Annotated in this window: 52 protein-coding genes and 2 pseudogenes; 31 read left to right on the plus strand and 23 right to left on the minus strand. The window is 71.9% G+C overall.

Features of this window, described 5'->3' with window-relative positions; genetic code table 11:
• Window positions 1-167 precede the first annotated feature (167 nt).
• The 3 genes and pseudogenes from ACZ4YL_RS19830 to ACZ4YL_RS19840 all read left to right on the plus strand — a co-directional run bounded on the left by ACZ4YL_RS19830 (window position 168) and on the right by ACZ4YL_RS19840 (window position 1416).
• The gene (locus ACZ4YL_RS19830; protein ID WP_468117936.1) at window positions 168-389 is read left to right on the plus strand and encodes a transposase; all 222 of its coding nucleotides are present in this window, start codon (window positions 168-170) and stop codon (window positions 387-389) included.
• A pseudogene (locus tag ACZ4YL_RS19835) lies at window positions 329-900 on the plus strand (IS5 family transposase); the annotation flags it as partial. The gene ACZ4YL_RS19830 and the pseudogene ACZ4YL_RS19835, both read left to right, overlap by 61 nt.
• On the plus strand, window positions 901-1416 hold the full coding sequence (locus ACZ4YL_RS19840) for a GNAT family N-acetyltransferase (protein ID WP_468117938.1): 516 nt from the start codon (window positions 901-903) through the stop codon (window positions 1414-1416).
• A gap of 179 nt (window positions 1417-1595) precedes the next feature.
• On the opposite strand, the gene ACZ4YL_RS19845 is transcribed toward ACZ4YL_RS19840, so the two are convergent.
• Window positions 1596-2723: a glycoside hydrolase family 64 protein gene (locus ACZ4YL_RS19845; protein WP_468118196.1), complete on the minus strand. Its 1128-nt coding sequence runs from the start codon at window positions 2721-2723 to the stop codon at window positions 1596-1598.
• Between the two features lie 362 nt (window positions 2724-3085).
• A complete protein-coding gene (locus tag ACZ4YL_RS19850; RefSeq protein ID WP_468117939.1) occupies window positions 3086-3694 on the minus strand; it encodes a hypothetical protein in 609 nt (202 codons plus the stop codon).
• A gap of 235 nt (window positions 3695-3929) precedes the next feature.
• On the opposite strand from ACZ4YL_RS19850, the gene ACZ4YL_RS19855 reads away from it, so the two are divergent.
• Window positions 3930-5042 carry an ABC transporter substrate-binding protein gene (locus ACZ4YL_RS19855; RefSeq protein ID WP_468117941.1) on the plus strand — a complete coding sequence of 371 codons (1113 nt, stop codon included), beginning with the start codon at window positions 3930-3932 and terminating at the stop codon, window positions 5040-5042.
• Window positions 5043-5126: 84 nt separating this feature from the next.
• Here ACZ4YL_RS19855 and ACZ4YL_RS19860 read toward each other — a convergent pair whose 3' ends face one another.
• The 7 genes from ACZ4YL_RS19860 to ACZ4YL_RS19890 form a co-directional block, all read right to left on the minus strand.
• Window positions 5127-5285 (minus strand): hypothetical protein, encoded by a 159-nt coding sequence (locus ACZ4YL_RS19860; RefSeq protein ID WP_468117942.1) that lies wholly within the window; start codon window positions 5283-5285, stop codon window positions 5127-5129.
• A 33-nt stretch (window positions 5286-5318) separates the two neighbouring features.
• Entirely contained in the window at window positions 5319-6284 is a 966-nt protein-coding gene (locus tag ACZ4YL_RS19865; RefSeq protein WP_468117943.1) for an FAD binding domain-containing protein, read from the minus strand.
• Window positions 6281-8845: a molybdopterin-dependent oxidoreductase gene (locus ACZ4YL_RS19870; protein ID WP_468117945.1), complete on the minus strand. Its 2565-nt coding sequence runs from the start codon at window positions 8843-8845 to the stop codon at window positions 6281-6283. Before ACZ4YL_RS19870 ends, ACZ4YL_RS19865 begins: the two co-directional genes overlap by 4 nt.
• A 322-nt stretch (window positions 8846-9167) precedes the next feature.
• Window positions 9168-9506: a MerR family transcriptional regulator gene (locus ACZ4YL_RS19875; RefSeq protein ID WP_301374226.1), complete on the minus strand. Its 339-nt coding sequence runs from the start codon at window positions 9504-9506 to the stop codon at window positions 9168-9170.
• Window positions 9507-9930: 424 nt separating this feature from the next.
• Window positions 9931-10263: an SCO5918 family protein gene (locus tag ACZ4YL_RS19880; RefSeq protein WP_468117947.1), complete on the minus strand. Its 333-nt coding sequence runs from the start codon at window positions 10261-10263 to the stop codon at window positions 9931-9933.
• Between the two features lie 28 nt (window positions 10264-10291).
• Window positions 10292-11809, minus strand: a complete 1518-nt coding sequence (locus ACZ4YL_RS19885) for a DEAD/DEAH box helicase (RefSeq protein ID WP_468117949.1) — start codon at window positions 11807-11809, stop codon at window positions 10292-10294.
• 333 nt (window positions 11810-12142) lie between these two features.
• Window positions 12143-12346: a cold-shock protein gene (locus tag ACZ4YL_RS19890; protein ID WP_004986771.1), complete on the minus strand. Its 204-nt coding sequence runs from the start codon at window positions 12344-12346 to the stop codon at window positions 12143-12145.
• 465 nt (window positions 12347-12811) lie between these two features.
• Here ACZ4YL_RS19890 and ACZ4YL_RS19895 point away from each other — a divergent pair, with 465 nt between their 5' ends.
• The 9 genes from ACZ4YL_RS19895 to ACZ4YL_RS19935 all read left to right on the plus strand — a co-directional run bounded on the left by ACZ4YL_RS19895 (window position 12812) and on the right by ACZ4YL_RS19935 (window position 22180).
• Window positions 12812-15574: a glycoside hydrolase family 2 protein gene (locus tag ACZ4YL_RS19895; protein ID WP_468117951.1), complete on the plus strand. Its 2763-nt coding sequence runs from the start codon at window positions 12812-12814 to the stop codon at window positions 15572-15574.
• Between the two features lie 111 nt (window positions 15575-15685).
• Window positions 15686-16102 (plus strand): cytidine deaminase family protein, encoded by a 417-nt coding sequence (locus ACZ4YL_RS19900; RefSeq protein ID WP_468117953.1) that lies wholly within the window; start codon window positions 15686-15688, stop codon window positions 16100-16102.
• 67 nt (window positions 16103-16169) lie between these two features.
• Window positions 16170-16787 carry an HAD family hydrolase gene (locus ACZ4YL_RS19905; protein WP_468117955.1) on the plus strand — a complete coding sequence of 206 codons (618 nt, stop codon included), beginning with the start codon at window positions 16170-16172 and terminating at the stop codon, window positions 16785-16787.
• Between the two features lie 511 nt (window positions 16788-17298).
• Window positions 17299-17799: a GNAT family N-acetyltransferase gene (locus ACZ4YL_RS19910; RefSeq protein WP_468117957.1), complete on the plus strand. Its 501-nt coding sequence runs from the start codon at window positions 17299-17301 to the stop codon at window positions 17797-17799.
• Between the two features lie 318 nt (window positions 17800-18117).
• On the plus strand, window positions 18118-18516 hold the full coding sequence (locus ACZ4YL_RS19915; protein ID WP_468117959.1) for a hypothetical protein: 399 nt from the start codon (window positions 18118-18120) through the stop codon (window positions 18514-18516).
• Window positions 18517-18645: 129 nt separating this feature from the next.
• Window positions 18646-19104, plus strand: coding sequence for a hypothetical protein (locus ACZ4YL_RS19920; RefSeq protein WP_468117961.1), 459 nt, complete (start codon window positions 18646-18648; stop codon window positions 19102-19104).
• Window positions 19105-19180: 76 nt separating this feature from the next.
• On the plus strand, window positions 19181-19669 hold the full coding sequence (locus tag ACZ4YL_RS19925) for a DUF4265 domain-containing protein (protein ID WP_468117963.1): 489 nt from the start codon (window positions 19181-19183) through the stop codon (window positions 19667-19669).
• Window positions 19670-19809: 140 nt separating this feature from the next.
• The gene (locus ACZ4YL_RS19930; RefSeq protein ID WP_468117965.1) at window positions 19810-20706 is read left to right on the plus strand and encodes an NUDIX hydrolase; all 897 of its coding nucleotides are present in this window, start codon (window positions 19810-19812) and stop codon (window positions 20704-20706) included.
• Window positions 20707-20794: 88 nt separating this feature from the next.
• Window positions 20795-22180 (plus strand): NUDIX domain-containing protein, encoded by a 1386-nt coding sequence (locus tag ACZ4YL_RS19935; protein ID WP_468117966.1) that lies wholly within the window; start codon window positions 20795-20797, stop codon window positions 22178-22180.
• A 24-nt stretch (window positions 22181-22204) separates the two neighbouring features.
• On the opposite strand, the gene ACZ4YL_RS19940 is transcribed toward ACZ4YL_RS19935, so the two are convergent.
• From ACZ4YL_RS19940 to ACZ4YL_RS19950, 3 genes are read right to left on the minus strand one after another with little or no spacing between them, the layout of a single operon-like run.
• Window positions 22205-24544 (minus strand): ABC transporter permease, encoded by a 2340-nt coding sequence (locus tag ACZ4YL_RS19940; RefSeq protein WP_468117968.1) that lies wholly within the window; start codon window positions 24542-24544, stop codon window positions 22205-22207.
• Between the two features lie 2 nt (window positions 24545-24546).
• Entirely contained in the window at window positions 24547-25338 is a 792-nt protein-coding gene (locus ACZ4YL_RS19945; RefSeq protein ID WP_468117970.1) for an ABC transporter ATP-binding protein, read from the minus strand.
• The gene (locus ACZ4YL_RS19950; protein ID WP_189743464.1) at window positions 25335-25841 is read right to left on the minus strand and encodes a PadR family transcriptional regulator; all 507 of its coding nucleotides are present in this window, start codon (window positions 25839-25841) and stop codon (window positions 25335-25337) included. The genes ACZ4YL_RS19945 and ACZ4YL_RS19950 overlap by 4 nt, the downstream gene beginning before the upstream one ends.
• Window positions 25842-26009: 168 nt before the next feature.
• On the opposite strand from ACZ4YL_RS19950, the gene ACZ4YL_RS19955 reads away from it, so the two are divergent.
• The 5 genes from ACZ4YL_RS19955 to ACZ4YL_RS19975 all read left to right on the plus strand — a co-directional run bounded on the left by ACZ4YL_RS19955 (window position 26010) and on the right by ACZ4YL_RS19975 (window position 32899).
• Window positions 26010-27290, plus strand: coding sequence for an ABC transporter substrate-binding protein (locus ACZ4YL_RS19955; protein WP_468117972.1), 1281 nt, complete (start codon window positions 26010-26012; stop codon window positions 27288-27290).
• Between the two features lie 211 nt (window positions 27291-27501).
• Window positions 27502-29184: a glycoside hydrolase family 13 protein gene (locus tag ACZ4YL_RS19960; RefSeq protein ID WP_468117974.1), complete on the plus strand. Its 1683-nt coding sequence runs from the start codon at window positions 27502-27504 to the stop codon at window positions 29182-29184.
• A 91-nt stretch (window positions 29185-29275) separates the two neighbouring features.
• Window positions 29276-30607 carry an ABC transporter substrate-binding protein gene (locus ACZ4YL_RS19965; protein WP_468117975.1) on the plus strand — a complete coding sequence of 444 codons (1332 nt, stop codon included), beginning with the start codon at window positions 29276-29278 and terminating at the stop codon, window positions 30605-30607.
• 10 nt (window positions 30608-30617) lie between these two features.
• A complete protein-coding gene (locus ACZ4YL_RS19970) occupies window positions 30618-31952 on the plus strand; it encodes an ABC transporter permease (RefSeq protein WP_468117977.1) in 1335 nt (444 codons plus the stop codon).
• Window positions 31949-32899: a carbohydrate ABC transporter permease gene (locus tag ACZ4YL_RS19975; protein WP_468117979.1), complete on the plus strand. Its 951-nt coding sequence runs from the start codon at window positions 31949-31951 to the stop codon at window positions 32897-32899. The genes ACZ4YL_RS19970 and ACZ4YL_RS19975 overlap by 4 nt, the downstream gene beginning before the upstream one ends.
• A gap of 73 nt (window positions 32900-32972) precedes the next feature.
• On the opposite strand, the gene fabV is transcribed toward ACZ4YL_RS19975, so the two are convergent.
• The 3 genes from fabV to ACZ4YL_RS19990 form a co-directional block, all read right to left on the minus strand.
• Complete coding sequence (gene fabV, locus ACZ4YL_RS19980; RefSeq protein ID WP_468117981.1) at window positions 32973-34187, minus strand: enoyl-[acyl-carrier-protein] reductase FabV; 1215 nt, start codon at window positions 34185-34187, stop codon at window positions 32973-32975.
• 167 nt (window positions 34188-34354) lie between these two features.
• On the minus strand, window positions 34355-34606 hold the full coding sequence (locus ACZ4YL_RS19985; protein ID WP_468117982.1) for a helix-turn-helix domain-containing protein: 252 nt from the start codon (window positions 34604-34606) through the stop codon (window positions 34355-34357).
• An 87-nt stretch (window positions 34607-34693) separates the two neighbouring features.
• Window positions 34694-35935, minus strand: a complete 1242-nt coding sequence (locus ACZ4YL_RS19990) for a saccharopine dehydrogenase family protein (protein ID WP_468117984.1) — start codon at window positions 35933-35935, stop codon at window positions 34694-34696.
• Window positions 35936-36040: 105 nt separating this feature from the next.
• Between ACZ4YL_RS19990 and ACZ4YL_RS19995 the strand changes: the two genes are divergently transcribed.
• From ACZ4YL_RS19995 to ligA, 3 genes and pseudogenes are all read left to right on the plus strand, one after another.
• Entirely contained in the window at window positions 36041-36784 is a 744-nt protein-coding gene (locus ACZ4YL_RS19995) for a TetR/AcrR family transcriptional regulator (RefSeq protein WP_468117985.1), read from the plus strand.
• Window positions 36785-36832: 48 nt separating this feature from the next.
• Window positions 36833-37499 (plus strand): annotated as a pseudogene (locus tag ACZ4YL_RS20000) (APC family permease); the annotation flags it as partial.
• A gap of 103 nt (window positions 37500-37602) precedes the next feature.
• On the plus strand, window positions 37603-39666 hold the full coding sequence (gene ligA / locus ACZ4YL_RS20005; RefSeq protein ID WP_468117986.1) for an NAD-dependent DNA ligase LigA: 2064 nt from the start codon (window positions 37603-37605) through the stop codon (window positions 39664-39666).
• Window positions 39667-39868: 202 nt separating this feature from the next.
• Here ligA and ACZ4YL_RS20010 read toward each other — a convergent pair whose 3' ends face one another.
• A complete protein-coding gene (locus ACZ4YL_RS20010; protein WP_468117987.1) occupies window positions 39869-42040 on the minus strand; it encodes a TerD family protein in 2172 nt (723 codons plus the stop codon).
• Between the two features lie 120 nt (window positions 42041-42160).
• Between ACZ4YL_RS20010 and cpt the strand changes: the two genes are divergently transcribed.
• Window positions 42161-42682, plus strand: coding sequence for a chloramphenicol phosphotransferase CPT (gene cpt, locus ACZ4YL_RS20015; protein ID WP_468118198.1), 522 nt, complete (start codon window positions 42161-42163; stop codon window positions 42680-42682).
• Window positions 42683-42737: 55 nt separating this feature from the next.
• On the opposite strand, the gene ACZ4YL_RS20020 is transcribed toward cpt, so the two are convergent.
• Entirely contained in the window at window positions 42738-43307 is a 570-nt protein-coding gene (locus ACZ4YL_RS20020) for an anthrone oxygenase family protein (RefSeq protein ID WP_468117988.1), read from the minus strand.
• Window positions 43308-43501: 194 nt separating this feature from the next.
• On the opposite strand from ACZ4YL_RS20020, the gene ACZ4YL_RS20025 reads away from it, so the two are divergent.
• A complete protein-coding gene (locus ACZ4YL_RS20025) occupies window positions 43502-44005 on the plus strand; it encodes a GNAT family N-acetyltransferase (protein ID WP_468117989.1) in 504 nt (167 codons plus the stop codon).
• A 53-nt stretch (window positions 44006-44058) separates the two neighbouring features.
• Here the strand turns inward: ACZ4YL_RS20025 and ACZ4YL_RS20030 are convergent, their stop codons facing one another.
• Complete coding sequence (locus tag ACZ4YL_RS20030; protein ID WP_468117991.1) at window positions 44059-45069, minus strand: AraC family transcriptional regulator; 1011 nt, start codon at window positions 45067-45069, stop codon at window positions 44059-44061.
• A 68-nt stretch (window positions 45070-45137) separates the two neighbouring features.
• Window positions 45138-46034, minus strand: a complete 897-nt coding sequence (locus ACZ4YL_RS20035) for an NmrA family NAD(P)-binding protein (protein ID WP_468117992.1) — start codon at window positions 46032-46034, stop codon at window positions 45138-45140.
• 140 nt (window positions 46035-46174) lie between these two features.
• Here ACZ4YL_RS20035 and ACZ4YL_RS20040 point away from each other — a divergent pair, with 140 nt between their 5' ends.
• The gene (locus tag ACZ4YL_RS20040) at window positions 46175-46807 is read left to right on the plus strand and encodes a GNAT family N-acetyltransferase (RefSeq protein WP_468117994.1); all 633 of its coding nucleotides are present in this window, start codon (window positions 46175-46177) and stop codon (window positions 46805-46807) included.
• Here ACZ4YL_RS20040 and ACZ4YL_RS20045 read toward each other — a convergent pair.
• Complete coding sequence (locus tag ACZ4YL_RS20045) at window positions 46760-47089, minus strand: hypothetical protein (protein ID WP_468117996.1); 330 nt, start codon at window positions 47087-47089, stop codon at window positions 46760-46762. The two genes, ACZ4YL_RS20040 and ACZ4YL_RS20045, sit on opposite strands and share 48 nt — an antisense overlap.
• A gap of 79 nt (window positions 47090-47168) precedes the next feature.
• Window positions 47169-47663, minus strand: coding sequence for a hypothetical protein (locus tag ACZ4YL_RS20050; protein WP_468117997.1), 495 nt, complete (start codon window positions 47661-47663; stop codon window positions 47169-47171).
• A 295-nt stretch (window positions 47664-47958) separates the two neighbouring features.
• On the opposite strand from ACZ4YL_RS20050, the gene ACZ4YL_RS20055 reads away from it, so the two are divergent.
• Window positions 47959-48513 (plus strand): flavoprotein, encoded by a 555-nt coding sequence (locus ACZ4YL_RS20055; RefSeq protein ID WP_468117998.1) that lies wholly within the window; start codon window positions 47959-47961, stop codon window positions 48511-48513.
• 359 nt (window positions 48514-48872) lie between these two features.
• Window positions 48873-50756: an ATP-binding cassette domain-containing protein gene (locus ACZ4YL_RS20060; protein WP_468118000.1), complete on the plus strand. Its 1884-nt coding sequence runs from the start codon at window positions 48873-48875 to the stop codon at window positions 50754-50756.
• Window positions 50757-50850: 94 nt separating this feature from the next.
• On the opposite strand, the gene ACZ4YL_RS20065 is transcribed toward ACZ4YL_RS20060, so the two are convergent.
• On the minus strand, window positions 50851-51168 hold the full coding sequence (locus tag ACZ4YL_RS20065; protein ID WP_468118002.1) for an ASCH domain-containing protein: 318 nt from the start codon (window positions 51166-51168) through the stop codon (window positions 50851-50853).
• A 203-nt stretch (window positions 51169-51371) separates the two neighbouring features.
• On the opposite strand from ACZ4YL_RS20065, the gene ACZ4YL_RS20070 reads away from it, so the two are divergent.
• The 3 genes from ACZ4YL_RS20070 to ACZ4YL_RS20080 all read left to right on the plus strand — a co-directional run bounded on the left by ACZ4YL_RS20070 (window position 51372) and on the right by ACZ4YL_RS20080 (window position 54255).
• Window positions 51372-52817, plus strand: a complete 1446-nt coding sequence (locus ACZ4YL_RS20070) for a tyrosinase family protein (protein WP_468118003.1) — start codon at window positions 51372-51374, stop codon at window positions 52815-52817.
• Window positions 52817-53647, plus strand: a complete 831-nt coding sequence (locus ACZ4YL_RS20075; RefSeq protein WP_468118005.1) for a copper chaperone — start codon at window positions 52817-52819, stop codon at window positions 53645-53647. Before ACZ4YL_RS20070 ends, ACZ4YL_RS20075 begins: the two co-directional genes overlap by 1 nt.
• A 314-nt stretch (window positions 53648-53961) precedes the next feature.
• Window positions 53962-54255 carry a hypothetical protein gene (locus ACZ4YL_RS20080; RefSeq protein WP_468118007.1) on the plus strand — a complete coding sequence of 98 codons (294 nt, stop codon included), beginning with the start codon at window positions 53962-53964 and terminating at the stop codon, window positions 54253-54255.
• A gap of 6 nt (window positions 54256-54261) precedes the next feature.
• Here ACZ4YL_RS20080 and ACZ4YL_RS20085 read toward each other — a convergent pair whose 3' ends face one another.
• Entirely contained in the window at window positions 54262-54810 is a 549-nt protein-coding gene (locus ACZ4YL_RS20085; protein WP_468118009.1) for a GNAT family N-acetyltransferase, read from the minus strand.
• 103 nt (window positions 54811-54913) lie between these two features.
• Here ACZ4YL_RS20085 and ACZ4YL_RS20090 point away from each other — a divergent pair, with 103 nt between their 5' ends.
• On the plus strand, window positions 54914-55525 hold the full coding sequence (locus ACZ4YL_RS20090; protein ID WP_468118011.1) for a TetR/AcrR family transcriptional regulator: 612 nt from the start codon (window positions 54914-54916) through the stop codon (window positions 55523-55525).
• Between the two features lie 28 nt (window positions 55526-55553).
• Window positions 55554-56465 carry an SDR family oxidoreductase gene (locus ACZ4YL_RS20095; RefSeq protein ID WP_468118013.1) on the plus strand — a complete coding sequence of 304 codons (912 nt, stop codon included), beginning with the start codon at window positions 55554-55556 and terminating at the stop codon, window positions 56463-56465.

Here is a 56465-nt window from a genome sequence, read left to right on the forward strand (position 1 = left end):
GCCGGAGGGCGGCGAACACGTGTATCGACTCTGGACAGTCGGCTCGTGGTCCGATCCGCTTGACCCCATCGCCGTCTACAACGACGTCGGGCCGGTACCTGATCCACCGTTGTCGGAGTTGGAGAAGTCCTGGCTCAGGCATCGCACCGGCCAGTAGTTGCGAGCCGATGAACTACTTGCCCGAACGGTTCGGGCCATGGAAAACGGTCTATGAACGCCATCGGCTGTGGTCAGCGGACGGGACCTGGGAGCGTCTGCTCACCCGTTGCGTCCACCGCGGCCTGGACCTGCTGGAGCGGTCCCGCCACTGCACGCCAGTCCGCACCCGGTGCAGAATCCCGTCGGTGAGCCGGCCGACCACGCCATCGGTCGGTCCCGTGGCGGACTGACGACGAAGATCCATCTCGCGTCCGATGCCCATTGCCGACCCCTGGCCCTTATTCTCACCGCCGGACAGGCCGTTGACGCGCCCGCGTTCACGGAGGCGATGGCCCGCCTGCGGGTTCCCCGCCGGCGCGGACATCCCCGCACCAGGCCCGACGTGGTCCTGGCTGACAAGGCGTACTCATCGCGCGCCATCCGGGAGCACCTGCGCAAGCGTGGCATCCGGGCCGTCATTCCTGTCCCCGCAGACCAGGGGGACACCGGCTGCGCCGAGGCAGTCGTGGCGGCAGGCCGCCGGCCTTCGATCGCGAGGCGCACAAACAGCGCAACACCGTCGAACGGTGCATCAACCGATTGAAGCAGTGGCGCGGTATCGCCACCCGCTACGAAAAGACCCCGACCATCTACCTGGCCGGACTCCACATCGCGGGGATCTTCCTCTCGTCCGCGAGATGGGGCCGTCTCTCTGACGAGCCCCCGCACACACGCCAGGTCGCCGGGGGGCAGACTGCGTAGGTGCTGATCAGACGCGAGACCCCCGCCGATCTGGCCGCTGTCCGTGCGGTGACCATCGCCTCCTCCTACAAGCCGCACGAGGAGGAACCTGTGGAGGCGATTCTGCGGCACGCATTGCAAAAGGGAGAAGCCTGGATTCCGGCTCTCGCGCTGGTGGCCGAGAGCGAGAACGGCGCGATCATCGGCCATGCTCTGTGCACCCGGGGCCGAATCGGTACTGCCCGAGTCCCGAACCTCAGCCTCCTCGGTGTTCACTGCGACCACCGCCGTCGCGGCTTCGGAACAGCCCTGGTCCACGCCTCGCTCGCGGCAGCGGACGCCCTCGACGCTCCGATGGTCGTTGTCCTCGGCGACCCCGACTTCTTCGGCCGGTTCGACTTCCGGCCGAGCACTGACTTCGGCATCGTCGGCGAGGAACCAGCCTGGGAGCACCTGTTCCAGATCCGTACCCTGGCCGCCTACGACCCGTCCGTACAAGGCGAATTCATCTACCCCGAGCCCTTCGGCAGCATCTGACTCCGACACGGCAGCGAGGAGGAGTCCGGCCTTGGCCGGTGATCCAAACGAAACGGCCTGGTGCTGACCGGCAGGAACGGCCGCATCCGTTCCCGCTCGGCATCACTCAGATCACCCGCGCCGTGCCCACGTCAACGACATGCGCGTGAAGTAGTCGCGTGATCGGCCGGACACAGCTTCTAGTTGAACGGTTCCAGCGTCATGAACGCCTCCTGCGGGTTGCCGTCGTGCACCAGCGACTCGTGGGCGCCCACGTCGTCGAAGGCGAAGCCGTACGCCTTACCGTCGGCCATCTGTCCGTGGATGATGCGGGAGTAGTGGTTCGTGACGGCGTCACGGTAGAAGTTGGCGTCGTTCGGGTCGGGCTGGGCCGGGTTGGTCAGAAGCGTCGACCGGTTGAAGCCCGCGCACAGAGTGCGGGAGATCGGCCCGCGGACCTGATCGTTCGGTGCGTCCAGCAGCTTGTAGCAGCCGAAGACGCTGTCGGAATCCGGCTTCTGGAAGCTGGTGACCACCGCTCCCGAGCCGTTGGTGAAGTTCATGACGTTGCCCGAGACCCGGCCGTAGTACTTGGTGTTCGGTTGGTTCACGAAGGGCGTCACGGTGAGCGTGGAGGAGCTGTATTTGCTCCAGACCCGGTTGATGTAGTCGTTCATCACGCCGGCGGGGATCCCGCCCGCCTCGATGCCGTGACCGGGCGAGAGCACCCGCAGCGGCGTGCCGTCGGGCCGATTCTGGATCAATCCGCCCCAGCCGGCCGAACGCAGTTGGCTGAAGACGGCGTTGTAGCCGCCCGGCTTGAGCCGTCCCGTGTTCGTGACCGTGCCGTTGGCCGCCTTCACGCCCACGGCGTACGGAGCCGAGAACATGTCGACCTGGGTGCTGTTGATCCACAGCCCGGCATCGTTGAGCGTGTACTCGGACCAGTTGAACAGGATGGTCCGGTTGGGGTCGGACGGGTTCTGCACGGCAGGCTGTACGAGGCCGCCGGTGCTGAGCTTGAAGACGATCTTCTGGCCTATGGAGAAGTAGACGCGTCCGGAGAACTTGGGTATCCGGATCGTCTTGGTCTGCCCGTTGGCCGGACCCGTGATCGATGCGTCGGGCGCGGGGGTGGGCGGATTGCCTCCCACGGGCCAGGGGTGGAATCCGCCGCCGGCGTCGGCCCAGCCCTGCCGGCCGGTCGTCAGCTGCGTGCCCAGGTTGTACACGTACACCGGCTCGCTGCGTCCCGAGCTGTTCTTGATCGTGAGCGGGATGGTCGCCGGTACGGCCTCTGCCGCCGATGTCAGCGGACCGAGAGCCATCAGACCGGCGGCGACCACCAGGGCCGAGAGACCTGATGCAAGCACTTTCGATAAACGGAACACAATGATCCTCCTTGTGGGGGGCACCTGGCAGTGGGGGGAGGTGCGGCGCTCCCTTGCCTATGAGTTGACGGCCGAGAGCGCTCTCAGCCTCGGCCTGCGTTCAACTTCTGTCAATGGACCCGACCACCTCGACACAGCCGGGCGAGCCCTACCGGACCGTCAGAAGGGGGCGGGCGCTCGCGTGAATCGCCGACGACGAGCGAGTACGCGACCAGTGCGCCGCCGTTGCGTTCGAGCCCCCGGGGGAACACGGTCAGGACCGGCTCGGGCCTCGTCCCTCTCTCCGTGAGCCGTACGCATCAGCTCCCGGCCGAGGCATGCGTCCGGCCGACGTTTCCCGAACGGGCGCGGGCCCGGTCGCGGAACCATGCGCACACCCCCACCAGCACCGCCACCCCGACGCCGTACACCGGCAGCCACAGGGTCGTCGTGGCCGCCAGGCACTCGGCAACGGCCTTACGGGCCTGGTCCTCCCGCGCGAACGCCACGGCCGCGCCGTCACTGGCGGCCAGGTTCCCGAGCACGGCCTCCGCCTGGAGGGCCGCGTACCTGCCCACCAGCACGCAGTCGCTGCGCGTGCCCGGCATCGGAAACAGCCAGGCCCGGCGCTGCAGCAGGGGGGCCAGTGCGATCGCCACGCACAGGCCGACGACGAGCGAGTACGCGACCAGGCCGCGCATGTACGGCGAGCGGAGGTCGGGGGTCCACTGCGCCCGCCGCTGAAAGGCGAGCATCACCGCAAGCAGCGTCACCCCGATGAACGTGGCGAACCACTGCCACGAGCCCTGGGCGAGCGCGAACGTCAGCACCGCGGCAAGTCCGATGCCGATGACCCCGGGAGCGGGAATGCCATCGGCTGCCGCGGCGGTGACCGGCCTCGTGGTCACTCGCGCTCTGGGATCACTCACGGGCCTCTCCTGCAGGGCGGGGTGACTCAGCATGCGCCGCGGGACGCCGCGGCCCCGGGTGCCATGCCGTACGCACCCCGTGCCCCGCCCGGATGGCCCGCACACCCGGCCGGCCGCGGGGCGCAGGGCGCCGGAGCCGGCCGGGTCCTGCTCGGCTACGCTCGGCGCGCCACTGACGATCATTGCGCGGTCCGGACACACCGCGTCCGGACCGCCCCTCGGGAGAAGCCGAACCATGAATACGCCACCATCGCCGCCTGGGGCGGAACGTACTGACGGATCGTCCGTCCGGATCGGCGCTCTCGTTCCGCTGACCCGACCCGGCTGGGTCGAGGCAGGCCAGCACCTGCTCGCCGGCCTCCAGCTGGCCGTTCACGAGGTCAACGACGCCGGCGGGATCGGCGGAAGGCCGCTGGAGCTGGTGGTCCGGGACACCGCGGCCGATCCCCAGAGGGCCGCGGCGGCCGTGGACGAGTTGGCTCGCCTGGGCGTCGCTGCTGTGGCGGGTGAGTATCACAGCGTTGTCGCCCGCGCCGCTGCCGCCCGGGCCGACGCCCTCGGCCTGCCGTTCCTCTGTTCGTCAGCGGTTCTCGACGCGCTCACCGAGCAGCCGACGGAATGGGTCGCGCGCCTCGCCCCGGCACAGTCCCACGGCTGGCAGATCTACGCGGACTTCCTCCTCGGCGCGGGGCACAGCCGCATCGCCGTAGCGACCCAGCCGAGTGTCTACTGGGCGTCCGGGGTCCGCATCCTGCGGGAGTACCTCGCTCCGCGCGGCGGCACCGTCGTCGAACTCGACGTGCGCGCCCTCGACCCCGACGCGGTGTGCGACGAGCTCGTCGGCCACCGGGCGACGGCCCTCCTCCTTCTGGTCGGCCACCCGGACCCGGCCGTGCCGATCGTCCGGGCCGTCCGCCGTGACCGGCGCCTCGCCGGGATCCTGATCGGCGCTCCGGCCGGGCAACCGGAGTTCCCGGAATGGGCGGCACTGCTGGGCGGCGACGGCACCGCGATCCCGTTCCTGCGCTACCTTCCGGAACGCCTCGGCCCGCTCGGTGCACGCGTCGGGACGGCCCTCCGCGAGCGGCTGGGCCAGGCACCCTCCTTCGTCGCTTTCGAGGGTTACGACACGGTCCTCGTCCTCGCCGACGTGCTGCGTGCTGACGCCGCGGGCGAGGCGCGCGCCGCCGAGCCCTGGTCGCGTGTGGCGGTCGAAGGCACCCGCGGGCAGATCCGGTTCTCCCGTACGCCGGGCATCAGCGTTCGGCAGTGGACCTGGGCTCCGACCCAGGTCGTCGATCGAGACCCGGCGGAACCCGATCGCTTCCGGATCCTCCACGCCGGCTGAGAGGCACGAAGCGGAGTACGCGTAGCGAGGTGTCCGAGCGGGACCGGCGCACCGCCCATGACGACGATCGCCAATGTGCTGAGGTCAGTAGACCATCCAGGGGCCGCCGAAGAGGGCATCGAGGGCGTACGTCACCCCGAGGCCGACCAGCACGAAGAGGATGAGCCTCAGCACGGTGACGACGGCGAATTGACCCGCGGGATGCCGGAGGAACCGCTGGCGGAGCGGACGCCGAATCGTCATGCCTCCATATTGCCCTGCCGCATCCGAAGCGCCCTAGCCGGCGGTGGCGGGACCGCCGAGGGCCTGTTCCAGGACTTCCAGGACGGTGTTGCCGAACAGCTTGGCCTTGTAGCCGGTCTGCGGAAGCGGACGGCAGCGGCCCTGGACCGTCGCTGCGGCCGTGGCGAGGACGTCGGGGGTGGCCTCGCGGCCGATCAGGGCGGCCTCCACCTCCGTGAGCCGCAGCGGTACGCGCGCCACCCCGCCCGCCGCGACGGCGGCGTGCGTGACGGTGGAGCCGTCGAGCACCAGCCGGGCGGTGGCTTCGACCAGGGGCCATTCGGCGTGGGCCCGGCTGATGGCCCGGTGGCAGGCGGCGCGTTCGCCGGGCAGGGGCGCGGGCAGGTCGACCGCGGTGAGGATACGGTCCGGCCGCAGCAGGTGGTCGGCGTGCGAGAGCCGGTCGCCGTCCCCGTACAAGTCGGCGACAGCGCGGGGGGATTCGCCGTGGACGTGGGCCTCGGCGTCGTAGGTGAGCAGAGCCATCGCAAGGGTGGACGGGTGCGGGGCGACGCACGGGCCGTTGCCGCTGACCACGCCGAAGTGATGGTCGCCCTCGCGCGCGGGGCAGCCGGTGCCGCCCTTCTGGAGGCAGCTGAAGTGAGGATTGCGGAAGTACCAACAGCGGTTGCGCTGCAGCAGATTGCCGCCCACGGTGCCGGCGGCGCGGATCTGCGGAGTGGCCGCGGTTCCGGCCGACAGGGCCAGGGCCGGCCAGCCGGCGCGTACGCGCGGATCGGCGGCCAGCTCGGCGAGGGTGGTCAGGGCGCCGATCCGCAGCCCGCCGCCGGGCAGCGGCGTGCAGCCGCGCAGGTGGCCGGCGCCGCCGAGGTCGGTGAACGGCCCCGGAGAGACGCCGCTGCGCTGCCGGGCGGTGGTGTCGGTGCCACCGGCGCGCAGCTCCCCGCCGCGGGCCTGGACGGCGGCCGAGAGGTCGGTGAGGGCGGTCTCGGTGCTCACGTACCCAGTCCTTCCAGGAGCCGGTCGGGGCGGATGGGCATGTCGTACGGGCGCCGGCCGGTGGCGTCGTGGACCGCGTTGGCCAGGCAGGCCGCGGTGGGCAGGGTCGCGATCTCGCCGAGGCCGACCCCGCCACCGGGCACGTGGTCGAAGCCTTCCTGGTGGAAGTGGACGGTGATCTCGGGGGTGTCCCCGATGCCGGGGATGCGGTAGTCCTCGAGGTTCTCGGTCAGCACCCGCCCGGTGGCCGGGTCGGTGCGCCGCTCCTCGTAGAGGGCGTAGCCGACGCCCTGTACGACGGCGCCCTCGCACTGGCTGCGTGCGAGGCGCTCCTCGTGGATCCGGCCGGCGGCGATGCCGCTCCACACGCTCAGCGGGCGGACGCGGCCGAGCCGGGTGTCCACCTCGACCTCGGCGACCTGCACCGATCCGGTGAAGCCGCGGCCGATCGCGACACCGCCCATGGTGAAGGGGGTCACGAAGCCCCGGCGGTCGCGGGGGCGCCGGCCGGTCACCCGTACGCCGTGCGCTGCGTCCAGCCGGGCGGCCAGGTCACCGCCGCCGAGCGCGTCGCGCAGCCGGGCGGCGGCGTCCGCGGCGGCGGGCACGAGGGAGGGCGTGGTGCGGCTGCCGCCGGAGGTGGGGCCGTGTACGGCATCGCTCCGGCCGACCTCGGCGCGCACCCTGCCCTCCGGCAGGCCGAGCCCCGCGGCGACGGCCCGGCGCAGCACGGTGCGTGAGCCCGTGCCCATGTCCTGCACGGCGCAGCGGGCGACGACGACCCCGTCCTCGACGGTGAGTTCGACCTCGGTGACGGGATCGAGGAAGTACATCCAGTTGGCCGCCGCGACGCCGACGCCCCGGCGGAAGCGGCCGGTGCCGCCGCGGGGGCCCGACCAGACCGGGAGCGCGGCTGCCCGGTCGTACAGGGCGTGCCGCTTGGGGTTGCCGTCCCAGCGGCGGCGCAGGGCGATCGGGTCCTGGCCGAGCCGGTGGGCCATCTCGTCGACGGCCTGCTCCAGGGCCCAGCACATGGTGGGTCCGCCGGGGCCGCGGAACGGGGCGCCCGGCGGGCGGTGGGTGACGGTGTCGAAGTCGCGGAGCCGGCGTGGGGCCTTGCCGTACATGAACCGGGCCAGTGCCGCCACGGTGCCGCCGACCGAGACACCGCCGTCGTTGTCCGCGTCCATGGCCAGGGCGCTCAGTTCGCCGGCCTCGTCCGCGACCATCGCCAGCCGGATCCGGGTGCCGGGCCGGTATCCGCCGTCGGTGAGTTCCTCGTCCCTGTCGAGCACCACCCGCACCGGGGCGCCGTGCAGCCGGGCCAGCTCGGCCGCGGCGACGACGTCGGAGGTCAGTCCCATCTTGCAGCCGAAACCGCCGCCTACGTGGACGGCCCGTGCCACCACCCGTTCGACGGGCACACCGAAGCGTTCGGCGGCGAGCTCGGCCGTGCGCCTCACGGACTGGGTGGAGACCTCCAGGTGGAGGGTGCCGTCGACCCACTCGGCCAGGCAGGCGTGCGGTTCGAGCGGGGTGTGCGTCTGCGCGGCGGTCGTGAACACGCCTTCCACCACCCGCTCGGGGTTCCGGCTGCGGGCCTCGGTGATACGGCGCACGGCCGTGGCGGGGCGTCTGCTCATGGCGGACGGGCCCCGGAGGTTGCCGCGCCAGCGGGCGGGCACCAGCTGCGGGGTCTCGCCGGAACCGGGTGCCCGCTTGCGTGCCGCCTTGTCCGCGTAGACCAGCGGGCCCTCGCCGGTGCGGGCCTGGCGTACGTCCAGGGCCGCCGGCAGCACTTCGTAGTCCACCGTGACGCGCGCGGCCGCCGCCCGTGCGGAGGCCCGGTCCGGCGCCGCGACCGCGGCCACCGGCTGCCCGACGTACCGCACCACGCCGTCCGGGGGCAGCAGCGGTACCAGAGGCAGGTCCCCGGCTTCGAGGGAGCGTACGTGCGCATGCGCGTGCGGCGAGCGGATGATCACCCCTTCCAGCAGTCCCTCGGGGCGCAGGTCCGTGGTGTACCGGGCCGATCCGTCGGTCTTCTGCGGGGCTTCGACGCGCGGGACCGCCGGCGCCTCCCCGCCGGGCGGGGCCGTGTCGTAGTCGCCGGCGCAGGCCGCGGCCACCGCGCTGAAGATCCCCTCGTACGCACCGCACCGGCACAGGTGGCCCGCGAGCGCGTCCGCGATCTGCTCCCGCCCGGGCCGGGTGTGGCCGTGGGCGGCTCGCCACCGCTCGAAGAACGCCGCCGCCTCGACCACGAACCCCGGGGTGCAGTAACCGCACTGGAGGGCGTCCTCGCCGGCGAAGGCTCGCCCGACCGGGTGGCCGGACAGGCCCTCCACGGTCGTCACCTGTCGGCCGGCCAGCGCGACCGCCGGGGTCAGGCAGGAGACCCGGGGGTCGCCGTCGACCTGGATCGTGCAGGCCCCGCACACCCCGCCCGCGCAGACCAGTTTGGTGCCGGTCAGACCCAGCCGGTCCCGCAGCACGTCGACCGCGGCCGGGTCGTCGTCCACGTCCACCGCGTGCCGGGTGCCATTGACCTCGAACTCCACGAGACGTTCTCCTCACCGCGGGGCGGCGTGCCTCGGACCTCGGGCTCGCCTTCACGCTCCTTGATATCCCGCCTGCGGCTCCGGCGCAGTTCGGCGCGCGAACGGCCGGGCCGTGGGTGTCGAGGACCTCTGCGCGCAGGAGCGGACCGGAAAGGGCTTCGTGGGCGTCCGGATCCGGCTCGCCGTTCTCGAAGCGGGCCGTGCCGGTCAGGGGGCGGGAAGCCGGCATGCCGCCCATGCAGCCCTGCAGAGGGGGACGTCCGCCTGCACCGGGGTCGCCGCGTCCTCACGTGCCGGGGGCGGTACGAGGAGCGGTCGGCGCTCAGCGGGAGTCGTCGGGCGTGGCGGTCGCGGCGCGACGGAACTCGGCGTTGATGCGCTGGGCCTCTTCGAGCTGGTCCTCCAGGATCACGATGCGGCAGGCCGCTTCGACCGGGGTGCCCTGGTCGACGAGCTCCCGGGCGCGGGCCGCGATCCGCAGCTGGTAGCGGGAATACCGGCGATGCCCGCCCGGGGAGCGCAACGGTGTGATCAGACGGGCCTCGCCGATGGCACGCAGGAAGCCGGGGGTGGTGCCGAGGAGTTCGGCGGCCCGGCCCATCGTGTAGGCGGGGTAGTCATCGTCGTCCAGCCGGCCGCCGAGCGAGTCATCCGCTGTCATCTGCACCTCTTCTTAGAACGCGTCGAAGGGCCTTGGTGCCGTACGGCACCAAGGCCCTGAAGGGAATTCAACACCATCTGTCGGCCTCAGCGCTGCGCCGACTTCCGTTTCCGCGGTCGCGCCCGGGAGACGGGCGGGAGTGCGGGGATCGCGAATGCCTGACCGGGGACCACCTGCCGTTCGGGGGTCGTGCGGTACCCGGGCGGTGTGTTCCTGCCCGGGCGATCCTGATGGTGTCTGCCTCCTCCACTTCCTCGATCATCGGTATGCCAGAAACCATAGGCACGCCAGTGCCATATGTCTACTGTGACGGAGATAGATTTTCTTTGTTCGATGCTGAGAGATCTTCTCTCGAACAACGCGTGAGGGCCCGACCGGATGTGCCGGTCGGGCCCTCACGTGGTGTGCCTGTGGTGCTGTGCGGTCAGACGGAAACCGATACGGGCTCGGGCTCGCCGAGCATCGCCGAGGCCCGCTGGAACGGGGTGAGGCCGGGCGTGGACATGGGCGTGGCGGGTGCCTGCGGCAGGCCGCGGCACGTGAAGCCGAGCAGGGTCATCGCCCGTACGACCTCCGCGGCGCTGAAGTCGCGGCGGTCCTGGCGGGTGACGACCTGGCCGACCTGCTTGACCGGGTAGTGCCGGCGTCCGATGATCACGGACTCACCGTCGACGGGCTCGGGCTTGACGCCCTTCATCGACTCCAGCACCCCGCTCTTGGTCAGGTCGAAGGGGAATCTGGCGATGACGACGCGCATGATGCCTCACAAGGGGAAGAAGAAGGGTTCACGCTACGGCGTCGGCGGCGGACGGCCGTGCCGGCCTGCGCCGGGCGGCAGCCGCGGCGGGGCGGCGACGGCTGCGCGCGGACGGCCCGCTGCGCTCACGCCGCTCCGCCGCCGGGGCGGTGATGACGACCGGGATGCCGGAGGGGGCCTGGGCGCCGGTGATCCGGCTGAGGGCCTCTTCACCGGAGCGGACCTGGGTGGTCTGCGGGGTGATCCCGGCGGCGGCCATGAGCCGCGCCATGTCGCGGCGCTGGTTCGGGGTGACCAGGGTGACGACGCTGCCGGACTCACCGGCACGGGCGGTACGCCCGCCGCGGTGCAGGTAGTCCTTGTGGTCGGTGGGCGGATCCACGTTGACGACCAGGTCGAGGTTGTCGACGTGGATGCCGCGGGCGGCGACGTTCGTGGCGACGAGCACGCTGACGTGCCCGGTCTTGAACTGCGCCAGGGTGCGCGTGCGCTGCGGCTGCGACTTGCCGCCGTGCAGGGCGGCGGCCCGCACTCCGCTGTTCAGCAGGTGGCTGGTGAGCTGGTCCACGGCGTGCTTGGTGTCCAGGAACATGATGACGCGGCCGTCGCGCGCCGCGATCTCGGTGGTGGCGGCGTGCTTGTCACCGCCGTGCACGTGCAGCACGTGGTGTTCCATCGTGGTCACCGCGCCCGCGGACGGGTCGACGGAGTGGACGACCGGGTCGGTCAGGTAGCGGCGCACCAGCAGGTCGACGTTGCGGTCCAGGGTGGCGGAGAACAGCATCCGCTGGCCTTCGGGGCGCACCTGGTCGAGCAGGGCGGTGACCTGCGGCATGAAGCCCATGTCGGCCATCTGGTCGGCCTCGTCCAGCACGGTGATGCCCACCTGGTTCAGCCGGCAGTCACCGCGTTCGATGAGGTCCTTCAGCCTGCCGGGCGTGGCGACGACGACCTCGGCGCCGCCGCGCAGCGCGCTCGCCTGGCGCCCGATGGGCATCCCGCCGACGACCGTGGCCAGCCGGAGCTTGACCGAGCGGGCGTAGGGGGTGAGGGCGTCGGTGACCTGCTGGGCCAGCTCGCGGGTCGGTACGAGGACCAGTGCGAGCGGCTGACGGGGCTCGGCGCGCTGCCCGGCGGTGCGGGCCAGCAGGGCCAGCCCGAAGGCCAGGGTCTTGCCGGAGCCGGTCCGCCCGCGGCCGAGCACGTCGCGGCCCGCCAGGGAGTTCGGGAGGGTCGCGCCCTGGATCGGGAACGGTACGGTCACGCCCTGCACGGTGAGTGCGGCGAGCAGTTCCGCGGGCATGGCGAGGTCGGCGAAGGCCTCGACGGCGGGCAGCGCGGGGGTGATCGTCTTGGGCAGGGCGAATTCACCCTGCAGCGCGGCGGGCCGGCGGCCGTACCCGCCCGAGCGGCTCGGGCCACTGGAGCGGCTCGGACCACCGGAACGGCTGGGGGCCGAGCCGCCGAAGCGGCCGCCGCTCTTGCCGGATCCGGCTGCGCCGTTGCGCGTACGGGCGAATCGGTCGTTGGTGCGCGTGCGGTTCATGCGGAACCTTCCTCGATACGGCGCATATCAAGGAATTCCCGCGGGCGTGCACTGCGCGGAGAATTGCAAGAAACGGGCCGAATGGAAATGCGAAGCGGACCTGCCCGGCCGGAGTTCCTGGCGGGTACAGGTACGGAAAAAAGGTGACGCCGTCAGGGCGCACAGCCGGCGTATCGGCCGGGGCGTGATCCGCGTACGGAGGACTGCGGATTCCCTGGGCGCCGTCCCCGCAGCCGGCACCGGGTGGGCGGGGCGGGGTGGGGCGGAAAATGCGTGCAGCTGGGGCCCGCACCCCGAAGGATGCGGGCCCCAGCTACGAAGTGCGCGTCAGCGTCAGGCGGGAACGATGTTCTCGGCCGTCGGGCCCTTCTGGCCCTGCGCGATGTCGAAGCTGACCTTCTGGCCCTCAAGCAGCTCGCGGAAGCCCTGGGCGGCGATGTTCGAGTAGTGGGCGAACACGTCGGCGCCGCCACCGTCCTGCTCGATGAAGCCGAAGCCCTTTTCCGCGTTGAACCACTTCACGGTTCCAGTAGCCATGTCATATCTCCTTTGGGGCAGTGCATCGGGTTCCACACTGTGTGGACTCCGTGTCGCCGCAATGATTACCCCGCCCGATAATGACCGGAAAAGTAAAAGTACTCCCAGGGGTGTAGACACCTGCTGGGGGCACTTGAAGTTTTGGGAACCACAACTGCAACTGAGATCGACAGTAGCACGAATCGAGACCCGTGTACGGTGAAACATTTCACTTCGCCCGCTGCAGGAAAAAGCCTCATGGCGTGGTTCGTCTAATTCTCATCGCGCGGACACAGATATTGTTCGGCCTCCGGTCGACGTACGTCCGAGGGGCCCGCCCGGTCATGGGCGCGGTCGTGGGCGCGGCCGTGGGCGCGCGGCTCGCCGTACGGCCGCGACCATCCGTCCTGCGTGTCAGGTGGGTTACGGTCCGTTACCTGATCTCCGCGTAGCGCGGACGTCCGACCAGCTCCCCCGGAGACCACCGTGTCCCAGCTCCCCCGACCCGCACACACCCGGCGACTCCGGGCGGCCGCCGTGGCCGTGGCCTTGCTGGCTCTGCTGCTCGCCCCGGCCGCCGTACCTTCGGCCGCGGCCCCCCGCCTCCCGGCCGGTCCGGGTTCCGCTCCCACCGTGACGGCGGTGGCGCCGGGCGGGACGGCCGCGCTGACCGGGTACGCGATCCGGTCGGCGGCCGAGGTCCCCGACACGGCGGCCGCCGTGTCCACGCCCGGCTATGCGACGACCGGCTGGCACCGGGCCGGGCCCCGCTCCACGGTGCTCGCCGCGCTGGTCGCCGACGGCACGCACCCGGACCCGTTCTACTCCACCGACCAGCAGCGCATCCCGCGCAGTGACTTCGCCGATCCGTGGTGGTACCGCAGCGACTTCACGCTTCCCGACACCTCGGAGCGCACCTCGCTGGACTTCAGCGGGGTGATCTCCGCGGCGGACGTGTACGTCAACGGCCGGCAGGTCGCCTCGGCGGCCGAGGTGGCCGGTGTGTACACGCGCCACGAACTCGACATCACCGATCTGGTGCGGACCGGCACCAATACGGTCGCCTTCCGGATCCAGCCCAACGATCCGCGCAAACACCTCACGCTGGGCTGGCTGGACTGGCTGCAGCCACCGCCCGACGCCAACATGGGCATCGTCCGCGATGTCCTGGTGCGCCGGCGGGGGCCGGTTTCGCTGCACGACGCCCACGTGGTGACCAGCCTGGACGTGCCGTCCCCGGAGGCCGGCCCGGCCGAGCTGACCGTGAAGGCGCGGGTCCGCAACGACTCGCAGGAGGCGGCCACCGCGACCGTCACCGCCGCCATCGGCGGCACCGGGATCGTGCTGCGCGAGGACGTCACCCTGCGCGCCCGGGAGACCCGTACGCTCGTCTTCGCCCCGGACCGCCACCGGCAACTGCGCCTGCAGCGGCCCGCTCTGTGGTGGCCGGCCGGTATGGGGCCCCAGAACCTGTACGGACTCCACCTGACGGCGACGGTGGCCGGCCGCCGCTCGGACGCCGTCCGCCACACTTTCGGCATCCGTGACGTGAAGGCGCCGCTCGACTCCGCCGGCGCCCGCCGGTACACGGTCAACGGCCGCCCCCTCCTGATCCGGGGCGCCGGCTGGTCGGCCGACGAGCTGCTGCGCTGGGACACCACCGCGGCGGAGGACCGGATCAAGGCCGCGCTCGACGCGGGTCTGAACACGCTCCGCCTCGAAGGCCACATCGAGCCGGACGAGTTCTTCGACCTCGCCGACCGGCACGGAATGCTGATGCTGCCCGGCTGGGAGTGCTGCAACAAATGGGAGGGGCCGGTCAACCCCACCGGTACGGGCGAGAAGTGGAATGCCGCCGACCGTCTGACCGCCCGGGCCTCGATGGCCGCCGAGGCCGCCCGGCTTCGCGACCATCCCAGCGTCCTCTCCTTCCTCATCGGCAGCGACTTCGCACCCGATGCCCGGACCGAGCGGGACTACCTCGACGCTCTGCGCGCCGCCGACTGGCCCACCCCGGTGGTTCCGGCCGCCTCCGCCGTCACCACGGCCCTGAGCGGCCCGTCGGGCATGCGGATGACCGGACCCTACGACTGGGTCCCGCCCTCGTACTGGTACGACAAGCGCGAGGGCGGTGCGACGGGCTTCAACTCCGAGACGAGCGCCGGACCCTCGATCCCCACCCTCGACACCCTGCGCCGCACGCTCTCGCCGGCCGAACTCGAAACCCTGTGGAAGTCCCCCGCCGCCCCGCAGTACCACCGCTCCCCCTCCCGCACCTTCAACACGCTGAAGCTGTTCAACGACGCCCTCGCGCACCGCTACGGCGCGCCGCGCAGCCTGCGGGACTACGTGGCCAAGGCCCAGCTCGGCCAGTACGAGAACGTCCGCGCCCAGTTCGAGGCCTACGCCCGCAACGCCACGGACTCCACCGACCCGTCGACGGGACTCGTCTACTGGATGTTCAACAGCGGCTGGACCTCCCTGCACTGGCAGCTCGTCGACCGCTACCTCGACCAGGGCGGTGCCTACTACGGCGCTAAGAAGGCCAACGAGCCGCTGCACATCCAGTACTCCTACGACGACCGGACCGTGGCCGTCGTCAACCGCCGGCCGGGAGCCGTTTCCGGTCTCACCGCCCGGGTCACCCTGTTCGGCACCGACGGGGCCTCCCTCTACGACCACACCGTGCGCGGGCTGCGGGTCGGCGGCGACGGCGCGCGGACCACCGCGGTCACCGTTCCCGCCGTCGTCGCTGCCGCGGACGGGCCGGATTCCACGTACCTCGCCCGGCTCACGCTCACCGACAGCGCCGGCCGCGAGGTCAGCCGCAACGTCTACTGGCTCTCCACCCGCCCCGACGTTCTGGATCACGACGCCGCCGACTGGTACCACACCCCCACGACCACTTACGGCGACCTCACCGGCCTGAACTCCCTCTCAGCCGCCACCGTGACCGCGACCGCCCGCACCACGCGCCACGCCGGCTCGCTCTCCACCACCACGGTCACCGTCCGCAACACCGGCAGCGGGAACACGCCTGCGCTGCTGACCGATCTCCATCTCGTCGACGGCCGGGACGCACCCGTGCTGCCGGTCCGCTGGAACGACAACCAGATCAGTCTCTGGCCCGGTGAGAGTGCCGTCCTGACGGCTCATCACCGGACGGCGGGCCCGGCCGGTACGGCACTCCGGGTCCGGATCTCGGGCTGGAACACTCCCACCAGCCACATCACGCCGAGCTCGCCGTGACCCCGGACGGCCCGCCCGGGGGGCGAGGTCGGCATGACCTCCCGATATTCGCTTGCGCACCATCCGTCACTCGCGCCAGCGTTCGGCCGACACCGAACGAAGGCAGAGCCGATGACCACCGCACCTCCCCACCCCGTCGACCACGAACTCATCCGGGCCGCAACCCACATCGCGCGCACCCGGTGCCACGGCGACAACCACACCGTGGCTGCCGCGGCCCGTGCCCGGGACGGCCGGATCATCACCGCCGTGAACGCCTACCACTTCACGGGCGGCCCCTGCGCCGAGCTGGTCCTCATCGGCACCGCGGCCGCCCAGGGCGCGTACGTACTGGACACGATCGTCGCCGTGGGCGACCGCGACCGGGGGATCGTTCCCCCGTGCGGCCGATGCCGCCAGGTCCTTCTCGACTACTTCCCCGCCATCGAGGTCATCGTCGGCACGGACGACCGCCCCCGGACCCTCTCCATCACCGGCCTGCTCCCCGAAAGCTACGTCTGGGCCGACCACCAACTCGACACGGCCTGAACCCCCTACGCGACCGAGCAGTTCCGGTGGTTCCACGGTCCGGATACGGTCTGGCAGGATCTGGATCATGAGTGATGAACCGTTCGACGCCGTGCTCTGCGACTTCGACGGGGTTCTGCGCCTGTGGGATCCCGATGGGATGGCAGCGCTCGACCGGAAGGCCGGACTGGCCGAGGGCACTCTCGCGTCGGCCGCGTTTCGCCCCGAGCTCCTGGACGCCGCCGTCACCGGTCGGATCAGCGACGAGCAGTGGCGCCGGCGCGTCGCGGAAGCTCTTGCCGAGGCCTGCGGATCAGTGGCCCGTGCTCAGGATCTCGTCAGCGGCTGGACGGCGCTGACCGGCTGCGTCGATACCGCTGTCCTGGAACTCCTGACCGCGATCCGCAGCCGGGTGCCGGTGGTCCTGGTGTCGAACGCGACCACTCGGCTGGAGGCCGATCTCACCGCGCTGGGGCTGGCCGACGCGTTCGACGCGGTCGTCAACACCGCCCGCACAGGGTTCGCCAAACCCGATCGCCGGGTCTTCGAGGCCGCGGCGGAAGCGGTGGGAGTGAAGCTGCAGCGGTGCCTGTTCATCGACGACACGCCTGGACACGTCGCCGCGGCACAGGCGGCCGGGCTGACCGGGATCCACTACCGCCATGTCGATCAGCTGAGGAGTGCCACCGCGCCCCTGCGATCGTGACCTGCGCGGCTGTTGCGGTCCGAGATGGCCCCAGGCATCGTGCAAACGGGTGGACGGGCGCGTCGGCGTGATCGAGAATGCCTGGCATGACGACGTGAAGAGCACCGGCCGGGCGGCAGCATTGGCGCAAGGTCGCAACCTGGGACACGGTCCCCGCCGGGGACCGGCGCGTCTGCGCCGCCTGTGGGACGCCCGTCCGCTCGTACCAGTACCGCTACCACCCGCCCGGGTCCTTTCTGTTCGAGCGGTGCATCGGACTCGCCTGGTGTTCGGGGTGCCGGATCTACTCAGGGAACATGGTGTACATCCACCGGAAGCGAGTCCTCGTCGACGCCCTCGCCTCGCTCCCCTGCGAACAACGAGAACGGATCGCCCGTTCGGAAACACGGTTGATCGAGTTCCTGGACCGCCGGCTCCGCGACGGACGATGACCGGTGCCGCGGGACCTGACCGCGGCGGCCCACGCGAATTTCCCAGGTGGTGGCGATGACGGGTCTCGTACAGTGCTGCGATGCCGACTGTACGAGTGATGACCCAAGCCGATGTCGCGGCTGTCTCAGAGATACGGGTGACCGGCTGGAAGGCCGCGTATGCCGGGATCGTGCCCCAGTCCTACCTCGATCGCATGACGGTCGAAGCGGACGCGCACCGGCGCAGGCGGTACTTCACGAGGTCGGACAAGGCCACGGTCGACCTGGTAGCGGTGGACGCCCGGGGCGGGGTGGTGGGTTGGGCGTGCCTCGGGCCCTCCCCCACGGCCGCGGGTGAGCTCTACGCTCTGTACGTTCAGCCCTCGCTCATCGGGTCCGGCATCGGTCGCAGGCTCCTCCAAGCCGTGCACGCCGACGCTCTGGCCAGCGGCTTCGGCTCGGTCCTGCTGTGGGTGCTCACCGACAACACCAGGGCCCGTCGGTTCTACGAACGAGCCGGCTATGTCGCTGATGGTGCCGTCCGGGCCGACGACTACGACGGAGTGTCCGTGAGCGAGGTTCGTTACCGTCTCGCCTTGTAGCGGGGCTCCGTGCCGTGGCCTGAGGGGGATCGTGCGCGGTCCGGTCGAAGCGACGCGGCGGCACTGGCCGGATTGCGGCTGGACAGCCGGCACGAGCCGCCGGAGCATGGCGCGCAGGTACGAGGCCTTTCCAGCGGAAGGACCGTCAGGATGAACGTGGACGACGGGAAATCAGGCGGCCGGCGGCCTTGGCAGCGGTCGCCCGCGAACGGCAACCCGGGACCGGTGGGACCGGGCGGCCCCGATGCGCCGGGCGGACTCCCCCACGAGCCGATTCCCCCCGGCGCGCGGATGCCGGACGCCGTGCGGAGCCTCCGTGTGCTGATGATGGTCCTGGGCGGCATGCAGGCCCTCCTCGGGGTCGCTCTGGTGACCAACAGCGTGGCCGTCGCCACATCCATCTGGGGCGACGGTGACGCCTCCACCCCGTGTTGCACCACGCCGGGCGAGGATCATGCCGGGATGGTCGTGTTCGCCGGGCTGCTCGTCCTCGCGGTCTCCGCATGGGGTGTCACCACCGCCCTCAAGTTCCGCACGCGCCATCGGAATCTGCGTGTGTCCGCCTTCGCCTACGGGTGGACGGCCCTGCCCTTCAGCTGGGCGTTCTTCCAGGTGATACCCCTGCTGGGATTCGCCTGGCTCGTGCCGGCGGTCCTGGCGATCATCCGGCCGAACCAGCCGGAGAGCCGTGCCTGGTTCAACCACCAGCCCATGTGACACGGCGAGGAAGCGCGACGGCAGTTCCCGCCGGAAGGAACGATCCCCTGCGGGGCCTCCCGGGTGGCACAGGGAGGCGCCCGGCCCGGCATGCCGCCCCGCGGCGGTCCGCTTCACCACCATGTGCCGGTGATCCCATCCCGCTTGATCGGCCTGCTCTCCGCCCTCGCCCTGCTCGCACCCGTCTCCGCGTACGCGGCCGCCGCCCCCTCCTCCGTCACGCCCCCGGCCCCAGCGCCTGCCCGGCCCCGGGACTTCTTCGCCGACCCGGGCGTGTCGCGGATCGAGATCACCGACGAGTACCGCCGGGCGGCGGAGATGTACGGACTCGGCTACCCGGAGCTGAAGGACCTGGCCCGCGCCTCCCTGGAACACTCGTTCCTGCCCGGCCGGGGTCTGTGGAACCGTGACGTCCGCACCGGCTACCGTCCGGCCGGGGCGTGTGCCCACGAGCAGCAGGGCGCCGAGCGCCCGAGCGGGCGGTGCGCCCGGTTCCTGGACGCCAGCCCGAAGGCGCAGGTCGAGTGGCGGCAGGAGGCGGCCTTCGCGCGCTTCGAGGCCGACCACGTCCGTGCCACCCGCCCCTGATCCCGGGACCTGGCCGGACCCGGCGCGCGCCCCTCACGGGCGCGGGCCGGTCCGCGGTGTCGCCGACGATCAGCGCATGATGGCTGTCATGGAGATCGCGGTCGAGAAGATCAAGGTGTGGTTCCGGTTCGTCCCGCGCGAGGGGTGGTTCCCGCAGGACACCGAGGGCCTGTGGGCGACGAAGCTCGGCGATGACACCGCGAGCGTGGAGAACTGCCCCTTCCTGCAGGACGGGGTGGCCGAGGGCGATGTGGTGCGGTACCGGACCGACTCCGACGGGCTCCACTGGGCTGTCGGACGGGTCAGTTCCTCGGGCAACTGCACGATCCGCGTGGTGCCCGATCCCACCGGTCCCCTGGGGCGCAGCCCGCAGGCCGTGCACCAGCGCCTTTCGGCGTTCGGGCTCGGCGGCGAGGTCTTCAGTGAGGACTTCCCCATGCTGGCCTTGACCGCGGAGGCAGGGGCGGACTTCGCCGGGATCAAGGCCCTCCTGAACCGGGGCCGGGACGAAGGATGGTGGCATTACGAGGTCGGCTGCGCCACGGACGAGTGGTGGAACGCCTGAAGCCGGCCGGAACTTCGCGGCAGCCCCGGGGGCGGGCACGCCGGCTCGAACGCCGCCTCGAACGCGCGCGATGCCCCCGGTCCGGCCGTGACGGCCCCGCATCCGGACCGTTCTTCAGGACACCAGCGAAGGAGCCTTCGATGACCGAATCCGACGAACCGCACGGCACCGCCGCGCTGCTGGTCGACTCACGAGGCCGGTACCTGTTGCACCTGCGCGACGCCAACAAGGACATCTGCGATCCGGGCACGTGGTCGATCCCGGGCGGAGGCCGGGAGGGCGAGGAGACTGCGGCGCAGGCCGTCGAGCGGGAACTCCTCGAAGAGACCGGCCTGATGGTGCCGCTGGAGCCCTTCACGATCGTCGGCTGCCACGGGCCCGGGCCGGACGGGCCGGCCGAGGGCCGTATCCAGGTGTATCTGGGGGCCTGGGACGGCGACGCCGACGAACTCCCGTGTCCCGAAGGCATCATGTTCCGCCATTTCGACGCGGCCACGATCCCTTTCCTGACGATGTGCCCGTGGACGACGGAGGTCATCGAGCTCCACCGGGCCCAAGGCCTCGCCCCGGCCGTACCGGCCCAGGCCCGGCCCGGCGGCCGGGCACGGCGGAACATCGTCGGTGTCCACCTCTACCTCGAACGCGACGGTCAGGTCCTGCTCGGGCTGCGTCACCCGGACTCCGCGTTCGCCGCGTCCACCCACCACTTCCTCGCCGGACACTGCGAGCAGGAATCCGCCGTCGCCTGCCTGGTGAGGGAGGCGCAGGAGGAGGCCGGCCTGGGCATCGACCCGGGCGACGTGGAACTGGTCCACGTCGTGCACCTCGTGGACGGACCGGGCGGCCGGCCCCGTATCCAGCTCGTGTTCCGCGCGCGGCGGTGGCAGGGCACACCCGAGGTGCGCGAGCCCGACCGCTGCCTGTCCTGGGGCTGGTGGCCCGCCGACGAGCTCCCCGAACCGGTCGTCCCCTACACCCGGGCCGCGGTCGAGGGCATCCGCGCCGGCCACCTGTACACCGAGCTCGGCTGGACATGAACCTGGGTATGAAACCGGGCATGACCACGATCCCCGCCTCCGCTCCGCGCACCGGCAGTTGCCGGGGCCGCCGCCCCCGGACCGCGGCGTGAGCGGCGGCCCCCGGCACACGGTGCCGGTCGACGTCCACCTCGTCCTGCGCCGCGACGGCAGCCACGGCCCGGAGGTGCTGCTGTCGCGCCGGGCCGGGCCGGTGTACGCGTCCGGTCTGTGGCACCTGCCCTCCGGGCACCTCGACCCGGGCGAGGACATGGTCGAGGCCGTGATCCGGGAGGCCCGCGAGGAGACCGGTGTCCTCATCGCGGCCCCGGACGTGACCGCGGCGGTCACCGTCCACCACCGCCCGCCGCGCGGCGGCAGTTCCCGGATCGGCGTCTTCTTCGAGGTACGACGGTGGGCGGGCCTGCCCCGGGTGAGGGAGCCGGACCGGTGTGACGGCATGGGCTGGTATCCGCTGGGCGCGCTGCCTGAGCCGATGGTGGCGTACTGCCGGGCCGGCCTGGACGCCTACCGGGCCGGCCTGCCCGCCGCCGTGCACTTCCAGCAGCCCGGCGACCTCGTCGAGTACGCCGCGGACGGCATCGACCGGACCCGTCTCCTGGCCGGCCCGCCCCCGCCCGGCGGAACGGATCTGCCCCACCCGCTGCGCGTGTTCGCCGAGCGGGCCGTCGGCCGGATCGCGCAGGCGGTCGACGTGTCCTGGGCGCGCGCCGGCAGCCGGGTCTGGCGGCTCACCGGGGCCGGTGGCGGCACCTGGTACCTCAAGCGGCACCGCGGGCCGCGGTTCCACGACCGGGAGGTGGCCGCGTACCGGATGTGGGCGCCGGGGCTGGGGCACCGGGTTCCGCGTCTCGTCGCGGCCGACCCGGCGGCGCGCGCCGTCGTCGTCACCGCGCTGTCGGGGCGGTCGCCGCACGGCATGGTCCTCGACCCGGCAGCCGAGGTACGCGTCCAGCAGGGGCTGGGGCGCCTCGCCTCCGCCCTGCACCGCTGCGCACCGGAGCGGCCCGCCGGACCTTCCCCGGCCGCGGACCCGGTGAAGCGCCATCTGGAGGAGGCCCGCCCGTACCTGGCCGCCGGGGACGAGGAGCTGGTCCTCGCCCTGGCGCGCGCCTACGAGGACCTCCCGCGGCCGGTGCTGGTGCCCACGCACGGGGACCTCCAGTACCGCAACGTGCTTCTGACCGACGACGGGGAGGTGCGGCTCTTCGACTTCGAGCGGTCGGAGTACGCCTCCGCCACCCGGGACATGGTGCGTCTCGGCGACACCTGGACCGGCCGGCCCGACCTGCGCGCCGCCTTCCTCGACGGGTACGGCAGAGCGCTCACCGCTGTCGAGGAGCTCCGCCTGGACTGCGAGTCCGCCTTCGACGCGGTCTCCGGGATCGCCTACGGAGCCGGCCGGGACGATCCCGAGGTCGCCGAGCGGGGACACCGCACCCTGTTCCGGCTCCACGTCACCCACCGCGCGTAAGGGCTGTCCCGTGGCTTCGGAGGGTCAGAGTGTCTCGCTCAGCGAGTCGGCCGGCCGTCGTCGTGCCGCGCGTGTCGCCGGCAGCGCCGCTGCCAGCACCGCGCCCAGCACCGCCCCGACGATCACGGTCAGCAGCACGGGGAGCGGCGGCAGCTGGGCGATGCCCGCGCCGATGCCGCTCGACGCGCCTTGGGTGTCCACCAGCCATCTGCCGGAGAGCACCCCCACCACCGTGCCCACCAGGGCGGATGCCAGCGCCGTCAGACCGGCGGCCGTCACGATCATCGCGCCGATCTGCCGGGGCGTCAGCCCGATCGCCTTCAGAGCGAGCAGGTCCCGGCCCCGGTCCCGTACGCCGGTGCCGATCAGTGTCAGCAGCTCGATCAGCCCGATCAGCGCCAGTACCGCGATGAGGGCGGCGATAACGGCGCGCGCCGGTTCCAGCCGGTCGGCCGGGTTGGGCGTCTCCCGGACCTCCAGGGTTCCGCCCGCCGCCGCGGCGAGTGCGGAGCTCACCGTCACGGGGTCGGCGCCCTCGCGCAGGACGAGGGCGTGGAAGCCGGGCCGCAGCCCCGGATCGCGCTCGCGCAGTGCGTCGATGGTGGTGGTGATCACCCGGCCCGCGGATTCGGGCTCGATGGTGCGGCCGACGACGTGCAGGATCTGTGGCCGTCCCTCGACGGTCATCCGCACCCACGCGCCGACCCGTACCCCGAGGAGGTCGAGCAGTCCCTGTCCGGCCACCGCCTCGTCCGGACCGCTGACGGCGCGCCCTTCCACCACCTTGGAGGGGTACGGGTCCCGGGCCGTACCCAGGCCTCGGAGCGTGATGGTGCCGGTCTGGCCCGGCACGAGCGCCGCCATTTCGGCGCCGGGGTGGACCGCGGCGACGTCCTGCACCTGCGCGAGGGTCCGTTCCAGTTCCGCGTCGGACGCCCCGGCCGGCTGCGCGGCCCGTACGGTCAGTGCCGCGGGCAGTCCCATCTGCGCGGGCCGGCTGCGGAACTGGTCCAGCGTCGACCAGGCGACAAGGGCGACCGTGATGAGGACCAGCGGCAGGGCGAGCCGGGCGACGGGGACGAGCGTCCGGCCGCGCCGCGGGAAGGCGGCGCGCCATCCCAGGACGAGGGCGGGCGGCACGCGTACGCCGAGGGCGCGCCTGCCGAGCGCGGTCATCGGCGCGGCGGACGGGAGCGCCGCACGGGCCACCGGCACCGGTGGGACCCGTCCGGCGCGCCAGGCCGTGAGCCCGGTCGCGGCCGCGATCAGCAGCACGGCTCCGCACGGAATGCCGATCATGAGCGCGGTGTGGCCGGGCAGGTCCTGCCACACCGCCGTCGCCTCGCCGATCCGCCCGGGTATCCGGGCGCCCAGCAGGGCGATCGCCGCCGTGCCGAGGGTCACGCCGAGGAGGGCGAAGGCCAGATGCTGTACGAGGAAGCCGCGGGTCACCTGGCCGGGGGTGAAGCCGACGGCCTTGAGGATCGCGATGTCCCGGAGCTGGCCGCGGACGCGGGCGCCGATCGCTCCGGCGGCGGCGAGCGCGGCCGCGAGCAGCGCGCCGAGCCCGAAGACGGCGAACATCTGCCCGAGGAGCCGGTCGTCGCCGCCGGCCTCGGCCCGTGCCTGCTGCCACTTGGTGACCTGGGCGACCCGGTCGGCGCCGAGGACGGTCACGGCCCGCTGGACGGTGAAGTCGGTGTCGTCCGGGTCCCGCAGGCGCAGGCCCACGCTCTGCCCGGTGTCGCCGTGGGCGACCTCGTCGAGGGTGTCGTCGAGGACCCAGCCGATGCCGGGCCCGCCGCCCTGGTGGTAGCGGGGCTCGGCCACCTCGGCGATTCCGCTGACCTGCAGTGCGTGCGGGGCTCCGTCCGGTCCGGTGACCCGTACGGTGTCGCCCGGCTCGGCCCAAAGGGCCCGCGCGACCGAGGCCTCCAGTACGAGGGCGCCGTTGCCGGCACCCGTGCCGTCGCCGGTGGTGTCCGGCCGGGCGAGCCAGGTGCCGTCGGTGACGAGCGGCCGTCCGGTCTCCGGGGGCTCCGTCGCGGCCGCGCGCAGCGTCACCCCGACCCGGGCGCCGCGCGACTCGACCGTCGTCGCCGTCGTGCGGTAGGGCCCGGAGAGGGCGGCGATCCCGTCCACGCGGGACAGGGCGGCCGTGTCCGCGCCGGCCCGGGTGTGCAGCCAGATGTGTGCGCCGTGGGACTGGTTGAAGACGCGCTGCCAGGGGTTGGCGGCGTAGCTGAACAGTGCGCCGGCGAGCAGGAGCGAGGCGATGATCCCGGCGCTGGCCAGGACGACGAAGAGGGCTTCGCCGCGGTGTGCGCGGAAGTCGGCGTGCGCCCAGCGCAGCGTGGCCCGCACGGTCACTCCTTGAGTTCCAGGTCCAGGTCCAGCACGCCGGAGACGCCGCGGGCCGGACCGCGGCGTCCGCCGCCGAGCTGCGCGTCGTCGGCTATGCGCCCGTCGAAGAAGCTGATGACGCGGTCGGCGGCGCTGGCCATCCGGGCGTCGTGGGTGACCATCATGATCGTCTGGCCGCGCTGGTGGAACCGGGAGAGCAGCCGCAGCACCTCGCGGGTGCCCTTGCTGTCCAGGCTGCCGGCCGGTTCGTCGGCGAGCAGCAGTGCGGGGTGGTTGACCAGGGCGCGGGCGAGTGCGACCCGCTGCTGCTCGCCGCCGGACAGCTCTCCGGGCATCGAGCGTTCGCGGCCTTCGAGGCCGAGTTCGGCGAGCAGTTCGGCACGGGACGCGCGGGCGGCCTTCGGGGAGGCTCCGGCGAGCAGGGCGGGGAGTTCGACGTTGTCGGCGACGGTGAGGTTGGAGACCAGGTTGAAGAACTGGAAGACGACGCCGATGCTGCGGCGCCGCAGGACCGCCCAGCGGGCTTCGCGGTACTCGTCGACCCGCTCTCCGCCGATCCACAGTTTCCCGCTGTCGGGGCGCTGGAGGCCGCCTATCAGGTGCAGGAGCGTGGATTTGCCGGCTCCGGAGGGCCCGGTGACCGCGACGAACTCGCCGGATCCGACGGACAGGTCCACCCCGCGTACGGCGTGCACGGGCACGCCCTCGCCGTGGTGCGTCTTGGTCAGGCCCTCGGCCCGCACGATGGGCTCGACGGACACGCCAGGAGCGGCGGTGGTGGCGTCGTCGCTCATTCCAGCTCCTCCTGGCAGCGTTCCAGCCAGTCGAGGTCGGCCTGCAGGTGCAGCATGGCGCCCTCGATCAGCAGTTGGGAGATCTTGTTGTCGCGGTCCTCGGCCGCGGCCAGCTTGGACAGGTCCCGCATGGTGTTGAGGTACTGCCGCCGCTGCTTGTTGATCAGTGCGACCGGATCGGCCAGTCCCGACTGCGGTGCGAGGGCGAGCTTCATGAAGAACTCGTCCCGTACCCGGGGCTCCTCGGCGGTGTCCTCGAACCAGGCCAGCACGGCCTCGCGTCCGGCGTCCGTCAGCTTGTACGTGCGCTTGTTGGGGCGTCCCGACTGTTCGACGTCCTCGCCCTCGATGAGGCCGCTCTTCTCCAGCCGTCCGAGGGTGACGTAGATCTGGCCGACGTTGGGCTGAGGGTACGCGGCGCCCAGGAGCTTCTCAAGGTCCTGCTTCAGCTCGTAACCGTGCGCAGGGCTACGGGTGAGGAGCGCAAGGAGCGCCAGCCGCACTCGCTCCCCCTCCTTCCCGCTCCGTAGTCAACGGTTCACTCGGCAGCGGGCCGAGTTGCGCCGCCGTCCGTCTCGTCTGCCTGGGCGTCTAGTATCGCCCATGCCTAACGGGTATATATAGGCCACGATGGTCGGCGACGCAGCCGGATCGTGTACTGGGAGGAATCTATGCGGTGGATGCGTGCCGCGGGTAGAGCTCTCCTGGTCGGGGCGGTCGTACTGGCGGGATACACCGGTCTCGGCGTCCGCGCCGGGACGGGCGCGGCTTTTGAGGACGGCGACCGCGGCCCCCTGACGCTCGTCACGGCGGGCGATCTCACCGATTACCTCCCCCCGCTTCTGGAGGACTGGAACGACGCCCATCCCGGCGAGCGCGTCACGCTCGTCGAGCTGCCCGACTCGGCGGACGAGACCCGGGCCCAGATGATCAGCGAGCTGCGGTCGGGCCGCGACCGGTTCGACGTGCTGAACATCGACGTCGCCTGGACGTCCGAGTTCGCGGCGGCCGGATGGATCTCTCCGCTGCGGCGCGAGCGCTTCCCGCTGGACTCCTTCCTGCGGCCCGTCGTCGACACCGCGACCTTCGACGGCCGGCTGTACGCGGTCCCGTACGTCACCAACGCGGGACTGCTCTACTACCGCAAGGACATCCTGGACCGGGAGGGCGAGCAGCCGCCGCGCACCTGGGACGAGCTGGTCCGCCAGGCGCGCACGATCGCCCCGGAGTACGGACTGGACGGTTACGCCGGCCAGTTCCTGCCGTACGAGGGGCTCACGGTCAACGTCACCGAGGCCGTGCACTCGGCGGGTGGATCGATTCTGCGCGACGACGGAGCCCGGGTGACCGTGGACTCGGACGCGGCGCGCGCCGGACTGCGGTTCCTCGCGGACGGTGTGCGGGAGGGCTGGATCTCCCGCGACGCGCTCGGCTACAAGGAGGAGGAGTCGCGGCGGGCCTTCCAGGACGGCCGGCTGCTGTTCCTGCGGAACTGGCCCTACGTGTACGCGGACGCGAGCGGGGAGGGGTCGAAGGTCGCGGGCAGGTTCGGCGCCGTGCCGCTGCCCGGACGCGACGGGCCCGGCACCAGCGTGCTCGGCGGCTCCAACCTCGCCGTGAGCAGCCATGCGCGGCATCCGGCGTCGGCGGCCGACCTGATCTCCTACCTCACCAGCGAGCGGGTCCAGCGGCAGGTGCTCACCAAGGGCTCGCTGCCTCCGGTGCGCGCCGCGCTGTACGAGGATCCCGAGCTGATCCGGGCGTATCCGTACCTGCCCACGCTGCGCCAGAGCGTGCTGTCCGCGGTGCCGCGTCCCAAGAGTCCGCGCTACGACCAGGTGAGCCTCGCCGTGCAGGCCGTGGCGCAGGACGTGCTGGCGCTGCGCCAGACGCCGGAGCAGGCGGCGGCGCGGCTCGCGCGCGAGCTCGGGAGCATCTCCCGCAAGGGCTGATCGCACTCCTCCGCTCCCCTCAAGGGTCTCTACTTACATGTTAAGTAGAGACCCTTCGTCGTGCGTTTGGGCATTCACGTACAAAACACCCCAGCTTTTCGCTGTTTCTGGACACATCGTTGACACCTTCCCGTCGCTGCTACTTAACATGCATGCATAACAGCGCACCGATCCGGGGCGCTCTCGCATTCAGCAGACAGGTCGACGCGAGATGCTCAGCACCCTTCCGGCCGCCACCGGCCACCCCTCCCCCACCGCCACCCCGTCGGCCCCTTGGTGGCGCGACGCGGTGATCTACCAGGTCTACGTCCGCAGCTTCCTCGACAGCACCGGGGACGGCATCGGCGACCTGGCCGGCGTCCGGGCCGGGCTCCCCTACCTGCGCAAGCTCGGTGTCGACGGCATCTGGCTCAGCCCCTTCTACCCGTCGCCGCAGCACGACCACGGCTACGACGTCGCCGACTACCGCGGCGTCGACCCGGTCTACGGCGACCTCGCGGAGTTCGACCGGCTGGTGGCCGACGCCCGTCGGCTCGGGCTGAAGCTGCTGCTCGACATCGTTCCCAACCACTGCTCCAGCGAGCACCCGTGGTTCCAGCAGGCACTCGCCGCGGAGCCGGGCAGTGCGGAGCGCGCCCGTTTCCACTTCGCCCCCGGCCGTGGCCCGGACGGGGCGGAGCCTCCCAACAACTGGCACGCGATGTTCGGCGGTCCCGCCTGGAGCCGGACCACCGGGCCCGACGGCGCCCCCGGCGAGTGGTACCTGCACCTCTTCACGCCCGAGCAGCCCGACCTGAACTGGCGCGATCCGGCCGTGGGCGACGACTTCGAGGAGGTGCTGCGCTTCTGGCTGGACCGCGGCGTCGACGGCTTCCGCATCGATGTCGCCGCCGGACTGTTCAAGCACCCCGCGCTGCCCGACTCGGACGACCCCGGCGCCGACGAGCGGGCCCGCGACGCCGTCAACCAGCTGGCCTGGAACCAGCCCGAGGTCCACGGCGTGTGGCGGCGCTGGCGCGCGGTCTGCGAGGAGTACACCGCCCGGGACGGCCGCGAACGGCTGCTGGTCGGCGAGGTGTCCGTGCCCACCGCGCGGGAGCACGCCGAGTACGTCCGCCCCGACGAACTGCACCAGGCGTTCTTCTTCGACCTGCTGAGCGCCCCCTGGGACGCCGATGCCTTCAGCACGACGATCACCGACGCGATGCGCGACATCGCCGGGACCGGCTCCACCGTCACCTGGGTCCTCAACAACCACGACCAGGTCCGCACGGTCACCCGCTACGCGGGCGAGCCCGGGGTGGAAGGCAGCGGACTGGGGGCCGCCCGCGCCCGCGCCGCGGCCCTCCTGATGCTCGCGCTGCCCGGCGCCGCGTACGTCTACCAGGGCGAGGAGCTCGGCCTCCCCGAGGTCCTCGACCTGCCCGACGAGGTCCTCACCGACCCGATCTTCCACCGTACGGGCAGCCGCAAGCACGTCCGGGACGGCTGTCGCGTGCCGCTGCCCTGGTCCGGGCACGCCTCCCCGTTCGGCTTCTCCGGGGAAGCCGCCGGCGCCAAGCCGTGGCTGCCGCAGCCCGAGTGGTTCGCCGAGCACGCGACCGACCGCGCCCTGGCCGACACCCGTTCGTTCTGGCACCTCTACCGCGACGGGCTCCAGCTGCGGCGCACCCTGCCGCAGCTCGGCGAAGGCCCCCTGCGCTGGCTGGACGCGCCCCCGCAGGTACTGGCGATCACCCGCGGCGACGGCCTGGTCTGCGCGGTGAACTTCGGCACCGAACCGGTACCCGCCCCGGTCCCCGGGACTCCGCTGCTCGCCAGCGGCCCCTGTCCCGACGGGGTCCTGCCCGCGGCGACCGCCGCCTGGTGGACAGCCGAATGCCCGGCCCCGTGACCCCAGGCCCCTGACCTCCCCCTCCCCCTCCCCCTCCCCCTCCTCCCCTCCTTCCGCCTCCTCTTCCTGACCTCCAGACAAGGACTCCCTCATGCGACGACCCAGCAAGACGACCCGGCGGACCGCGGCCACCGCATCGGCGGCCCTCGCCCTCACCCTCGGTGCCACGGCCTGCGGCAACGCCACCGGACCCGCGAGCGACGGCGAACTGAGCGGCCAGACCGTGACCGTGGCAGGCGTCTGGACCGGCAGCGAGCAGCAGAACTTCAAGAAGGTCCTGGACGCCTTCACCGAGAAGACCGGCGCCAAGACGGTCTTCGTACCCTCCGGCGACAACGTCTCCACCTTCGTCGGAAGCAAGATCGAAGGCGGCAACGCGCCCGACGTGGTGCTGGTTCCCCAGGTGGGTGTGCTCCAGCAGTTCGCCAAGGAGGGCTGGCTCCAGCCCCTGTCCGACGAGGCCACCCGGAAGGCCGGCTCCACCCTCGCCCCGGTGTGGAAGAACTACGGCACCGTCGACGGCACGTACTACGGCCTCTACTTCAAGGCCGCCCACAAGTCGACGGTCTGGTACACCCCGGAGGCCTTCGCCCAGGCCGGTGTCAACGAGCCCACGAGCTACGCCGACATGCTGAAGGCCGGCCGCACCCTTGCCGACTCCGGCCGCCCCGCCTTCGCCATAGCCGGCGAGGACGGCTGGACCCTCACCGACTGGTTCGAGAACGTCTACCTCTCCCAGGCCGGACCGGAGAAGTACGACCAGCTCGCCCAGCACAAGCTCAAGTGGACCGACGACAGCGTCGTCAAGGCGCTGACCACCCTCGGTGAACTGTTCAAGGACAAGCAGCTCGTCGCCGGCGGTGCCCAGACGGCGCTGGGCACCGACTTCCCCTCGTCGGTGGCACAGGTCTTCGGCCCCGATCCCAAGGCGGGCATGGTCTACGAGGGCGACTTCGTCGGTGGCATCGCCAAGGACCAGTTCGGCAAGAAGCTCGGCAAGGACGCCAAGTTCTTCCCGTTCCCCGCGGTCGACGGCGGCAAGGCGCCGGTCGTCAGCGGCGGTGACGCGGCCGTCGTCCTCAAGGACGCGAAGAACGGCAAGGCCGGCATGAAGCTGCTCGAATTCCTGTCCGGCTCCGAGGCTGCCGAGGTCTGGGCCCGCACCGGCGGTTTCCTGTCCCCGAACAAGGAGCTCGACATCGCCTCGTACGGTGACGAGATCACCCGCAGCACCGCCAACTCGCTCATCGCGGCGGGCGACTCGATCCGCTTCGACATGTCGGACCAGGCCCCGGCCGCGTTCGGCGGCACCAAGGGAGCGGGCGAGTGGAAGCTCTTCCAGGACTTCCTGCGCGACCCGTCGGACCCGCGGGGCACGGCCGCGAAGCTCGAGGCCGAGGCCGCCAAGGCCTACGGGAACTGAGGCGGCTCCCATGGCTGACACCATGACCGCCGCCCGCGGCGCGGCCGACGGGCGGCGCCGGGCCCAGCGCAGGAAACGCCGCCTCGCGGTCGTCTTCGTCCTGCCCGCCCTGCTGCTGCTCGGCGCGCTGGTCGTCTACCCGGTCCTCTTCTCCTTCGGCCGCAGCCTCTTCGACGCCGACGGCGACCGCTTCGTAGGAGCCGCCAACTACGCGGCGATCGTGCAGGACCAGGCCACCCTCAAGGCGATCCGCAACAGCGCCCTCTGGGTCGTCGTCGCCCCGACCCTGCTGACCGGCCTCGGACTGATGCTCGCCGTGCTCACCGAGAAGGTGCGCTGGGCGACCGCGTTCAAGCTCGTGCTCTTCCTCCCGATGGCCGTGTCGTTCCTCGCCGCGGGCATCATCTTCCGGCTCGCCTACGACCAGGACCCGGCCCGGGGCGTGCTCAACGCCGCCGTCACCGGTGTCCACGACAGCTTCGTGGACACCGCCGCCTATCCGACGGCCCGTGCCCGGGAGGGCCAGGGCCTGACGGGCGGGCCGGGCGGCCCGTACAGCACCGAGGAGGCGGTCCTTCCCGGCCGCTCGGTCGGTCTCGGCCTCCTCGGGGTGGCACCCGGCGCGATGCCGGCCGGAGCGAAGGCCGCGGCCCGCGCGGAGCCCCGGCCGGACACCATCGGGGGTGTCGTCTACCTGGACTTCGCCCCCGGCGGCGCCGGCACCCCGGGCCGCATCGACCCGGGCGAGAACGGGCTGCCCGGCATGACGGTCGAGGCAGTACGGGACGGCCGGGTGGCCGCCACCGCGGTCACGGCCGAGGACGGGTCGTTCCGCTTCACCGGGCTGGCCGACGGCCCGTACACGGTCAGGCTGCCCGCGGCCAACTTCGCGGCCCCGTACCAGGGGGTGAACTGGCTCGGTCCGGCGCTGGTGACACCGGCCATCATCGGCGCCTACCTGTGGGTGTGGACCGGCTTCGCGATGGTCCTGATCGGCGCCGGCCTCGCGGCCATCCCGCGGGACGCCCTGGAGGCCGCGCGGATGGACGGTGCCTCCGAGGGCCAGATCTTCCGGAAGATCACCGTGCCGCTGCTCGCTCCGGTGCTCACCGTCGTCTTCGTGACCCTGGTGATCAACGTGATGAAGGTCTTCGACCTCGTCTACATCATCGCGCCCGGGCCGGTCCAGGAGGAGGCGAACGTGCTGGCCACCCGCATGTGGCTGGTCTCCTTCGGCGGCGGCAACGACCAGGGGCTCGGCAGCGCGCTCAGCGTGGTGCTCCTCCTGCTCGTCGTCCCGGCGATGGTCTTCAACATCCGGCGCTTCCGAAGGAGTGGAGCATGAGCGGCCACGGCACCATCGAGCGCCGGCCGTCCCGGCGGACGGCGGCGGTCCGCCCCGTCCCCGGCCCGTCGGCGCAAGGGCCCGTACGCGGACCCGGGCGACGGCGCGGGAAGCGGCTGTCGCGCCTGCTGAGCAACTCCCTCGTCCAAGGCGCGCTGATCCTGGTCGCCCTGGTGTGGATCACCCCGCTGGCGGGCCTGCTCATCTCGTCCATGCGCTCCGAGGGCGACAACGCCTCCGGCGGCTGGTGGACCGCGCTGACCGACCCGTCCCAGCTGTCCCTGGACAACTACAGCGCCCTGCTGAAGGACTCCGGTATCGCGGCGGCCTTCGGGAACACCGTCCTGATCTCCGTGCCGACCACCGTCCTGGTGGTCGCCATCGCGGCACTCGCCGGATACGCCTTCGCGTGGCTGGAGTTCCCCGGCCGGGACGCCATCTTCCTGGTGGTCGTCGGACTGCTGGTGGTGCCCGTTCAGATCGGGCTGCTGCCCGTGGCCAAACTCTTCGGTGCGGTGGGGCTGTTCGGCACGGTCGCGGGCGTCGTCCTCTTCCACGTCGCCTACGGCCTGCCGTTCGCGGTCTTCCTGCTGCGCAACTACTTCGCCGAGATACCGCGCGAGATGCTGGAAGCCGCCCGGATGGACGGCGGCAGCGAGTGGCGGATCTTCTCCCGGCTGGTGCTGCCGCTCGGCCGCCCGGCCATCGCGAGCCTGGCCATCTTCCAGTTCCTCTGGGTCTGGAACGACATGCTCGTGGCGCTGCTCTTCGCGGACAGCGGGTCCCAGCCGCTCACGGTCGCGCTGCAGTCCCAGATGCGGCAGTTCGGGAGCAACATCGGCGTCCTCGCGCCCGGGGCGTTCCTGTCCCTGGTGGTCCCGCTGATCGTCTTCTTCGCCTTCCAGCGGCACTTCGTCCAGGGGGTGATGGCGGGCTCGGTGAAGTGACCGCCGCCTTCCCGTCGGAGGCCCCGCGAGCCCCGCTGCCGGTCGAGAGACCGGCGGCGGGGCCGCGCCGCGATCAGGGGGTGGGAACGGGCCAGGGAACGTGGGTGGCCACGGGGGCGGTGTAGTCGACGCCCGGCACGGAGAATCCGTACAGGCGTTGGACCTCCGCGTGAAACCAGTCGAGGTCGGCGAGGGCGGCGATGGTGTCGGTCGTGGCGGTCTCCCAGCGCTCGGCGACGGCCGCCTGGACCTCGTCGGTCAGTTCCCAGGTGTCCAGGCGGACGCGGCCTTCGTCATCCAGGGTGAGCGGGGCGGCACCGGTGAGCTGGTCCCACAGTGCGGCGAGCTGACGCACCGGCGGCATCAGGTCCGGTCCGAGGACGCCGCGCAGCAGGCCGGTGTACAGGGCGATGCCGGGGATGGCGGTGGAGGACTGGGTGACGGCGGCGCCGTTGACGGAGGTCACGGCCCGCCCGCCCAGCATGGTGCCGAGCCGCTCGTTCAGGGTGCGGGCGGTGGCCTCCAGGTGGGCCTTGGCCGCGCCGATGGTGCCCTGCCGGTAGATCGCCGCTGTCAGCGGCGAGCCGATGTACGACAGCGCGGCGGTGGCGAAGCCCTCGCCGAGCAGTCCCCGGCCGGCCAGGTGGTCGATCCAGCGTTCCCAGTCCGCGCCGCCCATCACGGCCACGGTCTGCTCGATGTCATCCCCCTCGGCCGGCCCGGTCTCGACCTCGCGTACCGCGGGAACGCCCTGGTCGTCGAAGACAAGGGTCTTGGTGCGGTTCGCCCGGCGGATCGGCTTGAGGACGGAGGCGTACGTGGTGCCGGTGTCCGGGTCGGTACGCCGGGGCGCGGCGACCGAGTAGATCAGGTAGTCCAGCCTGCCGCCGAAGCGCTGCTCGATGAGGTCGGCAACCTCGTTCTTCATCGTGTCGGAGAACGCGTCGCCGTTGAGGAAGACCAGATCCCGCCCGGCGGTACGGGCGATGTCGGCGGTGGCGGCGGTGCGGTACCAGCCGGCCGTGGCGGTGCGCCGTTCGGTGGGGGCCTTCTCGAAGGAGACCATGATGCCGCGAATGCCGGCGCGCTTGAGTCCGGCGACGGTGGCCGCCAGTCCGTATCCGGCCGAGGAGCCGATGATCAGAGCCACCGGCCCGGCCCCGTCCGGCATGCCGGCAGGGTCGGGGCAGGTCTGCCACATGTCGGCCACCAGCCGCTCGCAGCCCGCCGGGTGAGAGTCGAGGAAGAGAAAGCCCCGGTTGCGGGGGGTGAGAACGCGCTCGCTCACGATGGAGTCCTTGAGTCGATCGGGCCGAGGACGCGGCAGCCGGCCGGGCCACCACGTCCCGCAAGTCTGCGACAGCGCGGACACGGACCGTGGCCACCACCAGGGACAAGGATCACGAGTCGATCTTGGCGTGTTCCGCTACTTCCGACGGATCACGAAGGGGTGGGTCACGACGAAGTGCGCACAGCGCGCCCGTCCTTGACGCTCACCGCGCGGAACTCCTTCGGGGTGCGGCCGTACCTCTCGCGGAAGGACCGGCTGAAGACCGCCGGGCCGCTGAACCCCCGGCGCGCGGCGATCGCGTTCACGGGGTGGTCCATGGGTTTGGGGCGCGCGAGGTCGCTGTGACGCTGCAGCTCCGCCGGCGCGCACTGGCCACCGTGGCCTTCGAGTGCGTCTACGAAGGCGGTCAGGACCACTGCCGCGCCCTGGTCGCGCCTCTCGGCGCGGCCGCCGGAGGGGCGGCGCGCCGGCTTCGGCGCTGCCCCTCCGGTGCGCCCGGACGGTCAGTTGCCCGGGGTCTCGCCTTGTTCCCGCATGCCCCACGGGGAGCCGTACGCGGTGAGCAGGTCTAGGAAGGGGAGCGGCGGCAGGGCCTCGGGGCCGAGGACGCCGGGCTGCGACCAGACGCCGGTGGCCAGGAGTTCGAGGGCCACCACCGGGTTGACGGCGGTCTGCCAGACGACGGCCTGGGAGCCGTACTCGCGCATGGACCACTGGTTGTCGACCACGTGGTAGAGGTAGACCTCGCGGGGCAGGCCGTCCTTGGTGCCCTTGACCCAGGTGCCGGCGCAGGTCTTTCCGGTCATGCGGTCCCCGAGCGTCGCCGGGTCGGGCAGGCAGGCGGCCACCACGTCGCGGGGCGAGACCCGGACCCCGGTGCCGTCCTCACCGCGGACCGCGACCCGTGCGGTGGAGTCCAGGCCGAGGGCGTGGAGGGTCTTGAGCTTGCCGATGAAGTCGTCGCCGAGGCCGTACTTGAAGGTGACCCGGCGGGCGCCGACCCAGCGCGGGACCAGGAGGACCTCCTCGTGTTCGACGTTGACGCACTCGACGGGGCCGATGCCCTCGGGGAAGTCGAAGACCTCCGGCTCGCTGAACGGCTCGGTGGTGAACCAGCCGCGCTCGCGCTCGTAGACCACGGGAGGGTTCAGGCACTCCTCGATCGTCGTCCAGATGTTGAAGGATGGGGCGAAGTCGTAGCCCTCGACCGCCAGGTTCGCTCCGTCGCGGATGCCGATCTCCTCGATGTCGTCGAAGAGGTGGTCGGCGGCGTAGCGGGCGAAGACGTCCGAGAGTCCGGGCTCGACGCCCATGCCGACGAGGGCGAGGCGGCCCGACTTCTCCCATTCCTCGGCCCGTTCGAACTGCTCGTCGCCGAGCTTCACCCCGCATTGGCTGTGCGGGTGGTCGGGGTGGGGGCGGGAGAGGGACATGGCCATGTCGAGGTAGTGGCTGCCCGCCGCGAGCGCGGCGTTGAACAGGGGCATCACGAAGCGCGGGTCGGTGGCGTTCATGAGGACGTCGCATCCTCGCTCGGCGAGCAGCCGGCCGACCGCCGCCTCGTCGGAGGCGTCGACGCGGCAGGCACTGAACCGCTGCTCCTCGCCGCCCAGGGCCGCGACGGCGGCCTCGGCGCGGGCCAGGTCGTAGTCGGCGACGACGAAGTGGTCGAAGAAGTCGCGGCGGGCGGCGATCTTGGTGATCGCGCTCCCGACACCGCCGGCACCCACAAGCAGAACACGCATGGCGAGGTCCTTTCTCTGTGAGGCGTGCGCCTCAGGGGGCTGATGGAACCGTTCCGTCCGAGTTAAGGTCAATGGTGTTGGCATAAGGATGGACGGAGGCGGGCGATGGCGAAGGACGTGGTCCCGGAGGAGGCCCGCAGACGGCGGCGCCCGACCCGGCAGGGAACGGTGCTCTCCGAGCGGCTGATCGTCGAGACGGCCCTGCGGATGGTGCGCGAACACGGGAGCGCGGGCCTGTCCGCCCGGCGGCTGGGCGCCGCGCTGGGGGCGGACCCCAGCACGCTGTACCGGTACTTCGACGGCATGGACGGTCTGACCCTGGCCATCGGCGAGGAGCTGATCGGCCGGGCGCTGGACGGCTGGGTCCCCACCGGGCGGTGGCGCGACGACCTGCGCTCACTGGGGCTGCGCATCCACGGCGCCTACCTCGCCCACCCGCAGGCCGCGCTGCTGACCGCGAGCCGGGTGAGCGGCCGGCCGCGCGAGATCGCGGCCGACGAGGCGATCCTCGGCAGCCTGCGCGGCGCGGGCTTCGCGGATGTGGACGCCGTACGGATCTATCACGCGTACATCGACCAGGCCCTGGCCTTCGCGGCACTCGACGCGGGGCCGCTCGCGCTGACGGAGAAGGCGCGCGAGTCGGACGAGGAGCGGTGGGAGTCGACGTACGCCCGGCTGCCGGCCGACGCCTACCCGAACATCGCGGCCACGGCGGGACTGCTGGCCGCCCGGATGCCCCACAGCGCCTACCCGGTCGCGCTGGAGATGCTGCTGGACACCGCGGAGAGGCAGCTCGCGGACGCGGCGGGCGCCGGGGGCGGGGGCGTGGGCGTGGCGTGGCGCGGCTGACCCGGCCTTCCGGCAGGCTTATGCCCGCGAGGCCCCCGGCGGCCGGGCTGGATCGTCCTTCTCGCCGTCGCCACCTCGGCGCTCGCCTCGACCCAGACGACGATCATCCCGGCCTCCCGTACCGCGCTGTCCATGGCGCGCAGGCACGCCCTCCCCCGCCGGTTCGGCCTGATCCACGGCCGGTACCGCACCCCCGCCGTCAGCACCTGGTGGGTCGCCGGCACGGCCACCGTCTGGTACCTGTTCATCCACCGGGTCAGCGAGAACGCGCGCGCCGACTCACTGACCGTCCTCTCCCTGCTGATCGCCTTCTCCTACGCCCTCACCGGCATCGCCTGCGCGGTCTACCACCGGCGCCTGCTGACCGCAGGGGTACGCGAGTTCCTGTTCATCGGGGCCGGCCCCCTCATCGGCGCGGGGATGCTGATCTGGCTGCTCGCCGAGGCGGTCGCCGACACGGCGGACCCCGCCAACTCCTCTGGCGGGACGTCCTGGTTCGGCCTCGGCCCCCCGCTGGTCATCGCCCTCGGCCTGAGCCTCGCAGGGCTGCTGTTGATGCTCGCGCGGCGCGGCCTCCGGGGCGTTCTGGGCGGAGCGCCCGACCGTCCACGCAGGCCCGGCGGACCTGCCGGACGGGACGCCGGAGGCCGGAGTGGCGGAGCGGCCGGCGGGAAGCGCCGCGGCGAGGGCGGACGAGCCCGCGGCGCGAGGATGAACACGCGGTGGGCGTGCCGGCCGTGACGGCCCGCCGTCCGCCGGGAAAGGCGCTCGGCGGGCGGCCGGGGCGATTGTCAGTGGTGCGCGAGAGGATCACTCCCATGATGAACCTTTCCGCCGATCAGGCGCTGTCCAGCATGTCCGGCCGCTCCGCGTACGAGGCCGCGCTCGGACGCCTGCGCGACGCGTCGGGGGCGTACTACGCCGACGGCGACAGCCCGATGGACGATGCCACCTACGACCAGCTCCGGCTCGCCGTGCTGGCGTGGGAGACGCAGCACCCCGGCGAGGCCGCCGCGGACTCCCCCACCGGGCAGGTCGGCGACGGCGCCGCCCCGGCCGGCGATGTCGCGCACACCACCCGGCTGCTCAGCCTGGACAACGTCTTCAACCCCGACGGCCTGCTGTCGTGGGGCGAGTCCCTGCAGCGGCGGCTCGGCAAGGCACCGGCCGGCGGGTTCACGGTCGAGCCGAAGCTGGACGGCGCGGCCGTCGCGGCCCGGTACCGGGCCGGGCGGCTGGTGCAGATCATCACGCGGGGCGACGGCAGCACCGGTGAGGACATCAGCCATGTCATCGGGCAGATCGAGGGCCTGCCCGAGCGGCTGCCGGTGCCGGCCACCTTCGAGGTGCGCGGAGAGGTGCTGTTCACCCAGGAGCAGTACGAGGCGGCGAACGCGGTCCGCACCGCGCACGGCGCGCAGGTCTTCGCCAACCCCCGCAACGGCACGGCCGGCACGCTGCGGGCCAAGGACCGCCCGTACCGGCTGATGATGACGTTCTGGACGTACGGCGCGGTCGAACTGGACGGGGAATCGTTCCTGCCCGCCGGAGCCACGCACGCCGAGACCCTGGCCTCGGTCGCCCGGGCCGGAGTCCGGACGACCGCGGACACCCCGGTCGGACTGCACGTGGCCGACACCCTCGCCGAGGCCCAGCAGCGGGTGGACGAGATCGGCGCCCTGCGCGCGGGGCTGCCGTTCGGGATCGACGGTGTCGTGATCAAGGTCAACGACGCGGCCGAGCAGGAAGCGGCGGGACTGGGCAGCCGGTTCCCCTACTTCGCCGTCGCCTTCAAGCTCCCGGCCGTCGAGCGGCAGACCGTGCTGGAGGACGTGGTGTGGGAGGTCGGCCGGACCGGGGTGCTCGCTCCGACCGCCGTACTCGCCCCGGTCCTGATCGACGGGTCCACGGTCACCCGGGCCACCCTCCACAACCCGGCCGACATCCGGCGCCGCGATCTCCACCTGGGCGACACGGTGACGGTCTACAAGGCGGGCGACATCATCCCGCGGGTCCAGGCCGCCGTGGTGCCGCTGCGCCCGGCCGGAGCGACGGAGGTGCCCCTGCCCGAGACGTGCCCCAACTGCGGCGGGGAGATCAACAAGACGCAGGAGCGCTGGCGCTGCGCGCAGGGCGCGGCCTGCGCCCTGCCCGCCCTCATCGAGTACGCCGCCGGGCGCGAGATGCTCGACATCGACGGGCTGGGCAGGACGTACGTCAAGGCCCTGGTCGACGCCGGGGACGTCACGGACGTCGCCGACCTGTTCACCCTGTCCCTGGAACAGCTCACCACCGCTTCCGGCAGCGCCAAGCGGGCCGCGAAGCTCGCCGAGCAGATCGGGGCGGCGAAGGCCCGGCCGCTGAGCCGCGTCGTCTGCGCGCTGGGCATCCTGGGCACCGGGCGCAGCATCTCGCGCCGGATCGCCCGGCACTTCGGCACGATGGACGCCGTCCGCGAGGCCGATGCCCTGGCCATGCAGGCCGTGGACGGCATCGGCCCGGAGAAGGCCCCGGTGATCGTCGAGCAGATCGCCGCCCTGGCGCCGGTCATCGACAAACTCGCCGCGGCGGGCGTCAACATGAGCGAGCCGCGGGAAGAGACGGCGGCGCAGGACTCGGGTCCGCTGGCCGGGAAGGTCGTGGTGGTGACCGGGAAGATGACCGGAGCGCTCGAAGGCCAGGGCCGGGACGCGATGAACGCACTGATCGAGAAGGCGGGCGGGCGCGCGGGCAGCAGCGTCAGTGCCAAGACCACCATCCTGGTCTCCGCGCCCTCGGCGAGCGGCAAGCCCAGCTCGAAGGCGGTCAAGGCCGCCGAGCTGGGTGTCGAGGTCCTGACCCCGGAGGCCTTCGCCGAGCTGGTCGCCGACTTTCTGAGCTGAGCCGGGCTCAGCCGGGCTGAGCTGAGCTGAGCTGAGCCGGCCTGGCCGGCGGTCCGGCGTACGACACAGAAAAGCCTCCGGCCGTCCCGTGTGGTGCGGGACGGCCGGAGGTCTCAAGTCGGTGGCGAGGAAAGCGAAGAGGCTATTTTAGGAGTGTTGAGAAGGAAGCCCCTTCATGGCCTCGCCACGGCTACGTTAACAGTCAGGCGGGGATCAGGTCACGCAGATTTTCCGGGGTGATGATCCGCGACTGCGGGTCCAGCTTCTCGGGCCGCTCCAGGCCGATGTAGGTGACGGGACCCGCCGGAACGGTCTTCCCGTCCCACACGGTGACGGTCGTCGCGGCGCCGGTCATCAGCTCGACGAGGTAGCGGACGGTGAGCTGCTCGCGTTCGACGACGGCGCGCATCAGCGTCGCGACCGTCACCCGGTTGTCCTCGACCCGGTTGTACGAAGGAGACCCCGTCAGGCACAGGTGCAGCCACTTGGCGCGCCACCGGCCGTCGGACCCGCGCAGGAACACCAGCGGCAGCGCGACCCGGCCCGGACCGCGCAGATCCGACTTCATGCGCACCGTGCGCGGCTCGAAGGGCCGTCCGTTCTGCTCGGCCCCCCGCAGCATGAACCCGAAGAACGACTCCTCGACCTCCTCGAAGCCTTCCCCGGAGTAGATGTTGACCTGCGGGACGATGCAGGCGGCGCGCACCGCGTCCAGCCGTAGGTCGATGAACTCCGAGGCCCCGTCGGCCGCGTCCGTGATGTCACCGGAATGCCTGCCCCCGATCTCGCTCAGGTTGGTGTACGACAGCCAGGAGACGGTCGAGTAGTCGGTGTCCAGCAGGGCCGCCGACAGGTCGAAGTCGGTGCTGCGCGCGGTCTGCTTCCAGTACACGAAGAAGCGCAGCAGTTCGCCGTCGACCGGGGACACCGAGCCGCGCGGCAGCACACCGAGCCCGGACGCGGTCGCCTTGCCGCTGAGCGGCAGCGCCACGTCCAGGACGTCCGGGTCGATCAGCAGGTGGTCCGCGGCGGGCACCCGCCGGCGCAGCTCCGCGTCGATCGCGGCGGTGATCCGCTTGCGCTCGGGCGCGAACACCGGCGGGCGGGTGTCCTCGGTGACCCAGGCCCGGCCGGAACGGTTGACGAACACCCGCTGCTCGCCGGTCTCCTCCGCGCGGTTGTGCAGGTGCTGGCGTACCGACAGCAGGACCCGGCCGGAGGCGTCGGGGACGACCTGCTCGGCGGCGGCCACGACCGCGTCGCGCTCGTCCTGCATGTGGGCGGAGCGCAGCAGCCGGTCCAGGGAGCGCAGCAGCTTGCCGGGCGCTGCCTTCAGCAGCTCGGCCGCGCCGGTGGGATCGAGCAGGGCGTGCAGTTCCTCCACCCGGCTGTCGAGGGAGCGCGCCGCCTTCTCGCCGCGGGCGACGGCGAACACGTCGGCCGCGTGCGGCCACTGCGGGTACTCGTGCGGGTGCAGCCGCTCGCCGAGCCGCTTCCACATCTCGCGGTGCGCGTGCACGTCGGCGAGCTTGGCGGGCGCCGCGCCGACGACCGCGTCGAGGCCCGCGAGCAGCGCCCGGCGCGCCGCACGGGAGAGCCCGCGCAGCCGCGTCGGCTCCTGCAGGCCGACGTCACCGCCGGCGAGCGCGCAGGCGAGGCGGAGCACGTCGGTGACCGTGTCCAGCAGCAGGCTCGCGCCGGCCTTCAGCCGGGCCTCGTTGACCACGGCCCGGTTCTCCCGTACGGGGATCGCCTCGGGCTGCGGTCCGTCCGCGCAGTGGCCGGCGAGTGCGCGCAGGTCCCGCAGGCCGTCCTCGCCCAGGGGTGTGGTGCTGCCCGCCAAGGCCAGGTAGAGGGAGGTGAGTTCGTCGTCCGGGGCGGCCCCGAGGTGCAGGACCGTCATGCGGTCGCCCGCCGCGGCGATCAGCTCGTCGTGGTGGGTCAGCATCTCGGCGTAGGTGTGCCGGTAGTTCCCGTACGAAGGGAGCGTGAGCAGGTTCACGACGCCGGTGCTCAGCTGCTCCAGCGTGCTCGCGCGCGTGTCGTCGTCGGCGAGCGCCTCGGCTATGCACTGCATCCAGAAGTCGAAGGTGTCCGGCACGTTGGCCGGGAAGTCGACGAAGTACACGTTGTGCCGGACGTGGTCGCCGACCATCTCGCGGACGGTGCCCAGCGTCCGTACGGCGGTGTCGACCACCGCCCCCTCGGACAGTCCCGACAGGTGCGCGAGCAGCTGTGCCGAGAGCTTGAAGCCCACGGACATCAGCGCGGCGTCGAATTGCTGTGCCGCGACGGCGCCTTCCCCGACGGGTCCCGTGGGGCGGGGGACGCGGTGGGTGTGCCGGAGGACCAGGGGGTCGAGTCGGTGGACCATTCGGACATGATCCCAAGGCCGTACGGGCGGCCGCACCCGGTTTTCGCGGGGCGGATCGGTGTCCTCCGAAATCTGTTCCGTGCCGGGCGGGAAGCGGCCTACTGTGGCGCGGTGACTCAGATGATCATACTCAATGGTGGTTCCAGCTCGGGGAAGTCCGGGATCGTACGGTGTCTGCAGGCCGTGCTGCCGGACCCGTGGCTGTCGTTCGGGTGCGATGCGTTCGTCGACGCCCTGCCCGCCGCGATGCAGACGGCGCAGGAGGGCATCGAGATCACGGCGGACGGCACGGTGAGCGTCGGGGCGACGTTCCGGGCGCTGGAGGCGGCCTGGACGGAGGGGATCGTGGCGATGGCCCGTGCGGGCGCGCGGATCGTCGTCGACGACGTGTTCCTCGGTGGGGCGGCGTCCCAGCAGCGGTGGCGGCTGGCGCTGGGCGACGTGCCGGTCCTGTGGGTCGGGGTGCGGTGCGACAGTGCGGTGGCCGCGGGCCGTGAGATCGCGCGAGGGGACCGGGTCAGGGGAATGGCCGCAGCGCAGGCGGACGCCGTGCACCGGGGAGTGACCTACGACCTCGAGGTGAACACCGCGCACACCGAATCCCTGGAGTGCGCGCGGATCATCGCCTCCCACGCCGGCTGACCGGGGAATCCCTTCCCCGGCGAAGGGATTCCCCGGCGGATGCGCCCGGTGCGGATCAGCGCGTGGCGCGGCCGTGGAGCAGCGTCGCGCGGGCGAGAGCGGTGAGGGCCGCGGTGCAGAGCAGGGTACGGACGATGTTCGTGGTGACCCAGGTGGTCCTGAACCGCTCGACGATCGAGAAGTCCGTCATCTGCTCGACCGCGCCCGCGTCGGCGAGCTCGTTGTTGAGCGGGATGTTCACGCCGAAGGTGACCACGAGGACGACGAGGTACGCGACCGCGGCCGCCCCCACCCACAGGGCGGTGGCGCGGCGGCCGCCGCGGTACTCCACGACCGCCGAGGCGACGGCCGCCACCAGGGCCAGCAGGAACACCGAACCGAAGAGCGGATTGCCGTCGATGGCCTTGTTGAAGGCGCGCATCGCGGTGACGTACGTCTGCTCGTCACCGGCCGCCAGGCCCGGCATCACCGAAACGTCGAAAGCGAAGAACAGCCCGGCCATCAGACCCACCAGAACGGTGGACAGTGTGATCAGCGTGGCGGCGAGCCGGGTGCTCTGCGGCCGGCCCGGTGTCGCCGAGGAGGCCGGCGGGGTCGGATCGTGCGGCGTCGGGTTGATGGTCATTCGACTCTCGTCCTCTTCCAACAGTCAGTACAGCACGGTGCGATGCAGTGCGGTGCGACGCGTTCTGAACACGAACGCCCGATCGTGACATCACCTGTTCGATATCCCGCCGGGTTTCGGTGACACCTTGGGTGAATCTTTAGCCACTACTGCCGGCTCCCGGGGAGCGCCGGAGCTGGGGATACGCTGGAGCCATGCCAGCCCTGAACACCCCCGCACCGGGCCCGCTGCGCCTGGAGCCCGTCACCGCCGACAACTTCGACGCGGTCTGCGCGATACAGGTCCGCCCCGACCAGACCCATCTGGTCTCCCCCGTGGTGAAGTCACTCGCCGAGGCGTACGTGCACACCGCGACGGCCTGGCCCCGGGCCATCGTCGACGGCGACGAGACCGTCGGCTTCGTCATGGCCTTCCACGACATCGTCTGGGACCCGGCCGCCGATCCGGACGACCGGCGCAGTGGCATCTGGCGCCTCAACATCGACGCCCGCCACCAGGGGAAGGGCTACGGCCGCTTCGCCATCGGGGCGGCGACCGAAGAAATCCGCGCCCGCGGCATCCAGCACGCGTACGTCAGCTGGAACACCGGCACCAACAGTCCCGAGCCCTTCTACCTCGGTCTCGGCTTCCACCCCACCGGCGAACTCAGCGGTGACCAACGTGTGGCCAGGCTCTCCCTCATCCCGGACGGGACCTGAGGGCCGTCCCGCAGTCCGGCTCCTCGGGGGCTCGCTCTCTTCGGCGGCTCGCCTCAGGAAACGCCCTGGCCGAGCACGACCGTGCCGCGCGGACCCTGCACCATCGCCGTAACCGGCGCCGTCGTCCCTGAGCGGAACTCCCGTGGGCTGAACCCGCGGACCCGCTTGAAGGCGGCGGACAGGGCGAAGGCACTGCTGTAGCCGACCTTGCGGGCCACCCTCTCCACCGTGGCATCCGGTTCACGCAGGAGATCGGCCGCCAGCGTCAGGCGCCAGCTCGTCAGATAGCCGACGGGCGGCTCGCCGACGACCTCCGTGAACCGGCGCGCCAGCGACGCCCGGGAGACGCCCACCTTCAGGGCCAGTTCCTCCACGGTCCACCCGTGCGCCGGGCTCTCGTGCAGCAGCCGCAGCGCCGGGCCGACCACCGGATCGCCCTGTGCCCGGAACCAGCCCGGGGCGCCGGACCCGGGTGCCGCGAGCCACGCCCGCAACACCCCGATCAGCAGCAGGTCCAACAACCGGTCCAGGACCACCTCCTGGCCCGGCTCCTCGCTGGAGATCTCCGAGGCGAGGAGCGTGATCAGGGTGGCATCGGCGGTCCCGGCCGGCCTCACCAGGATCGTGGGCAGCGCGCTCAGCAGCCGGCCGCCGACCTCGCCCGGCGCCTGGTAGGTACCGCTCAGCATCACCGCCGCACCTGCGCCGGGGCGGGCGGCTCCCCATGTCCGCACACCGAGCGCCATCGAATCCGAGACGTCCTCACCCTCCTGCGTACTGCACCGCTGGTCGGGCCCCACCGTGATCTGGACGGGGGTGTCCGGCAGGTTCGCGACCGTGTAGGGCGCGGGCCCCCGTACGACGGCCACGTCCCCGGGGCCGATCCGTACCGGCTCGGCGCCCTCGTCGTCGGGCAGCAGCCAGGCAGAGCCCTGCACCATGGTCACCACCGAGAGCGGGGCACGGTCCTCGATCCGCACCGACCACGGAGGGTCGAGCACCGACTTCAGCAGGAACGCGCCCCGGGCCTGCGGGCCCGCGAGAAGACCGGCCAGCATGTCCATACGCACATCCTCCCCACGACGGAACGACACCCCGGCACGAACCCGGGCGCGGGCGTGGCCGGTCCGCATCAGAGGGCCTTGACGTCCCAGACGCCGGTGGCCGCCGCCTCCCGGGCGAAGTCCGAGAAATCCCGGGGCGGCCGCCCCAGCACCTCCTCGACCCCGTGCACGAGGTGCGCGTTGCGCCCGTCCAGGATCAGGGTGAACAGCTCGGCGAACTCCTCCGGCAGCCCGTTCTCACGCAGCACCGCACGATAGTCCTCCATCGGGATCGGCGCATAGGCGATCTCACGGCCGGTCACCTTCGAAAGCTCGGCGGCCACGTCCTCGAAACCCAGCAGGCGCGGCCCCGACAGCTCGTAGGTCTGCCCGATGTGCCGGTCATCGGTCAGCGCGGCCACCACCACGTCGGCGATGTCTCCGGTGTCGACGAACGCCTCGACCGCGTCCGCCGTCGGCAGCACGATCTCGCCCGCCCGAACGGAGTCGAGGAAGAAGCCCTGGTCGAAGTTCTGGTTGAACCAGCTCGACCGGACGATCGTCCAGTCCGCGCCGGAAGCCTTCAGCCCTTCCTCACTCATCCGCGCCGCCTCCTCACCACGCCCCGACAGCAGCACCAGGCGCCGGGCCCCGGCCGCCACCGCCACCTCCGCGAAGGCCGCAACCTGCACGGAAGCCCCCGGGAAGGCGAGATCGGGGTAGTACGTCACGTACACCCGGTCCACGTCTTCGAGCGCGGGAAGCCAGGTCGCGGGATCGTTCCAGTCGAAAGGCGGCTCGCCACGGCGAGATCCGGCCCTGACGAGGCGGCCCTGAGCCGTGAGCCTCTCGGCGACCTTCCGGCCGGTCTTGCCCGTACCCCCGATCACCAGGGTGATACCGCCGGCGTCGGCGTGGTGCGCGTTCGCGTCCGTGGTCGGGTCGGTGGTCCGCGTGTCGTTCTCGTTCTTCGTCGTCTTCGTCATGACCACAGTCAAATCCAACGACACGAGACGCGACATGGCCGAAGAGCTCACCTGCATACGCGTACGTCCATCCGACCGTTCGGCGTGGGGGTCCGGGAAACGGGGTGACAGGGCGGCAGGCGGGGAGGAAAACTCGCGGCGTGCGCGAACGTGTAGAAGTTTCCTCGGGTCTGGTGCTGCGGAGATGGGCCGTGCGCGACGCGGCGTCGGTGACGGCCGCGTTCGCGGATCCCCTCATGCGCGAGCAGACCGGCCGTCCCATCGGTTCACCGCAAGACGCGCAGGAGTGGATCGCGGAGCGTACCGCCGAGTGGGAGGCGGGCTCCGCCTTCGCCTTCTCCGTCGTCGACGGCGCCGACACGGTGCTCGGACAGGTGTCGGTCGGCGCGGTGAACCGGCGGCACTCGGTCGGCTGGGTCTCCTACTGGACGACGGCTGCCGCCCGGGGGCGGGGCGTGGCCTCTCATGGCTGCCGGGCTCTCGCTCGCTGGGCGTTCCACGAGGCCGAACTGTTCCGGCTGGAACTGGGGCACCGGGTGAACAACCCCGGCTCGTGCAGAGTCGCTCACGCCGCGGGCTTCGCCGTGGAAGGGCGGCAACGGCAGAAGCTCGCGTACGACGGCATCCGCTACGACGTCGAGCTCCACGCCCGTCTGGCGACAGACCCGGAGCCGCTCGCCACGGCTCCGGGGCGGCTGTCGGCCGGGGCTTCGGTGCCCGGGCCGTCAGGGGGACGAGCGGAAGCCCGCGGACCGGTCGAGGTGGAAGGGTGAGCCGGGGCTCTGCGGCCGCCAGCCGGTGGTGAGAGCGGTGCGAATGCTGTCGGCCACCTGGGCGGGCAGAACGGGGTTTCCCGGTGTTCCGGGCCAGTTGCCCGGGTGCGGCTGGTCGGTGGTGACCACCAGGGTGGTTCCTGGAGCCTCGGCGTGCTCGACCGCGTAGGCAAGGGGTGACATGACGAGTCCCCGGACGTAGGTCGGCCGTCCGCGAAGTCGCCACCGGTAGATGCTGCCGTCCACGGTGATGAGCCGCGATCCCTTTTTGACCAGCGCCATTTCCCGTCCTTCGTCGCTTTCCGATGCGACAGTAGGGAAGAGCGGCCTGCCGTGTCACCCATGTCGTCCCGTCAGTCCGTCAGTACACGAGCTTGTACGTGACGTCCTTCGGGACCGGGGACGGTGCGGTGTCCGTGTAGAGGAGCCGGATCGTGCTGAAGCGCTGGACGTCCGGGTGGCCCGGCCAGGGTTCCGGAGCGCTCAGGGTCACCGTCACCGGGTAGGACCGGAAGCGGCCCGCAGCGCAGTAGGGAATGCAGTCGTTCACCATGTCGGTGCCCGTGGCCGTCGCGGTCTTCGGCCCCCAGGTGTCCCAGGTCAGTCCGACGAGACGGTTGTTGCCGTCCCCGCAGGCCAGCAAGTACTCCTCGGGGCGTACCTGGGACTGCGAGAAGCAGTCGACGACCACGGGGGGCTCGGCCGGAGCCGATACGGCCCGGGGGCTCTGCGCGGAGGCCGGGACGGCGGCCGCGGCAAGAGCCGCCGCCGCACACAGAATGGTGGCGGTCCGCACCCTGGACCGGAACCAGGACCGGGGTGCACGAATGAGCCGGCCGTCTTCTGAGGTATCCACAAGGCCCTCCTCGCCCTTCTGTCCCGCTGTCGGCGGTGCGGCTAAACCCAGCTTCCCCCATCCGGGCGGGCCCCGCACGCGCAGGAGCGGGCCCCCTGCCCGCCCTGTTCGCAGCATCCATGGGGGCCGCCCTGTGCTGCCGCTGCCGCCCCTGCCACGTGGCCGCGGACCCGGCCGGCCGTCTCGGGACATCCGCTCCGGCGCCGTGGGTCCGGTGCAGTGAGTCCGGTGCCGGCGGAACCGGCCCTGCTCAGGCAGGCGTGATCCCGCTCGAACCATGTGATCATATTGCGGCATGACCACGAAGACTCTTCACCTGCTCTGCTCCGCCGCCCCGCCCGTCTTCGACGTCGCCCGGGTCATCGAGGACGCCCAGGCACGCGGCTGGGACGTGTGCCTCGGCCTCACTCCCACCGCAGCGCACTGGCTCTCCGAAAGCCTCGACGGACTCGCCGCCCTCACCGGCCATCCCGTCCGCTGGCAGTACAAACTTCCCGGCCAGCCCGACATATGGCCCGCGGCCGACGCCCTCCTCTTCGCACCCGCGACCTTCAACACCATCAACGCGTGGGCCCTCGGCCTGACCGACAACCTCGTGGTCGGCCTCGCCGCCGAAGCGACCGGCAAGCGCACACCGGTCATCGCGATGCCCTGCACCAACACCGCCCTCGCGGCCCACCCCCAGTTCGAAATCTCCCTGAACACCCTGCGCAGCGCCGGGGTCGAACTCCTGCACGGCGAAACCGGATACACCCCCGACCCCGCCGACCCCGACGCCCCGATCCACTTCCCCTGGCCCACCGCCATGAACGCCCTGGGCGCCCTCGACCACGCCGTGCCCCAGACCTAGCGGGCGTCTTGCCCGTCGGACGAGGTCCTCGTCCGACCCCCCGGGCCACGCCTCGGACCCGCAAGCGATTTCCGGTGAGCCGACCCCCGTACCGGCGGGTTCCGGCCAACCTCCCGTCCGTCTCCGCCCGGAAGCCCGGCGGCGCCCGAACACGATCAGCGGCCACGGCTGGGGAGCCGTCGCCGCGAGGTCGGCCAGATCCCGCTGCTCCGGCCTTCGGCCTGCGCTGTACTCACTGCCTCCAGTTCCCGCGACCACGCAGCCGCCCCTCCGCACACCGCGGGGACGGGCTTCTCCGGCATGCGCTGCGAGCGGTGAACCGGCCTTCAAGACAACCCAGTTGAAGGAGAGGCAGCAGCATGGCCGAGCAGCAGACCGAGCACCGGAAGACCGCCGCACCACCCGCCCCGCCGGAGTTCAAGTACACCTGGGGCCAGCACAACGAGACCATGGAGGCGCTGTCGCTCGGGCAGATGGCCCGCCGCGTTCCCTCCGCCCTCCGGCAGACCGCGCGGCTCGCGCTCGCCGTCAACCGCACCGCGTTCCACGTACTGGTCACCGCCCAGATCCTCGGCGGGATCTGCACGGCGGCAGCGCTCGCGGCGATCTCGCGGGCGATGGCCCCGCTCCTGACCGGAGACGGCGTCGAGGAACGGATCTCGGCGGCGGCGTGGCCGCTGGTCGCCGCGGCCGCCATGACGGCGCTCGGCGCGCTGGCCTCCATCACCTCGGGCAGCGCGGCCCGCCGCCTGAATCCCGGCATGGCCACCCTCGCCGATCTCGCCATGGTCGACGCCCACATGGACGTCGAACTCGCCGCGTACGACGCTCCCGACTTCACCGAGCGCTCCGAAGCCGCCGAGACCGGATCCGCGCGCTCCGCCATGCTGCTGCAGGACGCCCTCGGCTTCACCGGCGGCCTGATCGACATGCTCGCCGTGGCGTCCGTCCTCGCCGTGGTCCACCCCGTACTGCTGCCGCTGCTCCTGCTGTCGGTGGTCCCCCGCGGCCTCGGCTCGGTCTACGCCGCCCGCCTCGACTACCGCCTTCACAACCAGACGATCGCCTCCCGCAACATCAAGCACATGATGCGCTGGCACCTGACCACCCCGAAGCTCGCCGACGAGCTGCGCGGCAACAGCATGCGTCCGTACGCCCACCACTGGTACGCGGCGGTCTGCGAGCGCATCGACGCGCGGATGGTCAGCTCCGCGCCCCGCTACCTCACGGTCTATCTGATCGCCGCCGCCGCGTCGGGGGTCTTCGTCGTGGCGACCTACGGGGCCCTCGCCGGGCTGGTCGTCGGCGGGTACATGGCAATCGCCGCCGCCGGCACGGCGATCGTCGCCATGCGGACCTCCACCGCCGCCCTCTCGCAGCTCGTGGTCTACGGGGCGGCCATGTTCCAGCACGCCCTCTACCTCGGCGACTACACCACCTTCGTCGCCGAGGCCGCCGAGAAGTCCGGTCCGCGCGGCCCGCAGGTCATGGAGGCCGCGCCGGAGAAGATCCGCCTGGAGGAGGCCACGTACACCTACCCCGGCAAGGACACCCCCTCGCTCGGACCGGTCTCCCTGACCCTGTCCCGGGGCGAGGTCATCGCCGTCGTCGGGGAGAACGGTGCGGGCAAGTCCACGCTGATCCGGCTGCTGACCTCGCTGACCGCCCCGACGTCCGGCATCGTCTCCTGGGACGGGGTCCCGACCTCCGACGCCGACCAGCGCTCCGCCTGGCAGCACGTCGGCCTCGTCACGCAGTCGTACGGGTACTGGCCCTTCTCCGCCCGGGAGAACATCACCCTCGGCCAGCCCGACCCGCGCGGCGAGGAGGCTGTCTGGGACGCCCTGGACGCGGTCGGCATGCGGGCGGCCGTCCAGGAGTTCCCGGACGGCCTGGACACCCTGCTGGCCCGCTCGATCTGGGGCGGGCACGAGCCTTCCGGCGGCCAGTGGCAGCGCCTGGCGTGCGGGCGGGCGTTCCACCGGAAGCCGGGGCTGCTGGTCATGGACGAGCCGACGTCGGCCATGGACCCGCGCGGTGAGCACATGGTGTTCTCCGGGCTCCGGGACATGAAGGACGACCGGATCACGGTGATCGTCACCCACCGGATGGAGAACTGCCGCCTCGCCGACCGGATCATCGTCCTCGACTCGGGTCGGATCACGGAGCAGGGCGGTTACGAGGAGCTGGTGCGCCTGGACGGCTCCTTCGCCGAGCTGGTCCGGCTCTCCCAGGACCGGTAGTCCGGTGACGTCCGGGGGACGCGTGGCGCCGCACGTCCCCCGGACCCGGCCTCGGCGAGGGCGCCTCCCGGCGTGGTCACCCGAGGCCACCCGCTCATCGCACCGGCCGGAAGTGCACGACGGTGATGTCGTCGGCCGGCCCGATGTCGGGGTAGTGGTACCGGAGCCGGGCATGGAGCTCGGCCAGGTCACGAAAGCCGTCCGCCCGGGCGTCCAGCTCGCTGAGCTGGGCGACCGTCGTCTCGGTGAGCTGCGTGACGACACCCGGCAGGGCCACCACTTCGTCCAGCTCGAACACCAGGCTGACGGGGCCCACCTCCACCGGGTCACGGAAGCGGACGGTGGTCGTCTTCCGGCCGGCCCGCACGGCGTCGAGGTAATCGGGATGGAAGTACAGGGACTGCGAGTTCATCGGAGCACCCTAGCTGCTGTACCGGCGGGCGAATCCCGAGTGGCCGGCTGCCCGCGCGCCGAGTCGATCACGGAATGCCGTTTGGGTAGGGTTCATCCCGAATTTGTTCGCGACCTCACTCGATGGAGAACGGGCGGCACGGCGATGCGGGGAACGGGAGCGCGGGAACCGCATCACGGCCGGCGTGACGGAAGGCGGACGCGGTGAGCCCTCAGCCGGTCGTACACGTGCGCAGGAACGTGTGGACCCTGCCGGAAGACGACCTGACGCTCGCGCACTACGCGGCAGCCGTCACCGAGATGAAGGGGCGGGACGCGGACGACCCCACGAGCTGGGCCTACCAGGCGGCCATCCACGGGACGTCCGAGACACCGCCGAAGCCGCTGTGGAACAGCTGCAGGCACGGCTCGTGGTTCTTCCTCTCCTGGCACCGCATGTACCTCTGGTACTTCGAGCGGATCGTCCGCGCCGCGGTCGTGGACCTGGGCGGTCCGGCCGACTGGGCGCTGCCGTTCTGGGACTACGACGCCGATCCGTCGCAGGCCCGGATCCCGCCGGCCTTCCGGGACGAGGAAGGCGGCGCCAACCCGCTGTTCGCCGAGCGGGCGCACCGCCTCAACCTGGGTGAACCCCTGCCCTTCGAGATCACCTCCCCGGCCTATGCGATGGGGCGCACCCAGTTCGTCGGCGAAGCCGAGTTCGGCGGTGGCATCACTCCGGACGGCGATGCCTTCTGGAACCGGGACGGAGCGGTCGAGAGCACCCCGCACAACGCCGTGCACAGCCACATCGGCCGCTGGATGGGGAGAACCGACACGGCGGCGCTGGACCCGATCTTCTGGCTCCATCACGCCAACATCGACCGCCTCTGGTTCGAATGGGCGAGCCGCCCGGGACACGGCAACCCGACGGACCCACGCTGGATCACCCAGGAGTACCGGTTCTTCGACGCCGACGGGAGCGAGCGGAGACTGGCGGCCTCCGCCGTCGTCGACATCGCCGGTCAGCTGGGGTACACGTACGAGTCGCCCGTACCGGTTCCGCCGCCGCCTCCCGTTCCGCCCCTCTCCCCCCTCTCCCCCCTCTCCCCCCTCTCCCCCGTGCCCGAGGTGTCGATGAGTGGTCCGAACGCGTCCGGGCCGACGCCGCCCAAGCGGCGCGAGATGGCTGGCGCGTCACAGCAGACCGTGCAACTCGTCGGTCGCGCCGCGAGCGTCACCGTACCGATCGACCAACGGACGACGCGGTCGCTCGGCACGGCGCTGGGTGTCCCCGTCCCCGAGGCCGATCGACGTGTGTACCTCAACGTCGAGGACATCGAGGGCGAGCAGAACCCCGACACGGTCTACGGCATCTACGTCAACCTGCCCGACGGAGCCCCCCGTGAACTGGCGGAGAGCCACCGGGTGGGCAACCTGTCCTTCTTCGGCATCGAGCGGGCCCAGGATCCCCGCGGCGACGAGCACCCGCACGGTCTGCGGGTGACCGTCGAGATCACCCCGCTCGTGCGCAGGCTGGTGGCGGAGAACGCGTGGGACGACCGTGCGCTGCGCGTGACGTTCCTTCCGCTCGGCGCGCACGGGCCGGCCGACGCGGAGACCGAGGACCCTCCGGTCGAGATCGGGCGGGTCAGCCTCGGCTACACCTGATGACGACGCACGCCGCGGCCCGGACCCGGTCCCCGTGGACGGCGCCCGTGCGGCGGTTGCTGCGGCCGCGTGTCTCGCTCGGCTTCGAGCTGGTGGCCGTCGCCGTCTGGATCGCCCTGGCCGCACCGGCCGTGACGGCCGTAACGGGCGGGGCGCACGGTGCCGACGGCGCCGGCCGCACCCTCGTTACCGGGACCTCGCACCACCACGTGTCCACGGCGCACGCGGCCCACGGCGCCGCCGGTTCCGGGGATCTGGGGATGTGGGCGCTGATGAGCGTCGCGATGATGCTGCCGGCGGCCGTCCCCGCGCTCGCGCACGTGGGCACGAACAGCCTGCGACGGCGCCGGCAGCGCGCGATGGCCACGTTCGCGGCCGTCTACCTGGCGGTCTGGATCGGGTACGGCGCACTGCTCCTGGGGGCGGCACCGCTGTGGGCGCGGCTGCCGGACGACGTCGTACTCGCCTGCGCGCTCGTCCTCGCCGCCGCCTGGCAGCTGACCGTCCACAAGCGGCGCGCCCTGCGCGACTGTCACCGTTCCTCCCCGTTGCCGCCGGCCGGCTGGCGCGCGGTGGCGGGGGCCGGCCGCTTCGGGCTGCGCCAGGGAGGCGCGTGCCTGCGTTCGTGCTGGGCGATGATGCTGGTGATGGCCGTGGCGAGCGGCAGGAGCGGGAGCGGGATGTTCGCGTGGATGGCCGTGCTCACCGGGATCGTCATGACGGAGAGGCTGGCCCGCAAGCCGCGGCGCCCCACGCAGCTCGCCGCCGCGGTACTCGCCGCGGCCGCCCTGGCGGTCGCCCTCCCGGCGGCCGGCTGGCGGTGGTACTGAGCAACGGGGGCGGCGCTCCCGCGCCGGAATGCGCTCGGCCCGGCGCGGGGTGAAGCTGAAGATCGAGCTCGCTCCGGAAGACGGCCCCGGGTACCGGGAGGCGCGGACATGAGGGTGCAGAGCAGTTCCGGTCCATTGCACGTACAGGCCATCGCCGGGTCACCGATCCCGAGACGGAGCTGGTGGCCTGCGGCCTCGTCGAAGAGGGTGGCCTCGCGGGCTGGGCGGCCGAGCACGACAACCCGTTCTCCGAAAACATCGAGTAGCTGCACACGAGGTACCCGCTGATCGACCCGCTCGGCGACGATCCGATCGTGGTGAGCGGCTCGGCCAACTTCAGCAATCCCTCTGCGAACAGGAACGACGAGAACATGCTGGTGATCCGGGGCGACCACGGCCTCGCGGAGATCCATTTCACCGAGTTCTCCCGCCTGTTCAACCACCACCGCTTCCGGGACTCGCTCCGCCTGGCCGCGCACCAGCCGACGCCCGGCCCCGAGACGGGTGTCGAAGCCCCGGTGCCGCTCATCGCCGGGCACTGGTCGGACAAGTACTACGACGAACCGGCGCGGGACCACCAGCGCCGGCTGCCGGCCGGCTCGCCGTAGAACGCCTCAGACCTCGGGGAGGGACGGATCGGGTGTCCAGGGGTTCGGTGCGGTGATGGCCCAGCGTTCGTGGTCGCGCCAGTCGCCGTCGATGTAGAGGTAGGCGGGCGAGAGCCCCTCGTAGCGGAAGCCCAGCCGCCGGACCAGGGCCAGGGATGCCTCGTTCGCCGGCTGGATGTTGGCCTCCAGCCGGTGGAGCCGCAGGTCGGTGAAGGCGTGCCGCAGGGTGGCGGCGACCCCTTCGGTCATGTACCCGCGCCCCGCGGACGGGGCGAAGGCCGCGTAGCCGAGGGACGCGCCCTGGTAGCGGCCCCGGATGACCGAGTTGATGTTGACCATGCCGACGGCTGCGCCGGTCTCCCGGACACGGACCAGAAAGCCCAGGTTGGCGCCGTCGTCGAAGCGGCGCGTCCAGACCTGGAACTCCTCCGCGGTCGCGGGGAGCTGCATCCATGGCCGGTGGAGCTCGGAGCTGGCCCGCACGAGCGTGCAGAACTCGTCCTGGTCGGAGGGGGTGAGCGGGCGCAGTTCGACCCGTGACGGCATATCGATCATGGACCAACGTTAGGTCCTGTGAGGGGCGCGGGCCAGGTCGCGGACGACCCGCACCCTCGCATGCTTTAATAAATGCACGTGCATTTATTAAAGAGGAGCGACAGTGGCCGGACGTCCCCGTGGGGTGGAAGACGCGGTGATCCTGCGTGCGGCGGTCGAGGTGATGGGACGGCTGGGGCCTTCCGGGCTGACTCTGGCGGCGGTGGCCCGCGAGGTCGGTCTGGTGCCCGGCACGCTCGTTCAGCGGTTCGGCTCCAAGCGCGGCCTGATCCTGGCACTGGCCGACCGGTCCGTGCGGGACACGGACGCGCTGCCCGACCGGATCCGCGGGGAGCAGGGCTCGGCTCTTGGGGCCCTGGCCGCCCTGCTCGCGGAGTGGACGGCTCCGATGGTCTCTCCGGAGACCTACGCCAACCATCTGGCGTTCCTGTGCATGGATCTCACGGATCCCGAACTGCACGAGCGGGCCCTCGCCGTGCACGAGGCGCAGCGTCGGGCGGTCGGAACGCTGCTGGCGCAGGCCGTTTCCACCCGCGAGCTCCGTGCCACGACGGATGTCGAGGCGCTGACCGCGACCGTGCAGGCCGTCACCTCCGGCACGGGTCTCAGCTGGGCACTCGACCGCCGGGGCACCCTCGTCCAGCGCGTCCGGCACGGACTCGACGCCGTGCTGGCCCCTCATGTCGCCACCACCACCGCCACCGCCGCCTCGTGAAGAATCCGCTGGAAGACCTGGAGAAGAGATGACGACGAACACGCGACAGCTCGCCGGAAAGGTCGCGCTGGTCGCGGGCGGCACACGGGGCGGCGGGCGGGGGATCGCCATCGAGCTCGGAGCCGCCGGCGCGACCGTCTACGTGACCGGCCGCAGCAGCGGAGCGCGGCGCTCCGACCTCGATCGCCCCGAGACCATCGAGGAGACGGCCGAGAGGATCACCGCCGCCGGCGGTGTGGGCGTCGCGGTCCGCACCGACCACAGCGACCCGGAAGAGGTACGGGCCCTCGTGGCGCGGATCGCGGCGGAGCAGGACGGCCGACTCGACGTCCTGGTCAACTCCGTCTGGGGCGGCGACCCGCTCACCGACTGGGAACACCCCCTGTGGGAGCAAGACTTGGACCAGGGCCTGCGCCTCCTGCGCCGGGCGGTGGAGACCCACGTGATCACCAGCCGGTACGCGCTGCCCCTCATGGTCGCCCGCAAGAGCGGCCTGGTCGTGGAGGTCACCGACGGCAACACCGCCCGCTACCGCGGCTCCTTCTTCTACGACATGGCGAAGTCGGCGGTGATCCGGCTGGCCGTCGCGCAGGCGGCCGAGCTGCGGCCGCACGGCGTCGCGGCCGTCTCCCTGACACCGGGGTTCCTGCGCTCGGAGGCACTGCTGGAGCATTTCGGCGTCACCGAGGCCAACTGGCGTGACGGCGCCGCCAAGGACCCGAACTTCGCCCACTCCGAGACTCCCGCCTATCTGGGGCGGGCGGTCGCGGCCCTGGCGGCCGACCCGGACGTCATGGCCAGGACCGGCCGGGCGCTGGCCACCTGGGATCTCTACAAGGAGTACGGGTTCACGGATGCCGACGGCACCCAGCCCGACTTCGCCGCGCACTGGGCCAGGAATCTGGAGGCGGAGTACGGGCCCCTCGGCGACCCGCTCTGA

The organism is Streptomyces sp. NPDC030021 (genome assembly GCF_055574035.1).

Coding starts and splice junctions, on each gene's coding strand:
- ACZ4YL_RS19830 (WP_468117936.1), top strand. CDS start 168: ATGAACTACTTGCCCGAACGGTTCGGGCCATGGAAAACGGTCTATGAA.
- ACZ4YL_RS19845 (WP_468118196.1), bottom strand. CDS start 2,723: ATGGCTCTCGGTCCGCTGACATCGGCGGCAGAGGCCGTACCGGCGACC.
- ACZ4YL_RS19855 (WP_468117941.1), top strand. CDS start 3,930: ATGAATACGCCACCATCGCCGCCTGGGGCGGAACGTACTGACGGATCG.
- ACZ4YL_RS19860 (WP_468117942.1), bottom strand. CDS start 5,285: ATGACGATTCGGCGTCCGCTCCGCCAGCGGTTCCTCCGGCATCCCGCG.
- ACZ4YL_RS19875 (WP_301374226.1), bottom strand. CDS start 9,506: ATGACAGCGGATGACTCGCTCGGCGGCCGGCTGGACGACGATGACTAC.
- ACZ4YL_RS19880 (WP_468117947.1), bottom strand. CDS start 10,263: ATGCGCGTCGTCATCGCCAGATTCCCCTTCGACCTGACCAAGAGCGGG.
- ACZ4YL_RS19885 (WP_468117949.1), bottom strand. CDS start 11,809: ATGAACCGCACGCGCACCAACGACCGATTCGCCCGTACGCGCAACGGC.
- ACZ4YL_RS19890 (WP_004986771.1), bottom strand. CDS start 12,346: ATGGCTACTGGAACCGTGAAGTGGTTCAACGCGGAAAAGGGCTTCGGC.
- ACZ4YL_RS19900 (WP_468117953.1), top strand. CDS start 15,686: ATGACCACCGCACCTCCCCACCCCGTCGACCACGAACTCATCCGGGCC.
- ACZ4YL_RS19905 (WP_468117955.1), top strand. CDS start 16,170: ATGAGTGATGAACCGTTCGACGCCGTGCTCTGCGACTTCGACGGGGTT.
- ACZ4YL_RS19910 (WP_468117957.1), top strand. CDS start 17,299: ATGCCGACTGTACGAGTGATGACCCAAGCCGATGTCGCGGCTGTCTCA.
- ACZ4YL_RS19925 (WP_468117963.1), top strand. CDS start 19,181: ATGATGGCTGTCATGGAGATCGCGGTCGAGAAGATCAAGGTGTGGTTC.
- ACZ4YL_RS19930 (WP_468117965.1), top strand. CDS start 19,810: ATGACCGAATCCGACGAACCGCACGGCACCGCCGCGCTGCTGGTCGAC.
- ACZ4YL_RS19945 (WP_468117970.1), bottom strand. CDS start 25,338: ATGAGCGACGACGCCACCACCGCCGCTCCTGGCGTGTCCGTCGAGCCC.
- ACZ4YL_RS19955 (WP_468117972.1), top strand. CDS start 26,010: ATGCGGTGGATGCGTGCCGCGGGTAGAGCTCTCCTGGTCGGGGCGGTC.
- ACZ4YL_RS19960 (WP_468117974.1), top strand. CDS start 27,502: ATGCTCAGCACCCTTCCGGCCGCCACCGGCCACCCCTCCCCCACCGCC.
- ACZ4YL_RS19965 (WP_468117975.1), top strand. CDS start 29,276: ATGCGACGACCCAGCAAGACGACCCGGCGGACCGCGGCCACCGCATCG.
- ACZ4YL_RS19970 (WP_468117977.1), top strand. CDS start 30,618: ATGGCTGACACCATGACCGCCGCCCGCGGCGCGGCCGACGGGCGGCGC.
- ACZ4YL_RS19975 (WP_468117979.1), top strand. CDS start 31,949: ATGAGCGGCCACGGCACCATCGAGCGCCGGCCGTCCCGGCGGACGGCG.
- ACZ4YL_RS19990 (WP_468117984.1), bottom strand. CDS start 35,935: ATGCGTGTTCTGCTTGTGGGTGCCGGCGGTGTCGGGAGCGCGATCACC.
- ACZ4YL_RS19995 (WP_468117985.1), top strand. CDS start 36,041: ATGGCGAAGGACGTGGTCCCGGAGGAGGCCCGCAGACGGCGGCGCCCG.
- ligA (WP_468117986.1), top strand. CDS start 37,603: ATGATGAACCTTTCCGCCGATCAGGCGCTGTCCAGCATGTCCGGCCGC.
- ACZ4YL_RS20010 (WP_468117987.1), bottom strand. CDS start 42,040: ATGGTCCACCGACTCGACCCCCTGGTCCTCCGGCACACCCACCGCGTC.
- cpt (WP_468118198.1), top strand. CDS start 42,161: ATGATCATACTCAATGGTGGTTCCAGCTCGGGGAAGTCCGGGATCGTA.
- ACZ4YL_RS20020 (WP_468117988.1), bottom strand. CDS start 43,307: ATGACCATCAACCCGACGCCGCACGATCCGACCCCGCCGGCCTCCTCG.
- ACZ4YL_RS20025 (WP_468117989.1), top strand. CDS start 43,502: ATGCCAGCCCTGAACACCCCCGCACCGGGCCCGCTGCGCCTGGAGCCC.
- ACZ4YL_RS20030 (WP_468117991.1), bottom strand. CDS start 45,069: ATGGACATGCTGGCCGGTCTTCTCGCGGGCCCGCAGGCCCGGGGCGCG.
- ACZ4YL_RS20035 (WP_468117992.1), bottom strand. CDS start 46,034: ATGACGAAGACGACGAAGAACGAGAACGACACGCGGACCACCGACCCG.
- ACZ4YL_RS20045 (WP_468117996.1), bottom strand. CDS start 47,089: ATGGCGCTGGTCAAAAAGGGATCGCGGCTCATCACCGTGGACGGCAGC.
- ACZ4YL_RS20055 (WP_468117998.1), top strand. CDS start 47,959: ATGACCACGAAGACTCTTCACCTGCTCTGCTCCGCCGCCCCGCCCGTC.
- ACZ4YL_RS20060 (WP_468118000.1), top strand. CDS start 48,873: ATGGCCGAGCAGCAGACCGAGCACCGGAAGACCGCCGCACCACCCGCC.
- ACZ4YL_RS20065 (WP_468118002.1), bottom strand. CDS start 51,168: ATGAACTCGCAGTCCCTGTACTTCCATCCCGATTACCTCGACGCCGTG.
- ACZ4YL_RS20075 (WP_468118005.1), top strand. CDS start 52,817: ATGACGACGCACGCCGCGGCCCGGACCCGGTCCCCGTGGACGGCGCCC.
- ACZ4YL_RS20085 (WP_468118009.1), bottom strand. CDS start 54,810: ATGATCGATATGCCGTCACGGGTCGAACTGCGCCCGCTCACCCCCTCC.
- ACZ4YL_RS20095 (WP_468118013.1), top strand. CDS start 55,554: ATGACGACGAACACGCGACAGCTCGCCGGAAAGGTCGCGCTGGTCGCG.